Annotated in this window: 49 protein-coding genes, 1 tRNA gene and 1 pseudogene (1 of these 51 only partly in view); 23 read left to right on the top strand and 28 right to left on the bottom strand. The window is 63.9% G+C overall.

Going from position 1 to position 57,671, the window contains the following annotated elements; all coding sequences use genetic code 11:
• Positions 1–211, top strand: partial view of a caspase family protein gene (locus tag A7X65_RS35285; RefSeq protein WP_063694010.1) — the 3' end only. The gene continues 1,472 nt to the left of window position 1, outside the view; only the last 211 of its 1,683 coding nucleotides appear in the window; its start codon lies off the left edge, out of view; the stop codon is at positions 209–211.
• Positions 212–356: 145 nt separating this feature from the next.
• Here A7X65_RS35285 and A7X65_RS35280 read toward each other — a convergent pair whose 3' ends face one another.
• From A7X65_RS35280 to napE, 6 genes are all read right to left on the bottom strand, one after another.
• Positions 357–1,472 carry an ATP-dependent DNA helicase gene (locus tag A7X65_RS35280; RefSeq protein ID WP_063694009.1) on the bottom strand — a complete coding sequence of 372 codons (1,116 nt, stop codon included), beginning with the start codon at positions 1,470–1,472 and terminating at the stop codon, positions 357–359.
• Positions 1,473–1,734: 262 nt separating this feature from the next.
• Positions 1,735–2,400: a NapC/NirT family cytochrome c gene (locus tag A7X65_RS35275; protein WP_063694008.1), complete on the bottom strand. Its 666-nt coding sequence runs from the start codon at positions 2,398–2,400 to the stop codon at positions 1,735–1,737.
• Positions 2,397–2,867, bottom strand: a complete 471-nt coding sequence (locus tag A7X65_RS35270) for a nitrate reductase cytochrome c-type subunit (RefSeq protein ID WP_063694007.1) — start codon at positions 2,865–2,867, stop codon at positions 2,397–2,399. Before A7X65_RS35270 ends, A7X65_RS35275 begins: the two co-directional genes overlap by 4 nt.
• Positions 2,864–5,377, bottom strand: coding sequence for a nitrate reductase catalytic subunit NapA (napA, locus tag A7X65_RS35265; protein ID WP_063694006.1), 2,514 nt, complete (start codon positions 5,375–5,377; stop codon positions 2,864–2,866). The genes A7X65_RS35270 and napA overlap by 4 nt, the downstream gene beginning before the upstream one ends.
• A gap of 14 nt (positions 5,378–5,391) precedes the next feature.
• Positions 5,392–5,721, bottom strand: a complete 330-nt coding sequence (locus tag A7X65_RS35260) for a chaperone NapD (protein ID WP_063694295.1) — start codon at positions 5,719–5,721, stop codon at positions 5,392–5,394.
• A 28-nt stretch (positions 5,722–5,749) separates the two neighbouring features.
• The gene (napE, locus tag A7X65_RS35255) at positions 5,750–5,935 is read right to left on the bottom strand and encodes a periplasmic nitrate reductase, NapE protein (protein ID WP_063694005.1); all 186 of its coding nucleotides are present in this window, start codon (positions 5,933–5,935) and stop codon (positions 5,750–5,752) included.
• 281 nt (positions 5,936–6,216) lie between these two features.
• Here napE and A7X65_RS35250 point away from each other — a divergent pair, with 281 nt between their 5' ends.
• The 3 genes from A7X65_RS35250 to A7X65_RS35240 all read left to right on the top strand — a co-directional run bounded on the left by A7X65_RS35250 (position 6,217) and on the right by A7X65_RS35240 (position 9,105).
• A complete protein-coding gene (locus A7X65_RS35250; protein WP_063694004.1) occupies positions 6,217–7,422 on the top strand; it encodes an LLM class flavin-dependent oxidoreductase in 1,206 nt (401 codons plus the stop codon).
• 210 nt (positions 7,423–7,632) lie between these two features.
• Complete coding sequence (locus A7X65_RS35245; protein WP_208608643.1) at positions 7,633–8,127, top strand: RlpA-like double-psi beta-barrel domain-containing protein; 495 nt, start codon at positions 7,633–7,635, stop codon at positions 8,125–8,127.
• Positions 8,128–8,331: 204 nt separating this feature from the next.
• Positions 8,332–9,105: a helix-turn-helix transcriptional regulator gene (locus A7X65_RS35240; protein WP_063694003.1), complete on the top strand. Its 774-nt coding sequence runs from the start codon at positions 8,332–8,334 to the stop codon at positions 9,103–9,105.
• 355 nt (positions 9,106–9,460) lie between these two features.
• Here the strand turns inward: A7X65_RS35240 and A7X65_RS35230 are convergent, their stop codons facing one another.
• From A7X65_RS35230 to A7X65_RS42280, 7 genes are all read right to left on the bottom strand, one after another.
• Entirely contained in the window at positions 9,461–10,573 is a 1,113-nt protein-coding gene (locus A7X65_RS35230) for a helix-turn-helix transcriptional regulator (RefSeq protein ID WP_063694002.1), read from the bottom strand.
• Positions 10,574–11,015: 442 nt separating this feature from the next.
• Complete coding sequence (locus A7X65_RS43995; RefSeq protein WP_488230412.1) at positions 11,016–11,123, bottom strand: beta-barrel domain-containing protein; 108 nt, start codon at positions 11,121–11,123, stop codon at positions 11,016–11,018.
• 155 nt (positions 11,124–11,278) lie between these two features.
• Complete coding sequence (locus A7X65_RS35225; RefSeq protein ID WP_063694001.1) at positions 11,279–12,589, bottom strand: HlyD family type I secretion periplasmic adaptor subunit; 1,311 nt, start codon at positions 12,587–12,589, stop codon at positions 11,279–11,281.
• Entirely contained in the window at positions 12,586–14,337 is a 1,752-nt protein-coding gene (locus tag A7X65_RS35220; RefSeq protein ID WP_063694000.1) for a type I secretion system permease/ATPase, read from the bottom strand. The genes A7X65_RS35225 and A7X65_RS35220 overlap by 4 nt, the downstream gene beginning before the upstream one ends.
• A 69-nt stretch (positions 14,338–14,406) precedes the next feature.
• The gene (locus A7X65_RS35215; protein ID WP_156528381.1) at positions 14,407–19,644 is read right to left on the bottom strand and encodes a beta strand repeat-containing protein; all 5,238 of its coding nucleotides are present in this window, start codon (positions 19,642–19,644) and stop codon (positions 14,407–14,409) included.
• Between the two features lie 89 nt (positions 19,645–19,733).
• Positions 19,734–19,856, bottom strand: a complete 123-nt coding sequence (locus tag A7X65_RS43670; RefSeq protein ID WP_283806198.1) for a hypothetical protein — start codon at positions 19,854–19,856, stop codon at positions 19,734–19,736.
• The gene (locus A7X65_RS42280) at positions 19,853–20,032 is read right to left on the bottom strand and encodes a hypothetical protein (protein WP_145668732.1); all 180 of its coding nucleotides are present in this window, start codon (positions 20,030–20,032) and stop codon (positions 19,853–19,855) included. The genes A7X65_RS43670 and A7X65_RS42280 overlap by 4 nt, the downstream gene beginning before the upstream one ends.
• Before the next feature lie 763 nt (positions 20,033–20,795).
• On the opposite strand from A7X65_RS42280, the gene A7X65_RS35210 reads away from it, so the two are divergent.
• From A7X65_RS35210 to A7X65_RS42940, 8 genes are all read left to right on the top strand, one after another.
• A complete protein-coding gene (locus A7X65_RS35210; RefSeq protein WP_063693998.1) occupies positions 20,796–21,962 on the top strand; it encodes a cytochrome P450 in 1,167 nt (388 codons plus the stop codon).
• A gap of 538 nt (positions 21,963–22,500) precedes the next feature.
• Positions 22,501–23,463, top strand: a complete 963-nt coding sequence (locus tag A7X65_RS35205) for a sulfonate ABC transporter substrate-binding protein (protein WP_063694292.1) — start codon at positions 22,501–22,503, stop codon at positions 23,461–23,463.
• A gap of 2 nt (positions 23,464–23,465) precedes the next feature.
• The gene (locus A7X65_RS43665) at positions 23,466–23,588 is read left to right on the top strand and encodes a hypothetical protein (protein ID WP_283806197.1); all 123 of its coding nucleotides are present in this window, start codon (positions 23,466–23,468) and stop codon (positions 23,586–23,588) included.
• A 16-nt stretch (positions 23,589–23,604) separates the two neighbouring features.
• Positions 23,605–24,762, top strand: a complete 1,158-nt coding sequence (ssuD, locus tag A7X65_RS35200) for an FMNH2-dependent alkanesulfonate monooxygenase (RefSeq protein ID WP_063693997.1) — start codon at positions 23,605–23,607, stop codon at positions 24,760–24,762.
• Entirely contained in the window at positions 24,759–25,565 is an 807-nt protein-coding gene (ssuC, locus tag A7X65_RS35195) for an aliphatic sulfonate ABC transporter permease SsuC (protein WP_063693996.1), read from the top strand. Before ssuD ends, ssuC begins: the two co-directional genes overlap by 4 nt.
• 20 nt (positions 25,566–25,585) lie before the next feature.
• On the top strand, positions 25,586–26,422 hold the full coding sequence (locus A7X65_RS35190) for an ATP-binding cassette domain-containing protein (RefSeq protein ID WP_063693995.1): 837 nt from the start codon (positions 25,586–25,588) through the stop codon (positions 26,420–26,422).
• A gap of 32 nt (positions 26,423–26,454) precedes the next feature.
• The gene (locus A7X65_RS35185; RefSeq protein WP_063693994.1) at positions 26,455–27,036 is read left to right on the top strand and encodes a flavin reductase family protein; all 582 of its coding nucleotides are present in this window, start codon (positions 26,455–26,457) and stop codon (positions 27,034–27,036) included.
• 84 nt (positions 27,037–27,120) lie between these two features.
• The gene (locus A7X65_RS42940) at positions 27,121–27,276 is read left to right on the top strand and encodes a hypothetical protein (RefSeq protein ID WP_008131268.1); all 156 of its coding nucleotides are present in this window, start codon (positions 27,121–27,123) and stop codon (positions 27,274–27,276) included.
• Between the two features lie 123 nt (positions 27,277–27,399).
• Here A7X65_RS42940 and A7X65_RS35180 read toward each other — a convergent pair whose 3' ends face one another.
• The 10 genes from A7X65_RS35180 to A7X65_RS35135 form a co-directional block, all read right to left on the bottom strand.
• Entirely contained in the window at positions 27,400–28,548 is a 1,149-nt protein-coding gene (locus tag A7X65_RS35180) for a M20 family metallopeptidase (RefSeq protein WP_063693993.1), read from the bottom strand.
• A gap of 184 nt (positions 28,549–28,732) precedes the next feature.
• The gene (locus A7X65_RS35175; protein WP_245324040.1) at positions 28,733–29,893 is read right to left on the bottom strand and encodes a vanadium-dependent haloperoxidase; all 1,161 of its coding nucleotides are present in this window, start codon (positions 29,891–29,893) and stop codon (positions 28,733–28,735) included.
• Positions 29,894–30,422: 529 nt separating this feature from the next.
• Positions 30,423–31,808: a sigma-54-dependent transcriptional regulator FlbD gene (gene flbD / locus A7X65_RS35170; protein WP_063693991.1), complete on the bottom strand. Its 1,386-nt coding sequence runs from the start codon at positions 31,806–31,808 to the stop codon at positions 30,423–30,425.
• A gap of 50 nt (positions 31,809–31,858) precedes the next feature.
• On the bottom strand, positions 31,859–32,209 hold the full coding sequence (gene fliN / locus A7X65_RS35165; RefSeq protein WP_063693990.1) for a flagellar motor switch protein FliN: 351 nt from the start codon (positions 32,207–32,209) through the stop codon (positions 31,859–31,861).
• A 3-nt stretch (positions 32,210–32,212) separates the two neighbouring features.
• Positions 32,213–32,836, bottom strand: a complete 624-nt coding sequence (locus A7X65_RS35160) for a FliH/SctL family protein (protein ID WP_063693989.1) — start codon at positions 32,834–32,836, stop codon at positions 32,213–32,215.
• Positions 32,836–33,924: a flagellar motor switch protein FliG gene (gene fliG / locus A7X65_RS35155; protein ID WP_063693988.1), complete on the bottom strand. Its 1,089-nt coding sequence runs from the start codon at positions 33,922–33,924 to the stop codon at positions 32,836–32,838. The genes A7X65_RS35160 and fliG overlap by 1 nt, the downstream gene beginning before the upstream one ends.
• A 29-nt stretch (positions 33,925–33,953) precedes the next feature.
• Positions 33,954–35,564 (bottom strand): flagellar basal-body MS-ring/collar protein FliF, encoded by a 1,611-nt coding sequence (gene fliF / locus A7X65_RS35150; RefSeq protein WP_063693987.1) that lies wholly within the window; start codon positions 35,562–35,564, stop codon positions 33,954–33,956.
• A gap of 178 nt (positions 35,565–35,742) precedes the next feature.
• Positions 35,743–36,018, bottom strand: a complete 276-nt coding sequence (gene sciP / locus A7X65_RS35145; protein ID WP_002714638.1) for a CtrA inhibitor SciP — start codon at positions 36,016–36,018, stop codon at positions 35,743–35,745.
• A 411-nt stretch (positions 36,019–36,429) separates the two neighbouring features.
• Positions 36,430–37,137 carry a flagellar hook assembly protein FlgD gene (locus A7X65_RS35140; protein ID WP_063693986.1) on the bottom strand — a complete coding sequence of 236 codons (708 nt, stop codon included), beginning with the start codon at positions 37,135–37,137 and terminating at the stop codon, positions 36,430–36,432.
• Between the two features lie 13 nt (positions 37,138–37,150).
• Positions 37,151–38,791 carry a flagellar hook-length control protein FliK gene (locus A7X65_RS35135; protein ID WP_063693985.1) on the bottom strand — a complete coding sequence of 547 codons (1,641 nt, stop codon included), beginning with the start codon at positions 38,789–38,791 and terminating at the stop codon, positions 37,151–37,153.
• Between the two features lie 340 nt (positions 38,792–39,131).
• Here A7X65_RS35135 and mnmA point away from each other — a divergent pair, with 340 nt between their 5' ends.
• The 4 genes from mnmA to A7X65_RS35115 all read left to right on the top strand — a co-directional run bounded on the left by mnmA (position 39,132) and on the right by A7X65_RS35115 (position 41,752).
• On the top strand, positions 39,132–40,313 hold the full coding sequence (gene mnmA / locus A7X65_RS35130) for a tRNA 2-thiouridine(34) synthase MnmA (RefSeq protein ID WP_063693984.1): 1,182 nt from the start codon (positions 39,132–39,134) through the stop codon (positions 40,311–40,313).
• 77 nt (positions 40,314–40,390) lie between these two features.
• Complete coding sequence (locus A7X65_RS35125; protein WP_063693983.1) at positions 40,391–41,029, top strand: class I SAM-dependent methyltransferase; 639 nt, start codon at positions 40,391–40,393, stop codon at positions 41,027–41,029.
• Positions 41,030–41,073: 44 nt separating this feature from the next.
• Entirely contained in the window at positions 41,074–41,430 is a 357-nt protein-coding gene (locus A7X65_RS35120; RefSeq protein ID WP_063693982.1) for a hypothetical protein, read from the top strand.
• Between the two features lie 245 nt (positions 41,431–41,675).
• Positions 41,676–41,752 (top strand) — tRNA-Met (locus tag A7X65_RS35115).
• On the opposite strand, the gene A7X65_RS35110 is transcribed toward A7X65_RS35115, so the two are convergent.
• A complete protein-coding gene (locus A7X65_RS35110; RefSeq protein ID WP_082885191.1) occupies positions 41,709–43,364 on the bottom strand; it encodes a recombinase family protein in 1,656 nt (551 codons plus the stop codon). The two genes, A7X65_RS35115 and A7X65_RS35110, sit on opposite strands and share 44 nt — an antisense overlap.
• Before the next feature lie 759 nt (positions 43,365–44,123).
• Here A7X65_RS35110 and A7X65_RS41135 point away from each other — a divergent pair.
• The 5 genes and pseudogenes from A7X65_RS41135 to A7X65_RS35085 all read left to right on the top strand — a co-directional run bounded on the left by A7X65_RS41135 (position 44,124) and on the right by A7X65_RS35085 (position 51,787).
• A pseudogene (locus A7X65_RS41135) lies at positions 44,124–45,169 on the top strand (IS110 family RNA-guided transposase).
• A gap of 874 nt (positions 45,170–46,043) precedes the next feature.
• Complete coding sequence (locus A7X65_RS35100) at positions 46,044–47,132, top strand: IS110 family RNA-guided transposase (protein WP_063693981.1); 1,089 nt, start codon at positions 46,044–46,046, stop codon at positions 47,130–47,132.
• A gap of 681 nt (positions 47,133–47,813) precedes the next feature.
• A complete protein-coding gene (locus tag A7X65_RS35095) occupies positions 47,814–49,823 on the top strand; it encodes a ParB/RepB/Spo0J family partition protein (RefSeq protein ID WP_063694291.1) in 2,010 nt (669 codons plus the stop codon).
• A 707-nt stretch (positions 49,824–50,530) separates the two neighbouring features.
• Positions 50,531–50,842, top strand: coding sequence for a DUF736 domain-containing protein (locus tag A7X65_RS35090; protein ID WP_063693980.1), 312 nt, complete (start codon positions 50,531–50,533; stop codon positions 50,840–50,842).
• A 621-nt stretch (positions 50,843–51,463) separates the two neighbouring features.
• Positions 51,464–51,787 (top strand): DUF736 domain-containing protein, encoded by a 324-nt coding sequence (locus tag A7X65_RS35085; RefSeq protein ID WP_063693979.1) that lies wholly within the window; start codon positions 51,464–51,466, stop codon positions 51,785–51,787.
• A 747-nt stretch (positions 51,788–52,534) separates the two neighbouring features.
• On the opposite strand, the gene tnpC is transcribed toward A7X65_RS35085, so the two are convergent.
• The 4 genes from tnpC to A7X65_RS42275 form a co-directional block, all read right to left on the bottom strand.
• Positions 52,535–54,070 carry an IS66 family transposase gene (gene tnpC / locus A7X65_RS35080; RefSeq protein WP_063693978.1) on the bottom strand — a complete coding sequence of 512 codons (1,536 nt, stop codon included), beginning with the start codon at positions 54,068–54,070 and terminating at the stop codon, positions 52,535–52,537.
• Positions 54,071–54,139: 69 nt separating this feature from the next.
• The gene (gene tnpB, locus A7X65_RS35075) at positions 54,140–54,493 is read right to left on the bottom strand and encodes an IS66 family insertion sequence element accessory protein TnpB (protein ID WP_082885179.1); all 354 of its coding nucleotides are present in this window, start codon (positions 54,491–54,493) and stop codon (positions 54,140–54,142) included.
• Complete coding sequence (tnpA, locus tag A7X65_RS35070; protein ID WP_063693976.1) at positions 54,490–55,368, bottom strand: IS66-like element accessory protein TnpA; 879 nt, start codon at positions 55,366–55,368, stop codon at positions 54,490–54,492. Before tnpA ends, tnpB begins: the two co-directional genes overlap by 4 nt.
• 473 nt (positions 55,369–55,841) lie before the next feature.
• Complete coding sequence (locus A7X65_RS42275) at positions 55,842–56,231, bottom strand: hypothetical protein (RefSeq protein ID WP_145669825.1); 390 nt, start codon at positions 56,229–56,231, stop codon at positions 55,842–55,844.
• Positions 56,232–56,390: 159 nt separating this feature from the next.
• Between A7X65_RS42275 and A7X65_RS35065 the strand changes: the two genes are divergently transcribed.
• Positions 56,391–56,570 (top strand): helix-turn-helix domain-containing protein, encoded by a 180-nt coding sequence (locus tag A7X65_RS35065; RefSeq protein ID WP_208608642.1) that lies wholly within the window; start codon positions 56,391–56,393, stop codon positions 56,568–56,570.
• 717 nt (positions 56,571–57,287) lie between these two features.
• Positions 57,288–57,635, top strand: a complete 348-nt coding sequence (locus A7X65_RS35060) for a phage tail assembly protein (protein WP_063693974.1) — start codon at positions 57,288–57,290, stop codon at positions 57,633–57,635.
• The last annotated feature ends 36 nt before the right edge of the window (positions 57,636–57,671 follow it).

The raw sequence follows: 57,671 nt of genomic DNA, 5'->3' as shown, positions 1-57,671 counted from the left end.
CGGCGAGACCGCGATGGACGGCGACGGCGCCGCCAACAGCCCGTTCGCCACCGCGCTCGCCCGCGAGATCAAGGAGCCGAAGGTCGAGATCCGCAAGCTGTTCGACATCGTCCGCGACGATGTCTGGGCCGCGACGAAGCACGAGCAGCAGCCCTTCACCTACGGCTCGCCGCCGGGCCGCGAGGATTTTTACTTCGTGGCGGGGAAGTGACGGCTGCGTGAGACGCGATATCGGCGCCTCATTCGCGGTGCCGTAGGGTGGGCAAAGGCGCAACGCGCCGTGCCCACGATCTCTTTCCATAAGCCATCAAGCGCGTGGGCACGCTTCGCTTTGCCCACCCTACGGCAGCGGTGGCCTAAACCACGATACTCAACCTTTTCGCCGCGCGCGTGATGCCCGTGTACAGCCATCGTGCCCGCGAATCCTGAAACGCAAAGCTCTCGTCGAACAGCACGACGTCGTCCCATTGCGAGCCCTGCGACTTGTGCACGGTCAGCACGTAGCCGTAGTCGAACTCGTCATAGGGCTTGCGCTGCTCCCAGGCGATCTGCTCGACGCCGCCCTCGAAGCAGTCGGCGCGGACCGACACCTTCGTGATCTTGTGCCCGAAGTCCTCGTCCGGTGACAGCCGCATGGACAGGATGCGCGATTTCGAGCGCGAGGTGTTGCGCGACTTCACGCGCCACAGGCCGCCGTTGAACAGGCCCTTCTTGCGGTTGTTGCGCAGGCACACCAGCTTGTCGCCGGCGACCGGAAAGACGTCCTCGATGTTCTGGCGCTGGCGCACCCGCATGTTGTAGGCGCGGCGGGTGTTGTTGCGGCCGACCAGCACCTGGTCGGCGCCCATGACGCGGTCAGGGTCGAGCTCTTTCCGCGACACCACCTCGCTCTCGCCATAGCGGCCGATATCGAGCTCGCGGCCCTCGCGCACGTCCATCGACATCCGCACGATCGGATCGTCCTGGGCTTGGCGATGCACTTCGGTGAGCATCGCATCGGGCTCGACATTGGTGAAGAAGCCGCCGCCCTGGATCGGCGGCAGCTGCGCGGGATCGCCCAGCACCAGCAGCGGACAGTCGAACGACATCAGGTCGCGGCCGAGCTCGGCATCGACCATCGAGCACTCGTCGATCACGATCAGCTTCGCCTTGGAGGCCGGCGCGTCGTCCCACAATTCGAAGCTCGGCTGCTCCTCGCCGGATTCGCGGGCGCGGTAGATCAGCGAATGGATGGTGGAGGCCTCGTCGCAACCCTTGTTGCGCATGACCAGGGCCGCCTTGCCGGTGAAGGCGGCGAATTTCACCTCGCCGTCCACGCCCTCGGCGATATGGCGCGCCAGCGTGGTCTTGCCGGTGCCGGCGAAGCCGAACAGGCGGAAAATCGGCGGCGTGCCGTTACGGCCCGGCTTGGCCTTGAGCCAATCGCCGACGGCCTTGAGCGCAGCATCCTGATGCGGGGTGAAGGTGGCCATGTCTGTCTTGAGAAGGGCGAGCCGAGGCGATTCGCCGTGCCCCCAAAACTAACCATTCGCCCCGGGGGTTCAAGCGCGGAGGCTGCTCCTACTATTAGCAGGCAATCCTAGATGGCCCAGCGCAAGAGGTCGTCTTGCCCGGGCTTGTCCCGGGCATCCACGTTCTCAGTGCGGCGTGGCCAAGCGTGGATGGCCGGGACAAGCCCGGCCATGACGCTGTGGAGGCTTTGGGAGCCGAACCGCCGAGTTAGATGCGATCACCCTACTGCCAGCCGGGAACGCCGCGCATATCGGGCAGGTGGTGGGCGATGCCCTTGTGGCAGTCGATGCAGGTCTTTTCCTTGGTGAACAGGAAGCGCTGGTGCGCCACCGAGGCCCGCGGCGATTGCTTGGTGATGTCCATGGAATCGGCGCTGTGGCAGTTGCGGCATTCCAGGGAATCATTGGCCTTGAAGCGCGCCCATTCATGCGCGGCAAGCTCGAGCCGGTGATCGAGGAACTTCTCCCGGGTGTCGATCGTGCCGAAGATCTTGCCCCAGACTTCCTTGGAGGCCTGCATCTTGCGCGCGATCTTGTCGGTCCAGTTGTGCGGCACGTGGCAGTCCGGGCAGGTCGCGCGCACGCCGGAACGGTTGGTGAAGTGGATGGTCGACTTCAGCTCGGCGAAGACGTTGTCCTTCATCTCGTGGCAGCCGGTGCAGAACTTCTCGGTGTTGGTCAGTTCCAGCGCGGTGTTGAAGCCGCCCCAGAAGATCACGCCGGCCATGAAGCCCGCCAGCACCAGCACGCCAAGCCCGAACACCGAACTCGGCCGGATCAGCACCTGCCAGAGCTCGCGCGCGAAGTCCCAGCAGCGCGCGAGGAAGCTGCGCTTGGTTTCCTGCTTCTGCTCCAGCTTGTCCTTGGGCTCGTCAGCAGTCGTCGTCATCGCCGGCCACCGGGGCTTGCACGCGACAGCAGCGTGTCGATGTCGGTGAAATCGTTGCTGACGGGCGGATTGGCCGTGTTCTGCGGCACGTGGCATTCGGTGCAGAAGAAGCGGCGCGGCGAGATCGACGCCAGGAACTGGCCGTCGCGATCCATGAAATGCGTGATCGACACCATCGGCGCCTGCGATTCCGCGGTCCGCGCCCGCGCATGGCACGACAGGCACTTGTTGCCGTTGAGGTCGATCTGATAGCCGTCGATCGTGTGCGGAATGACGGGCGGCTGCTCCGGATAGTTGCGCACCTCCTTCTCGGAGGTGTTGCGGTTGGGCAGCATCGGCGGCGCCGGCCCCTCGTCGTTGAGCGGCGCCGGGCCGCGCAGCCCCGAGGACACCGTCTGTGCGGTCAGCGAGCCCGTGCCGGCGGCAATCGCGACCGCGAGCAGGGCGATACCAAATCGTTTCATCATGACAGGTTCACCCGCTCGATGCGCACGGCGCATTTCTTGAAGTCGGTTTGCAGCGAGATCGGATCGGTGGCGTCCAGCGTCACCTTGTTGATCAGCTTGGATTCGTCGAACCACGGCACGAAGACGAGACCGCGCGGCGGCCGGTCGCGGCCGCGCGTCTCGACGCGGGCGCGGATGAAGCCGCGGCGCGAGACCACTTTGACCTCGTCGCCGCGCCGGAGCTTCGCCTCCGACGCATCGTCGGGATGCATGAAGCAGACGGCTTCGGGGAATGCCTTGTAGAGCTCGGGCACGCGGCGCGTCATGGTGCCGGAATGCCAGTGCTCCAGCACGCGGCCGGTCGAGAGCCAGAACGGATATTCATTGTCGGGCGATTCCGCCGCCGGCTCGAAGGGCAGGGCGAAGATGCGCGCCTTGCCGTCGGGATAGCCGTAGAACTGCACGTCGGTGCCCTGCTTGACGTAGGGGTCGCTGCCCTCGCGGAAGCGCCACTTGGTCTCCTGGCCGTTGACGACCGGCCACCGCAGGCCGCGCTCGCGGTGATAGGTGTCGAACGGCGCGAGGTCGTGGCCATGGCCGCGGCCGAACTGGGCATATTCCTCGAACAGGCCCTTGTGGACGTAGAAGCCGAACGCCTTGGATTCATCGTTGGCGTAGCCGGGCTCGATGTCGCTGACAGGGAATTTGTCGACCTGGCCGTTCTTGTAGAGCACGTCGAACAGTGTCTTGCCGCGCACCTCGGGCTTCTTGGCGATCAGTTCCTCGGGCCAGACCTCCTCGATCTTGAAGCGCTTGGAGAATTCCATCAACTGCCAGAGATCGGACTTCGATTCGCCCGGCGCGGAGACGAGCTGGTGCCAGAACTGAGTGCGCCGCTCGGCATTGCCGTAGGCGCCTTCCTTCTCGACCCACATCGCCGTCGGCAGGATCAAATCGGCCGCGAGCGCCGTCACCGAGGGATAGGCGTCCGAGACCACGATGAAATTGTCGGGGTTGCGGAAGCCCGGATAGGTCTCCTCGTTGGCGTTGGGACCGGCCTGGAGGTTGTTGTTGACCTGCACCCAATAGGCGTTGATCAGGCCGTCCTTCAGCATCCGGCTTTGCAGCACGGCGTGTGCGCCGTTCTTGTCGGGAATGGTGCCTTCGGGCAGCTGCCAGATCTGCTCGGTCTTGTCGCGATGCGCCTTGTTGGTCACGACCATGTCGGCGGGCAGGCGGTGCGAGAAGGTGCCGACCTCGCGCGCGGTGCCGCAGGCCGAAGGCTGGCCGGTCAGCGAGAACGGGCTGTTGCCGGGCGCGGAGATCTTTCCGGTCAGAAGGTGGATGTTATAGACGAGGTTGTTGCACCAGACGCCGCGGGTGTGCTGGTTGAAGCCCATAGTCCAGAACGAGACGACTTTTGTCTTCGGATCCGCATAGAGCTCGGCCAGTGCCTCCAGCCGGTTCAGCGGCACGCCGGACATCTCGGCCGCCTTCTCCAGCGTGTACTCCGAGACGAACTTGACGTATTCGTCGTAGCTCATGTCGGTGGAGTCGTTGGCCTTGGCCGCGCCGGTCGCCTTCTTCTGCAGCGGATGCTCGGGCCGCAGGCCATAACCGATGTCGGTCTGGCCGCGCCTGAAGATGGTGTGCGCGGCAACGAAGTCCTTGTTGACGCGGCCCGTCTTGACGATGTGGTTGGCGATGGCGTTGAGGATGTAGAGATCGGTCTGCGGCTTGAACACCATGCCGATGTCGGCGAGGTCGAACGAGCGATGCTCGAAGGTCGAGAGCACGGCGACGCGGACATGCGGCGCGGACAGCCGGCGGTCGGCGAGGCGCGTCCACAGGATGGGGTGCATCTCCGCCATGTTGGAGCCCCACAGCACGAAGGCGTCGGTGGCCTCGATGTCGTCATAGCAGCCGGCCGGCTCGTCGATGCCGAAGGTGCGCATCATGCCGGCAACGGCCGAGGCCATGCAGTGCCGTGCATTGGGGTCGATGTTGTTGGTGCGGAAGCCGGCCTTGAACAGCTTCGAGGCCGCATAGCCTTCCCAGATCGTCCACTGGCCGGAGCCGAACATGGCGACGCCGTTCGGCCCGCGCTTCTTGATCGCCTCCTTCCACTTCAGCTCCATGATGTCGAAGGCTTCGGTCCAGGACACGGGCGCGAAGTCGCCGTTCTTGTCGTACTTGCCGTTGGTCTTGCGCAGCATCGGCTGCGTCAGGCGATCGTGGCCGTACATGATCTTGGACAGGAAGTAGCCCTTGACGCAGTTGAGGCCGCGATTGACCTCGGCCTTGATGTCGCCATGGGTGGCGACGACGCGGTTGTCCTTGGTCGCGACCATCACGGAGCAGCCGGTGCCGCAGAAGCGGCAGGCGGCCTTGTCCCATTTCATTTCGCTCACCTCGCGCTCGGCGGCGAGGTTGGCGGCGAGCGCCGGGGCCGGGAGGCCGGCGGCGGCCGCGGCGATCGCGGCGGCCTCGAGTTTCAGCATCTGACGGCGGTCGAGCTTCGGCGATGTCATGATGGCTCTCCGTCTCAGGCGGTTTCGATGGCGTGGAAGACCAGCGCCGCGGAATAGACGTGCTGCAGCGACTGGATGGTGTTGAGCATGGTGCCGAGGCTGCCGGCATCCGGCGCCTCCGTGACGACGACGAGCTTGCCGCGTGCGTCGCGGGCGTAGATCTCGCAGCCCGGAAGCGCGGCGATCTCCGCTTCCAGCTCGGCAAGGCGCTCGGGGCGGGCCTGCACGATGATGCTGGCGATCTCCGCGCCCGGTGGCGAGATGACGCGCTCGGTGCTGAGCACGCGGCCGGTGATCAAGGCGCGGCGGTCGAGCGTGTTTCTGTTGCGTGTGGCTTGGGCCATGATGCCTGTCTTTCGCTTCAAAGGGGGATCAATGCGGGGAGGAGGGAGGTCCCGGTGGGCCGGCGAACATCTGGTAGATCCAGACGCCGAGCCCGTAGGAGCCCACCGTTCCGACCGCGAGGACGGGCATCACGATCGCGGTCAGGAACAGGAACGCAAAAATCTCCATGCGCTTACGGCGCACGCGCGAAGTCGTGTCGTCAGGGGCCGACATATTCGGTCTCTCTGAAATATTGGGAATCGGGACGGCATCCGGGCCGTTGCCTTGCTGCACTTTTGATGCATTCGGGCCGGTGCGGCCTTGATCTGGATCAAGCTACCGCTCTGCACGGATGTCGCAGCGGCTGCGTCGCGGCGGATCGCGCATTGCTGCGTTCAAGTGCGGAATGCTTCTCCCGCGCGGCGGAATTGCTGCTCCGTAGACAGCGCCGCCCCACACCTTAAGATGTGCTTAACAACAATAAACGGGCAAGAAACCTTGGGAGAGACGTCGTCATGAAGTTCGGCATCTTCTACGAGCTGCAGCTGCCACGGCCCTGGGTGGCCGGCGACGAGCTGAAGCTCTACCAGAACGCGCTCTCGCAGATGGAACTCGCCGACAGGCTCGGCTACGACCACGCCTGGGTGGTCGAGCATCACTTCCTCGAAGAATATTCGCACTCGCCCTCGCCGGAATCCTTCCTCGCCGCCGCCAGCCAGCGCACCAAGAACATCCGGCTCGGCCACGGCATCCTCCAGCTCACCACCAACCATCCGGCCCGCGTCGCCGAGCGCGTCGCGGTGCTGGATCTGCTCAGCAACGGCCGCTGCGAATTCGGCATGGGCGAGAGCGCGTCGATCACCGAGCTCACGCCGTTCGGCCGCGACATGGAGACCAAGAAGGAGGTGTTCGAGGAAGCCGTCGCCGCGATCTTCCCGATGTTCAAGGACGCAGGCAGCGAGCATCACGGCAAGTATTTCGACATCCCCTTGCGCAACGTCGTGCCGAAGCCCGTGCAGAAGCCGCATCCGCCGCTGTGGATGGCCTGCTCGCAGCTGCCGACCATCGAGCGTGCCGGCCGCCACGGCTTTGGCGCGCTCGGCTTCCAGTTCGTCAGCGCGGATGCTGCGCATGCCTGGGTGCACGCCTACTACAACGCCATGACCAAGCGGCTGCACAAGCTCGCCGACTACGAGATCAACCCGAACATGGCGCTGGTGTCGTTCTTCATGTGCGCCAAGACGGACGAAGAAGCGCGTGCGCGCGCCGACGGCGCCACCTTCTTCCAGTTCGCGCTGCGCTTCTACGGTGCCTCGCAAAACCGCCAGCGGCCTGCGCCCTACACCGTCAACATGTGGGACGAGTACAACAAGTGGAAGCGCGACAACCCTGAAGCGCAGGAGGCGGCGCTGCGCGGCGGCCTGATCGGCTCGCCCGAAACGATCCGAAAGAAGCTGAAGCGCTTCCAGTCCTCGCATATCGATCAGGTCATCCTGCTCAACCAGGCCGGCAAGAACAGCCACGAGCACATCTGTGAATCGCTCGAATTGTTCGGCCGCGAGGTGATGCCGGAGTTCCAGAACGATCCGGCACAGGCGGCCTGGAAACAGGGCGTCATGAGCGGGGAGATCAAGCTGGAAGAGATCGACACTGTGGCTTTTACGGATCGCTACGGCAAGCTCGCGATCAATGTCGCTCCGGCCAAGGCAGCCGCGGAATAGATTGCTCGTCGGGTCATGTTGCTGACGCAATCTCTGTCTTAACAGCGATAACGTAAAACACTGCGTGGGAACCGCTCAGGTTCGCACAACGGTTCCATAGCCAAGGGGTTGGCTCGAATCCGCAAAGTACCGGCGCAAGATTCATGAACGCTTCGGCGTTCGCTTGCGCTGTGCGGTGCCGGGAACCGGACGACGAAAATCACAGGAGATATGATGCTGTTCCACTCGAGCGCCGCAGCTTGCGGCGCCCTGGTTGCGCTTGCCGTTTCCGTCACTGTTGCACGAAGTGAATCGCGTGGTGTTCACGCAAACGCCGTCGTCGAAGCCGCCTCCGGGGATGCGGTTGTCGGCGCGGCATCGATGTACAATCCGTTCAGGCCCGGCAAGGAGGAGGGCGGACCGAGCACCGCCTCGGGCGAGCGTTATAATCCCTCTGCCTGGTCGGCTGCGATCAAGACGAGCTTGCGTGGGAAATTCGGTGGGGTGCAATTCGGCGAGAGGCCGAAATTCGCGCTCGTCGAGGCCGTGGGCAAGAAGGTCATCGTCAAGATCAATGACGTCGGACCGCTCAGGCCCGGCCGCGTCATCGACTTCAACGAGCGCACGATGCGCCATTTCGACCCGAGCCTGGAGCGCGGAGTCATCAAGGACGTCAAGGTCAGCCCGCTGTCGGGCGATGATTGGACGCCGGGGCCGGTGGGCTGATTCAAAACTGACATGAGCCCCGGCTCTGCAACGCCCCCGGCGATGCGAAGCATCGTCCGGTGCGGCGCGCTGAGTCCGGGGCACGGACTGCATAGGGCTTGCTAGCGCGCGTGTCCCGGACGCGGTGCGTGCAGGCGCCGCCGGCTTCCGGAGCACCGGCCTTGCTGCTATCCTCCCGCAAAACAGCGGCGTGCGGAGGAAGCGATGCGGTCTCGGGCGGTGCCTTCGAATCCGTCGACGGGTGATATCACCTCCGCGGTGCTCGCCATCGGCCGCTCCGATTTCCCGAACGTCCTGATCGACACGCTGCGCCGGCAGGCGGAGGTTGGCCATTGCATGGTGTTCGCGTTGAGCCGGGCCGGTGCCGCCGACTGCCTGCTCGATGCCGGCAACATCCCGATCGGCGGCGATCTTGGCGCGGCCTATGCCGGCCAGTTCCACGAATCCGATCCCAACCGCGATGCGCTGTTCGAGGGCGAAGGCGGCGCGTCGATCATGCTGCCGGCATTCGCGCCGTGCATGTACGGTGCGCGTTACCGCAAGATCTTCTTCCAGGATTCCGGCATCGTCGACAAATGCGCGACCGCGATCTGGACCGGCGACACCTGCTTCTACGTCAACTTCTATCGCATCGCCGCGCAAGGCCGCTTCAGCGCCGCGCAGCGTGAGCGGCTCGAGGCGATCGCACCGGCGATCGCGGCGAGCGTGGCCCGGCATTTCCAGACGCCGGCGCCGGACCAGTCCCTTGCGGCCTTGTTCGCCACGAGAGCGCCGCTCGCCGCGCTGACGCCGCGCGAGCAGGAGGTCTGCCGCCGCATCCTGTCGGGTTCGAGCTCCGAAGCGATCTCGCAGGCACTTGGCATCAGCCTGCATTCGACACTGACCTACCGCAAGCGCGCCTATGAGCGGCTCGGCATCTCCTCGCAGAGCGAGCTGTTTGCGATCGTGCTGCGATTGCTGACGCCCAGCCTGAACTGACGGCGTCGGCGGCCGTGCATGGCTAGGCTGAAAGCCGCGACCGGTAGGGCGCGGTGAGCAGCAGCATGAAAAGCGCTCTTTCGGCCCGGTACTTTGCAGCGGGCCGGCTGGATTCGCGGCCCCGCATCACGACCGTTCCCTGGACGATGCTGACGCTCCAGGTCCATTTCCCGCGCCTTTGCCGTGCCAGGCTCATTTCGAAAATCGGGAATTCCGGTCTCGCCATCCCTGCCGTTCTCGTCAGACACCTCTGCGGAGTTGAACCCGGAGGGGTGGCCTGTGTCTTCACCCCTTTGGGTGAAGAGGGAGCTGGCTCAATTCCAGGCAAGCCTGATCCGGCAGGGTAAGGCCGCCGTCAATCCGGCAGCGGCAATTTGGGGATGGCGCCGAACAGCGCAGCCGCGCTCTTCTGGTTGCGCGTTCCCGTCTTGGCCAGCACGGCCTTGATCTGGGTGCGGATCGTTTCGCGGCTCAAGCCGTGATGCGCCGCGATGTCGCCGATCGTCTGTCCTTGCGCGATTCCGCGCGCCACGCGCGCCTCGCTGGGGGTGAGATCGAACAGGCCACGAATGAGCGCCAGGCTCGGCGCCTGGGAGGCGGTGACCGGCGTCGCAACCAGGAGGCCGACCGCTCCGTCGAACAGATCGCGTGCTTCGCCCGGCATCGACACGAGATGAAAGACGATCCGGTCGAGATCGCTCGAGCGGCGTGCGGCGAAGGAGCGCACGGCTTTTTCCGGTGAATCGAGCTGAGCGAGGCCCGCGCGCAGCAGGGTGTCGGCGGCACGGTCTCTGACGGCGATCCGGTCTTTCGGCAACCACTGCAGCACGTCCGTCATGCCTTCAATCAGGGCGTTCGCCGCCAGCACCCGCCCGGAGCGCGCGATCGCGAGGGCCGGCAAGCCGACCAGCGACAACGCCTCGGTCGCCGCCCGCATCCGGGTGAGACGCCAGCGCGTCGACAGCAGGGCTGCCCGCGCCAGATGGGGACGAAACCGGTCGAGAAAACCGAGATCCTGCCGCGAAAAGGCAGGCTGGCCGGCGAGCCGTTCCATATGGAAGACGATGATCTCACCGGAGGGGCTGCGCACGGCCGTCGCGCAAGCGTGCTCGAAGCCCCATTTCTTGTTCCATTCCACCCGATAGGGATCACGCTCCCACTCTTCGAGCGAAAAGACATCCTGCTCGCTGACGAAACCGGGATGATCGAGTGCCAGCAGCCTCGGGGTCGTCTCCGTACGGCCGGCGAGGCCATCGCGCAGGAACGCCGAGAATGCCTCGCGGATCGATGGCGACGTCACGACGCCATTCCAGACGCCGGACCACTGATCGGAATCCGAGGTGATCATGACCATGCCATGCGCACCTGCGGCATGGGCGATGTCTTCCAGAACGTCGGGCCAGAGCTCTGGAACGGTCGAAGCCTCGTGGATGCGATCCACGATGCGCTCGAAATCGATATCCGTCATTGGCAGCGATAGACCCATCAGATTCGACCGTGCTTCGCTTGTCCAAGGCCCTTGATACCAACACCCCGCGGGGTGGAACTCAATTGCCACTATTTCCCGGGTGGGCCCGGATCGACGCCTAGCAGAGATTATGTTCCTATTTCAACCGTTTGAGTGCTTTTGAGGTTGCCCTGCCGGCATGCGATCTCGGGGTTCCCGGAGGCGCGGTTCCTGTCCGCACGCGCGGGGGCGCCATTTTCATGATGAAATAGGCCGACGAAGGCGCGTATTGGGCAAAGCCGACGCGCTTGGGGGAGCGCGTACCCGGCAATCCCGGCTATCTCATCGGCTGATGGCGGCCGGGCCGGTTCGGCGCCGCCCGGGCTCTCTCTTGATGGAACTCCTCATCTTTCCCGGAATGCCCGCGCGGCCTGATCGCGCATGGGCTTGATGAGATAGGACATCACCGTGCGCCTGCCCCGGTCTGGATGAAGGCTTCGACCGGCATGCCGGGAAGCAGCGTCGTGCCGTTGAGGCGCGCGACCTCCGTGTCCGGAACCGTGATGCGCACCGTGAAGTAGTTCGTGCCGGTCTTGCTGTCCTGGGTGACGTCGGGGGACTCGAAGCGTCTGGCGTCGCCTTGGCGAGAACGCTGTCGCGCGGGCCGAAGAGCTGGGCGCGGCCTTGCGCCAGGACCAGGATCTCGCGGTGAGCGCCGGGTTCGCGCTAGCGTTCGCGCCAAGCGCGCATCAACTGATCGGAGAGCGGCTTGACGAGGTACGACATCACCGTGCGCTGACCGGTCTGGATGAAGGCTTCGACCGGCATGCCGGCGATCAGCTTCAGCTCGCCAAGGCGTGCGATCTCCGCCTCGGGAACGGCGATGCGGGCGACGTAGAAGCTCGCCGTGCCTTTCTGGTCGACTGAGACGTCGGCGGAGACGTTGCTCACCTCGCCGTTGAGCTGAGGCGTGGTGCGCTGGTTGAAGGCCGTGAAGCGCAACAGCACCGGCTGGCCGACCGACAGACGATCGATCTCGTGCGGGGGAATCCGCACCTCGACGACGAGCGCGTCATGGGCGGGGACGATGAGCATGATCTGCTCGCCGGGGCTGATGACGCCGCCGACGGTGTGCAGCGCCAGTTGATGCACGGTGCCGTCCTGCGGCGCCCGAATATCGATGCGCTTGAGCTGATCCTCGGCGGCCACGCGTTTCTCGACCAGCTCCGAGGTCTTGGCGCGGATCTCGGCGAGATCCTTTCCGACCTCGCTACGCAGATCCTGATCGATCTGCATGATTTGCAACGTGGTCTCGGTGATCCGGCCCCTGGCTTCGGCGATGGCGGCGACCAGCGCGCCGCGTTCGCCATGCACGCGCACCGCGTCGCGCTCGAGCGTGGTCAGGCGCGAGATCTGGACCAGATTCTTTCGCCACAGATCGCGCACGCCCAGCAGTTCCTGGTCGATGAAGGTGGTTTCCCTGTCTTTCGCCTGGATCTGCTCCTCGAGCCCGCGGATCTGCTCTTGAAGCTGGCCGATGCGCTCGTTGAGCTGTGCCTTCTTGCCGGCGCGGGCGACGCGGCGCAGCTCGAACAGCTTGCGCTCGCCGACGATCAAGCGAGCGACGTCCGGATCAGCGATGCGCCCGACGAGGTCTGCGGGAAAGCCGAGCCACTCCTGATCGTCGCGTTCCGCCTCGAGCCGCGCCCGGCGCGCCGTCTGTTCGTCGAGGCTCTTGACGACGATCAGGAGATTGGCCCGCGTCACCGTCTCGTCGAGGCGCACGATCACGTCGCCGGCCGTCACCCGGGCGCCCTCGCGAACGTTGAGTTCACCGACCACGCCGCCAGTCGGATGCTGCACCTTCTTGGTGTAGCTGTCGACCACCAGCGTGCCGGAGCCAATGACGGCGCCGGCCAGTTCCGTGGTCGCGGCCCAGCCGCCGACGCCGCCGGCAAGAATGATGACGCCCGCGAGGCCGGCGCGCAGGTGTTGGCGGATCGCGTGCGGGACCTGGTTCACCGGCTCGCGGTTCACGGGTTTGCTCCCTCGGTTACGATCTTGAGCGGCACCGCCGGCCGCGGCTGCATCATCTTGGCCAGCAGCGCGTCCTTGGGTCCGAACGCCTGCACGCGCCCCTCGGCCATCACGATCAATTGGTCCACACCGGCGAGCGCGCTGGTGCGGTGCGCGACGACGATGACAATGCCGCCGCGCGCGCGCACGCCGAGAATGGCTTGCGTCAGGGCCTGGTCGCCCTCGGCGTCGAGATTGGAGTTGGGCTCGTCGAGCACCACCAGGAAGGGGTCGCGGTAGAGCGCGCGGGCAAGCGCAATGCGCTGCCGCTGCCCGGCAGAGAGCGCCGCGCCGCCTTCGCCGATCGAGGTGTCGTAGCCCTTCGGCAACCGCAGCACCATCTGGTGCACACCGGCCGCGTTCGCGGCGGCGATGGTAGCCTCGGCATCGGGGGCAGGCTCGAAGCGGTTGATGTTCTGCGCCACAGTGCCGGCGAACAGCTCGACGTCCTGGGGCAGATAGCCGATATGGCGGCCGAGCGCCTCGCAGCTCCATTGTTCGAGCGCGGCGCCGTCCAGCCGCACCTTGCCGCGTGCCGCCCCCCACACGCCGACGACGGCACGCACCAGCGACGACTTGCCCGATGCGCTCGGGCCGACGATGCCGACCCCTTGCCCCGGGTTCAACGCGAAGGAGGCATCCAGCACGACGGCGACCTGTTCGCCCGGCGCCGCCACGGAGACGGCCTCGACGGCGAGGGCCTTGCACGGCGGCGGCAACGGCGTCTTCTCCACCTCGGCCGGGAGTTGCGCCCATTGCTGCTGCAGACGTTTCCAGCTCTGCCGGGCCGCGATCAGGCTCTTCCAGTGGGCGATGGCGAGTTCGACCGGCGCGAGCGCGCGCGAGGCGAGGATCGAGCCGGCAATGATAATTCCGGCGGTCGCCTCCTGGATGATGACGAGATAGCCGCCGACGCCGAGCACCGCCGATTGCAGCACCATGCGCAGCACCTTGGAAGCGGAGCCGAAGCCGCCGGTGATATCGGCGGCACTGCGCTGGGTGGCCATGTAGCTGTCATTGGCCTCCGCCCAGCGCGCGGCAAGGCGCCCGCGCATGCCCATGGCCTGCAAGACCTCGGCGTTCCGGCGGCTGGCCTCGGCGAGCGCGTTGCGCTGCGCGATCTGGCCGGTGACCTCCCTGGTGCGTTCGCGCGTCAGCCGGTTGGTCAGGAGGGTCAGCGACACGAGCAACAGCGATCCGATCGACGCCGTGAGTCCGATCAGCGGATGAAACAGAAAGCAGATCGCGAGGTAGAACGGGATCCATGGCAGATCGAACAGCGCGGTCGGGCCGAGCCCGGAGAGATAGCTACGCACCTGGTCGAGATCGCGCACCGGCTGCAGCCCGTCGCCGCTCGCGCGCGCCCGCAACGGCCAGCGCGCGACGATGTCATAGGCGCGCGCCGAGAATGCACGGTCGAGCCATTCGCCGATGCGGACCAGGATGCGCCCGCGCAGAATGTCGAGGAACGCCTGGAACGAATAGAGCGCGACGACCAGTGCGGCGAGGCCGATCAGCGTCGGCACGCTGCGGCTCGGCACCACGCGGTCGTAGACTTCGAGCATGAAGAACGAGCCGGTCAGGTACAGCACGTTCAGCATGGCGGTGATCAGGCCGAGCCCGACCAGCACGCCGCGACAGGCCTGAAGCGGCGAGGACCAGAGACGCGCGTTCGGCGACTGATTGAAGTCAGGTTCTTGAAATTTCATGCAGCATGACCCGCCCGATGTGAGGTGCCGGCTGCGCGCCAAAGCGGCGCGCAGCCGGCGGCTTGCGATTCAGACGTTGATGACGCCGTCGTGGTTTCCGTCGATCCTGACGGAGAAGCTGCTGGACGCCGTATCCCCATCGGCATCAGCGATCTGAACGGTGAAGTCGAGCTTTTCGTCGGGCGCCGGCTGCGACTGGATCAGGCTGAACCCGCCGATATCGAAAGTGTTGTTGTCGTTGCCGGCAATGCCGTCATTGGCGCTGATGTTTTCGATCAGGACCCGGTCGTGGGTCGTTGCACCCGTCGACCACGACACCTTGTCGCCGGTGCTCAGCCCTGTGATGATCAAGTTGCCGTCCTGGTCGATCGTGGCAACGGGAGTAAATGACGTGTTGCCCGTCTTGACGACGAGGTCGGTGACCGAAGCCGACGTGATATTGACGTGCTGGTCGTTGGTGAGCCCGTCGACGAAATTCACCCCCGTTTCCTTGACGGTGCTGAAGGCCGTGATCTTGACGGTGACGGGACCGACGCCCGGGTTGGTCTGGTTGACGGTGAAGGACGCGCCGGTCGCATTGAAGACGTTCTGGAAGTCGATGTTGGCTTCGACGTCGGCCTCGTTCTGGTCCAGATTGGGCACGAGGAAGTTCGTATTCGTGCCCGTCACGTAGGTGATGTACGCGCCCTCAGTGGGATAGTTGGCGTTGTCATTGAGCGCGTTGCCGTTGACACCGAACGAGGTGGTGCTGCCGGCCTGACTGATATTGAGCACGTCCTTGGTCGTGATGTTTCCGCCCTCGGACTGGTTCAGCGGATTCTCCCCGATCACCACGATCTGGGTCGAGGTCGGATCGCCGAAGGTCATGAACAGATTGCTGCCGGAGGGCGCGCCGGCGAAGCTGAAGCTGATCTCCGCGGGCGGGGGATTCTGCAGGACATCGAAGGTGTAGTTGCCGCCGGACAGGGTCAGCTTGAAGAAGTCGATGTCGTTTGCAGTGTGAGTGCCGCTGTTATCAACGTCCTTGTAATAGGTAGCGACAGTGTCGTTGTTCGAGAGATCCCGGAGCAGCGTCATCTGCGAGACCGTGCCATCGAGGATCGTCAGGCTCGCCGGCGAGCTCGTGATGCTGTAGGTCGCCGGATCATCCGCTCCGACCACTCCGTTGAGCGTCTTGGTTACGAAAGAGAGAGCAGAGAAGTCCACCTGCCCATCGGCGATGGGCCCGATGGTCGGCCCGTCGTCCTGGAACTGCACGGCATCGCCGATGCCGGTCGAACTCGTCGCCGTGTCGCCATCACCGTCGGTGACGGTCACCACCGCCAGCAGCGCAGCGTCGGTGATGTTGATCGACTCATCGTAGCTGGTACCTCCTGTCGGGTGCTTCAGCGAAGCGTATTGCGCCACGCTGACGACCCCGCTCGAGCTGTTGATCGCCACCGCGAAGGCCGCCGCCCCGGCGGCACCGCCGATGCGGCCGACCACAAGGCTGCCTTCCTTGAACAGGAAGATGCTGGTGCCGTTCGTCGTATCGAGGCCGGAATCCACCCCGGTGGCAGAGACATCCAGCGAGAACGCGATCGTTCCGCCCTCCTGGTCCGCGCCAAGCGAGCTTCCGGTCGAGCTCACGACAGCGTTCGGGTCCTGCGCGAAGCCGGCCGTCAGATCGGTGCTGACATTGCTGACGCCGGTGAACAACGCCGCCACCGCGGCGTCTGTGGTGTCATCGGCATCTGCCTGGACACCCGCGGTCTCGTCATGCGCCACCGTCGGTGCGCCCTGCACGATCCCCGCCGTCGGGCCGTCGTCCTGGAACTGCACGGCATCGCCGATGCCGGTCGAGCTCGTCGCCTGGTCGCCGTCGCCGTCGGTGACCGTCACCACCGCCAGCAGCGCACTGTCGGTGATCGACACCGAATCGTCGGGATTCGTCGTAGTCGGGTGCTTCAGCGAGGCGTACTGCGCCACGCTGACGACGCCGCTCGTGCTGTTGATCGCGACCGCGAAGGCCGCCGCCCCGGCGGCGCCGCCGATGCGGCCGACCACCAGGTTGCCTTCCTTGAACAGGAAGATGCTGGTGCCGTTGGTGGTATCGAGGCCGGAATCCACCCCGGTGGCAGAGACATCCAGCGAGAACGCAATCGTTCCGCCCTCCTGGTCCGCGCCAAGCGAGCTTCCGGTCGAGCTCACGACAGCGTTCGGGTCCTGCGCATAACCGGTCGGGCTGAGGTCGGTACTGACATTGCTGACGCCAGCAAACAGCGCAATCACGCCTGCCGCGGTGGTGTCATCGGCATCTGCCTGGATACCTGCGGTCTCGTCATGCGCCACTGTCGGTGCGCCCTGCACGATCCCCGCCGTCGGGCCGTCGTCCTGGAACTGCACGGCATCGCCGATGCCGGTCGAGCTCGTCGCCGTATCGCCGTCGCCGTCTGTGACCGTCACCACCGCCAGCAGCGCACTGTCGGTGATCGACACCGAATCGTCGGGATTGGTGGTGGTCGGGTGCTTCAGCGAAGCGTATTGCGCCACGCTGACGACCCCGCTCGAGCTGTTGATCGCCACCGCGAAGGCCGCCGCCCCGGCGGCGCCGCCGATGCGGCCGACCACGAGGCTGCCTTCCTTGAACAGGAAGATGCTGGTGCCGTTGGTGCTATCGAGGCCGGAATCCACCCCGGTGGCAGAGACATCCAGCGAGAACGCGATCGTTCCGCCCTCCTGGTCCGCGCCAAGCGAGCTTCCGGTCGAGCTCACGACAGCGTTCGGGTCCTGCGCATAACCGGTCGGGCTGAGGTCGGTACTGACATTGCTGACGCCAGCAAACAGCGCGATCACGCCTGCCGCGGTGGTGTCATCGGCATCTGCCTGGATACCTGCGGTCTCGTCATGCGCCACTGTCGGTGCGCCCTGCACGATCCCCGCCGTCGGGCCGTCGTCCTGGAACTGCACGGCATCACCGATGCCGGTCGAACTCGTCGCGGTGTCGCCGTCACCGTCGGTGACCGTCACCACCGCCAGCAGCGCACTGTCGGTGATCGACACCGAATCGTCGGGATTGGTGGTGGTCGGGTGCTTCAGCGAAGCGTACTGCGCCACGCTGACGACGCCGCTCGAGCTGTTGATCGCCACCGCGAAGGCCGCCGCCCCGGCGGCGCCGCCGATGCGGCCGACCACAAGGCTGCCTTCCTTGAACAGGAAGATGCTGGTGCCGTTCGTCGTATCGAGGCCGGAGTCCACGCCTGCGGCGGAAACCGCCAGCGAGAACGCGATCGTTCCGCTCTCCTGGTCCGCGCCAAGCGAGCTTCCGGTCGAGCTCACGACAGCGCTCGGGTCCTGCGCATAACCGGTCGGGCTGAGGTCGGTGCTGACATTGCTGACGCCCGCGAACAGCGCCGACACCGTGGCGTCGGTGGTGTCATCGGCATCCGCCTGGACACCCGCGGTCTCGTCGTGCGCCACCGTCGGTGCGCCCTGCGCGATCCCCGCCGTCGGGCCGTCGTCCTGGAACTGCACGGCATCGCCGATGCCGGTCGAGCTCGTCGCCGTGTCGCCGTCGCCGTCGGTGACCGTCACCACCGCCAGCAGCGCACTGTCGGTGATCGACACCGAATCGTCGGGGTTCGCGGCACTCGGGTGCTTCAGCGAGGCGTACTGCGCCACGCTGACGACGCCGCTCGAGCTGTTGATCGCCACCGCGAAGGCCGCGGCCCCGGCAGCACTGCCGATGCGGCCGACCACCAGGTCGCCTTCCTTGAACAGGAAGATGCTGGTGCCGTTCGTCGTGTCGAGGCCGGAGTCCACGCCTGCGGCGGACACCGCCAGCGAGAACACGATCGTTCCGCCCACCGAGTCGGTGCCAAGCGAGCTTCCGGTCGAGCTCACGACAGCGTTTGGGTCCTGCGCATACCCGGTCGGGCTGAGGTCGGTGCTGACATTGCTGACGCCAGCAAACAGCGCGATCACGCCTGCCGCGGTGGTGTCATCGGCATCTGCCTGGATACCCGCAGTCTCGTCATGCGCCACCGTCGGTGCGCCTTGCACGATCCCAGCCGCCGGCCCGTCATCCTCGAAATGCACGGACGTGCCGACCACGGCGCTCGTGGCGTTGGCGCTGCTCAAGCTGAAGCCGCCGATGTCGAAGGTATTGTTGTCGTTGCCGGAAATGCCGTCGGTGGCGCTGATGTTCTCGATCAGGACGCGGTTGTGCGTTCCGCTCGTGGTCCACTGCACCTTGTCGCCGGTGCTGAGGCCGGTGATGATCAAGTCACCGTTGGCGTCGATCGAGGCGGCCGGAGTAAATGACGTCTTGCCGGACTTGACCACGACGTCGGTGAGCGAGAACGACGTGATATTGACGTGCGCGTCGTTGGTGAGTCCGTCGACGAAATTCACGCCGGTTTCCTTGGCGGTGTCGAAGGCCGAGATCTTGACTGTGACGGGCCCGATGCCCGGGTTCGTCTGGTTGACGGTGAAGGACGCAGTGCTCGCATTGAAGACGTTCTGGAAGTCGATGTTGGCTTCGACGTCGGCCTCGTTCTGGTCCAGATTGGGCACGAGGAAGTTCGTGTTCGCGCCCGTCACGAAGGTGATGTACGCACCTTCACCGGGGTTGATCGCGTTGCCGTTGACGCCGAACGAGGTGGTGCTGCCGGCCTGGCTGATATTGAGCACGTCCTTGCTCGAGATGTTTCCGCCCTGGGATTGATTGAGCGGGTCCTTGCCGATCACCACGATCTCGGTCGAGTTCGGATCGCCGAAGGTCATGAACAGGTTGCTGCCGGACGGTGCACCGGCGAAGCCGAAATTGATGACCTCGCTGGCCGCGACCCTGAGGTGGGTACCCAGGTCAAGGGAGTCATCGGGGTTGGTGCCATCCGGATGCTCCAGCGCCTCGTACTGGACGCTCCAGAACTTGCCGCCGCTTACCGGGCTCCCGGTCTCCTCGAGATAGACCGCAAAGACGATGGCGCCGGCCGCGGTCTTTCCGAGCACGATGTTGTCGTTCTGGGTATCCGTGTACAGAAATACCTCTTCCCCGTCATTGGTGAAGAGACCGCTCGTGTCACCGTCCAGCGCACCGCCGCTCCCGTCAGTGAAGGAGAGATTGCCGACCGACCCCGTGACGCCGCTGATGGTGATGACGTTGCCGGTGCTGACCCCGTGGTTGATCTCTGCGGCCGGAGCGCCCAGTGCCGTCAGCCGACTTGAAAATGCGGTCGGGAGGGCCGTGTTGGTATCGTCATTCTGCAGGCCGGCGGTTTCGTCGAGGGTAACGGTCGTGCCGGTAACGGTGACTGTAAGTGCCATGATATCCATCCTCCAAAATAGCTATTGGTGAGGTATGCACTTCAGAAATTCCACGCGCAGACTCGTCGGCGATCCACCGCGTCGGCCTGCTAGAGGCTGATCGCATCGTCGTCGATATCGGAGAAACCCGTGGCGACGCCGACGCCCGTCGAGAAGGCCCTGCCCGAGGTGTGGGCGACCAGCGATAGCGTGGCTCCGCTGGCGACGATCATGTCGTCGCATTCGGCGTACTGCGGAAAGCCCGTGTCGAGGCTGGTGTTGGGGCGTTGAGGAAGGCGAGCAGCGTTGCATCCGCCGAGAGCGTTGCGACCTCGTTATCGGTGCTGCCGGTTGAGGGTATGCGAAATTCCTCGTCGATGACGAGGTTGCCGGAAATACTGAGGGCCATCGATTCCTCCGAGGATAAATGGATTGAAATTCGTCGAAGAATTTCCCATCGCCTGGAGGGGACGCACGCATTACACAACAAAACAGGAATTCATCGTCTCTCAACGGGTGAGAGATCGAGCTTACAACGCAGTCGAAAGCGCGCGCCGCCTCGAGCGACGATCACGCCTTGCTGATTGAATATTTCCTGAAGCAAACAGCGGGCTCAAACATGGCCGCCTCCTCAAACAACAATTGAACTCTACTCTGAAGCCCTCTCAATCAATCAGGGCCAACTCTGTTCAAGTGCCTGTAGGTGCGCAATTTCAATGCTTGTCGAGCCCGCAACCTCGACGAAAGTAGAAACGTTAAACCAATCATTAAATCTTGTAAATAGCGGCGCAATGTCGCTGCGCTCACGAAGCGGGCATCGCGGCACTTCTGACGAATGTGAAGCCTCAGGTCGAGCGCGACCGTTTTAACCACTGAACTACTATTTTTATAGGCGATTCTGAATATCGTCGTTATTCGATATCATCACTCGCTTACGATGCGCTTGATTGGTATCTCGATCAAAAGTGTTCATAAATCAGAATTATAACGAGCGTTAACTCTTGAGTTGTCGACGCCCGTCCTCGCGGGCAATCCGTCTCGCCGGCGCGTGCTCGTCTTCTGAAGGCGCATCCCGGGGCCGCCTGTCCCAATCGCTGGGGACAGACACCGGGCCCCGAAGGCGCTAGCCTTGGCATCGACTTGACCTCAAGACGACAGCAAGGGAGCGAAGCTTGAGCACGGCGCCGCGTATCGACATCGACCCGGCCGCATTCTGGGCCGATCCTTATCCGATGCTCGCGAAGATGCGGAGAGAAGCGCCGATCGCGTTCGTGCCGCAGCTCGGCTCGACGTTGCTGACGAGCCGCGACGACATCTCGATCTCGGAGAAGCAGATCGACGTGTTCTCCTCGCACCAGCCGGCCGGCCTGATGAACCGGTTGATGGGCCACAACATGATGCGCAAGGACGGCGAGGCGCACCAGGTCGAGCGACGAGCGATGTTTCCGACGGTGTCGCCGAGGACGGTGAAGGCGTACTGGACCGCGCTGTTCCAGGCCCATGCCGACCGCATCCTCGATTCAATCGGGCCGGGCCGGATCGATTTCATGCGCGACTTCGCGCTGCCATTCTCCGGCGAATGCCTGAAGTCGATCACCGGCCTCACCAATATCGGCTTTCAGGACATGGATGCGTGGTCGCAGGGCATGATCGAGGGCATCGCCAATTATGCCGGCGATCCCGCGGTCGAAGCGCGCTGCCACGCGGCGACGTCGGGCATCGATGCCGCGATCGACGACATCCTGCCGGTGATGCGTGAGAAGCCCGACCAGAGCATTCTGGGCGTGCTCCTCGCCTCCGGCATGGCCATGGAGAGCGTGCGCGCCAACGTCAAGCTTGCGATCTCGGGCGGGCAGAACGAGCCGCGCAAGGCCATCGCCGGCACGGTGTGGGCGCTCCTGACCCATCCCGACCAGCTCGACCTCGTGCGAAGGGGCGAGGTGACCTGGCTCCAGGCCTTCGAGGAATATGCCCGCTGGATCTCGCCGATCGGCATGTCGCCGCGGCGGATCGCAAAGCCCTGGGGCATCCGCGATGTCGAATTCGAGGCGGACGAGCGCGTGTTCCTGATGTTCGGCTCCGCCAACCGCGACGAGAAGCATTTTGAGCGCGCCGACCTGTTCGACGTGACGCGCGACACCTCGAAGAGCGTCGCCTTCGGCGCCGGCCCGCATTTCTGCGCCGGCGCCTTCGCTTCGCGCGCGATGATCGCCGACGTCGCGCTGCCGACCGTGTTCGCGCGCGCAAGGCAGCTCGAGATCGCCGACGACGAGCCGGTGCGGATCGGCGGCTGGGCGTTCAGGGGCTTGCAGAACCTGCCGGTGAAGTGGCTGCATTAGTTTCGGTAATGTGCATTCGTTGACGGGATGGGCCGTTGCCACAATCGCAGTGTCATCGCCCGGCTTGACCGGGCGATCAGTACGCCGCGGCGTCCGTATGAAACGTTGGCGTCTCTGGAATACTGGATTCCCCGCCTTCGCGGGGAATGACAGCGAGGCGGTGGATGGAGCTTCCGACACCATGGCTCCAGTCCGCCACAATGCCATTATGCCCCTGTTTTGCCCGACGCCTCGAAGAAAATTTCGGACAATTCGTAAGTCGTTGATTTCGTGTACCCCCGCCTACTGTGCATGGGGTTGTTTTCGCAGTTTTGGTTTCGGGCGCAGGTTTCCCGGAGCGCGAGTGCGCGGTCTTCACATCCGCGTGCAGAAAAATTCCATCTGCGTTCGCTCCGCTGCTTGAAAGATTAATCACGCGCGTTGCCGCGCGCGCAGTGTTCGCATCGCTATTTTCCCCGATGTCTCGACAGCTTCTGTAACGCGCCCCATCATTCGTCAAACATGAATGATGACGGCCGCAGGCGGCCGGGAGTTTGGAATGCAGCGTCGCGACTTCTTGAAATTGTCTGCCGGAACCGCAGTTGCCGCTGCGTTCGTCTCCCGCACGAACGCGCAAGGAACGCCACAAGGCGCGGTGAAGGAAATTCGTATCGGCTACCAGAAGAACGGCGTGCTGGTCATCACGCGCCAGCAGGCCGCCCTGGAAAAACATTTCTTGCCGCAGGGTATCGAGGTGAAATGGGTCGAGTTCTCCTCGGGGCCGCCGATGATGGAGGCGATGAATGTCGGCAGTGTCGACTATGGCGCCGTCGGCGATTCTCCGCCGGTGTTCGCGCAGGCCGCCGGAGCTGCGATCGTCTACGCCGCGGGACAGCCGATCACCAACGGCCAGGGCATCCTGGTGCCGAAGGATTCGCCGATCCGCTCGATCGCGGAACTGAAGGGCAAGCGCGTCGGTTTCACCAAGGGCTCCAGCGCGCACAACATCGTGGTGCAGACGCTGGAGAAGGCGGGTCTCACCTATGCCGACATCACGCCGGTCTATCTGACGCCGCCGGATGCAGGTCCCGCCTTCGCCAATGGCAGCATCGAGGCCTGGGCGATCTGGGATCCGTATTTCGCGATCGGCGAGACCAAGCAGAGCGGCCGCATCCTGATCAATGCGCGCGAGGTCACCAAGACCAACTCGTTCTACATCGCCAACCGCGACTTCGCGAAGAACCACGGCGCGGTGCTGCAGCAGATCGTCGACGTCACCAGCGCGACCGCCAAATGGGCCGAGCAGCATCGCGACGAGGTCGCAAAATCGCTCGCCGCCGTCACCGGCATTCCCCTGGATATCCAGACCATCGCGGCCCACCGCTCGTCCTTCGTGGTCGGCCCCGTCACCGACGACATCGTCGCGACCCAGCAGGGCGTCGCCGACCGTTTCCACAAGCTCGGCCTGATCCCCAAGCCGATCGTGATCCGCGACATCGTCTGGCGCAACCCGGCAGCCTGATCGTGCCGACCACTCTTCCCATTCACAGAGGTCTGAACATGAAGCGTATCGTTCAACGCGTGATCGCGGCCGTCGTCACGTCGGTCGGAATCGTCGCGGCCGCCGTCGGCACGACCTACGGCTAGCCATCGGAGCGCATCCATGAGCAAGAGCAACATTCTCTGGTTCCTGCCGACCCACGGTGACGGCCGCTATCTCGGCACCGGCATCGGCGGCCGCGAGGTCAACTTCAACTATCTGCGCCAGATCGCGCAGGCCGCCGACCAGCTCGGCTATTACGGCGTGCTGCTGCCGACCGGGCGCTCCTGCGAGGATTCCTGGATCGTCGCCTCCAGCGTCGCGCCGTTTACCGAGCGGCTGCGCTATCTCGTCGCCGTGCGCCCCGGCCTGCAATCGCCGAGCGTTGCGGCACGCATGACGGCGACGCTCGACCGGATCACCAATGGCCGGCTGCTCGTCAACGTCGTCACCGGCGGCGATCCCGTCGAGAACAAGGGCGACGGCATCTTCCTTGGCCATGACGAGCGCTACGAGGTCACGCGCGAGTTCCTTAGCGTCTACAGCGATCTGCTCGCCGGCAAGACCGTCGATGTCGATGGCAAGCACATCCATGTCGAGGGCGGCAAGCTGCTGTTTCCGCCGGTGCAGTCGCCGCGCCCGCCGCTCTATTTCGGCGGCTCGTCCGATGCCGGCATCGACGTCGCGGTCGATGCCGTCGACAAATATCTCACCTGGGGCGAGCCGCCGGCCTTGGTTGCCGAGAAGATCGCGAAGGTGAGGGAGGTCGCCAGCGCGCGCGGCCGAAAGCTCTCCTTCGGCATCCGCCTTCACGTCATCGTCCGCGAGACCAATGAAGAAGCTTGGCGCGCCGCGAACGAGTTGATCAAGCACGTCGACGACGACACCATCGCCAAGGCGCAAAAGAACTTTGCCCGCATGGACTCCGTGGGACAGCAGCGCATGGCGCAGCTCCACGGCGGCAAGCGCGACAAGCTCGAGATCGCTCCGAACCTGTGGGCCGGCGTTGGCCTCGTGCGCGGCGGTGCCGGCACGGCGCTGGTCGGCGACGCCCAGACCGTCGCGGCCCGCATCAAGGAGTATCAGGACATCGGCATCGATACCTTCATCATGTCGGGCTACCCGCATCTGGAGGAAGTCTATCGCTTCGCCGAGCTGGTGTTCCCGCTGCTCTCGCTGGAGCAGCCGAGCAACGTGACCAGGCTGCACTTCAACGGCGGCCCGTTCGGTGAAACGGTCGGCAGCGATTTCCGTCCGCAACACAGGGTATCGCAGTCATGAGCCTGATCGACAGCGTTTCGCTTCCGCGCAGCTTCCGCCTGCCGCGCGTCGACGGCCTGATCCAGTGGATCGTGCCGCTCGCCATCATCGCGATCTGGCAGGTCGCCAGCGTCACCGGCTTCGTGCCGACGCGGGTGCTGCCGGCCCCGAGCGACGTCCTGCTCGCGGGCTGGAAGCTGCTGCTCTCCGGCGAGCTTGTCCGCAATATCTGGGTCTCGTTCTGGCGCGCCTCGATCGGCTTCTTGATCGGCGGCAGCATCGGCTTCGCCTTCGGGCTCGCCAACGGCCTGTCGCAGCTCTCGGCGAAGCTCACCGACACCACGCTGCAGATGGTGCGCAACGTGCCGCATCTGGCGCTGATCCCGCTGGTGATCCTGTGGTTCGGCATCGACGAGAGCGCAAAGCTGTTCCTGGTGGCGCTCGGCGTGTTCTTCCCGATCTACCTCAACACGCTGCACGGCATCCGCACCGTCGACCCGCAGCTGATCGAGATGGGCCGGATCTACGGCATGACGGACGGTGAACTGTTCCGCCGCGTGATCTTCCCCGGCGCGCTGCCCTCGATCTTCGTCGGCATCCGCTTCGCGCTCGGCATCATGTGGCTGACGCTGATCGTCGCCGAGACCATCGCGGCCTCGTCGGGCCTCGGTTACATGGCGATGCAGGCGCGCGAGTTCATGCTGATCGACGTCGTCGTGCTCTCGATCCTGATCTACGCCCTGCTCGGCAAGCTCGCCGACAGCGCCTCCCGCGTGCTGGAGCGGGCGACGCTCTCCTGGCACCCCGCCTTCCAGAAACGTTAAGCAGAAATACTGGGAATCACATGCAGACAGCGCTTCGTACCTCCCTTTCCGAGACCGAGCTCGCCAGCCGCGCAAGTTTCGCCCCTCACGCCCGCATCGTGCGCGAGGAGCGTCCGCAGCAAGCCATCGGCCTGCCGCTCAGCATCCGGGGCCTGCGCAAATCCTTCGGCAGCAACGAGGTGCTGCGCGGCATCGATCTGCACATCCCCGCCGGCCAGTTCGTCGCTATCGTGGGCAAGAGCGGTTGCGGCAAGAGCACGCTGCTGCGCCTGATCGCAGGCCTGGAGAAGGCCAATGCCGGCAGCATCAGCTTCGGTCAGGACGTGCAGGCGGAAGACATCCGCGTGATGTTCCAGGAGCCGCGGCTGTTGCCCTGGGCCCGCGTGCTCGCCAATGTCGAGGTCGGGCTCGGCCGCGATCGCGCCTCCGCCGATGCGCATGCGCGCGCCGAGAGGGCGCTGACCGAGGTCGGCCTTGCCGACAAGCGCGACCAGTGGCCTTCGGTGCTGTCAGGCGGCCAGAAGCAGCGCGTCGCGCTCGGCCGCGCGCTGGTCTCGCGTCCGCGCGTGCTGGCCTTCGACGAGCCGCTCGGCGCGCTGGATGCGCTGACCCGCATCTCGATGCAGCGCCTTCTGGAGCGGGTCTGGCGCGACCAGGGCTTTACGGCGATCCTGGTGACCCACGACGTTGCCGAGGCCGTGGCGCTGGCCGACCGGGTGCTGGTGATCGAGGAGGGGCGCATCGCCCATGACGTCGTGGTTAACGCCGGCCGGCCCCGCGAACGCGGCTCTGCTGAATTGGCGAGCCTCGAAGCCTCAATTTTGAGCCACCTTTTGTCGGCGGAAGATCGTACCTAAATAGAGGGAACCCCGGCCTTGGGGACCATGCCATGAATGTAGTGCCCCGCGATCTCATGACTGAAATCCCCGTTTCGCCCGCCGATTTCCGCGGCGCCATGCGCCACCTCACCGGCGGCGTCAGCGTCATCACCGCCGGGCGGGGCAAGGACATCACTGGCATGACGGTGACCTCGGTGACCTCGCTGTCGGTGGAGCCGCCGACGCTGCTGGTCAGCATCAACCGCGATGCCTCGTCCTTCCCGCTGATCAGGCGCCACGGCGCCTTCGGCGTGAACATCCTCAACGCCGACCAGCTCGACGTCGCCGAACGCTTTGCCGGCAAGGGCGGGCTGAAGGGGGCCGATCGCTTCGCCGGCGCCCATTGGATCACGGCGGTCTCGGGCGTTCCGCTTCTGGTGGGGGCGTTGTCGGCCTTCGATTGCGAGGTCGAGGAGATCGTCGAGCGGCACTCGCACGGCATCGTCATCGGCCGTGTCAGGGACATCAAGAGCTCGACCCGCACCGCGGCGCTGGCCTATTGGCACGGCCAGTATGTGGCGGTCGACCAGGACGAGGACGCCGTAAGGCTCGCCGACGTCAGCGTTCCCGCGCGCAGCCGGCGCGGCATTTGATCGCCTGACTCAGGCTGGCCTTTTTTCCGGCACCGCTCTAGAAGCGCCCTGAGCTTCCCATCCGGGAGGCAATGGAGCGGAACGATGAAGCGCGTCGCGACCTGGGCCTTCTACGCCATCGGCGCGCTCGCGATCGCCTATCTCGCGCTCTACGCCTATGCGATGTTCTCGGGCCAGCCGATCGTGCCGGGCGATCCCATCCACATCTTCCGCAAGCCGGATGCGCCGAGCTATTCGTAAGGCTCGGGCGGTCCCGTAGGGTGGGCAAAGCGAAGCGTGCCCACGCATTTTTCGTGATCGAGAGAGATGGTGGGCACGGCGCAAGAGCGCCTTTGCCCACCCTACGGCACCGAGCGTGTGGCGCTACCCCCGCAAGATCGCCAGCGCCAGCGCCTGTGCGCGCGGCACGATGCTGTCGATCTCGAGATACTCCTCCGGCGTGTGCGCGAGGCCGCCGACCGGGCCGAGGCCGCAGATGGTCGGCGTGCCCACGGCGGCGGTGAAGCCGGAATCGGCGCAGCCGCCGGAGAACTCGCCCTGCAGCGTGGTGAGGCCGACCTTCCTTGCGCCCGCCTGGTAACCTTCGAACAGCGCCTTCGACTCCGCGCTCTGCACCACCGGCACGAACTCGCCCTTGATCGTCAGCGTCGCGCTGGTGCCCGGCACGTAGGAGGTCGCGACGATGTTCTCGATCGCGGCCATGATCCTGGCGCGATCGGCAGGATCGACATAGCGCAGGTCGATCTGGCCTTCGGCATGAGGCGCCGTGGTGTTGACCGATTGCCCGCCGGAGACGAGGCCGACATTGAGCGTGATGCCCTTGTCGAGATCGGTCAGCGCGTGGATCTGCACGATCTTGTGCGCGAGCTCGCCGATCGCGCTGATGCCGGCTTTGAAATTGGCGCCGGAATGCGCGGCCTTGCCGGTGATGGTCATGTGCATGAAGATGCCGCCCTTGCGTCCCGTCACGACATTGCCGGTGGGGCGGCCCGGCTCGGAATTGAACACGGCGCGCGCGGCGCGTCCCTCGCGCTCGATCACCGGGCGCGACGACGGCGATCCGATCTCCTCGTCCGAGGTGATCAGCACCTTGATCGGGTGCGGCGAGCCGCCGAACTTGTGGAAGGCGGTCGCCACGAACACGTTCATGACGAGACCGGACTTCATGTCGGAAACCCCCGGACCATAGGCGCGGCCGTCCAGAATCGTGAACGGCCGCCGCCCGGCCTCGCCCTTGCCGAACACGGTGTCGCGATGGCCCATCAACAGCACCGGCTTCTCGTTGCTGCCGGGCTTGGCTACCTCGGCATGGATCGCATCGCCGAACGTGCCGTCGGCCTCGCGCCGGCAGGGAATGCCGTGCTCGGCAAAGTGCCGCTCGAACCGCGCACCGACCGCATCGACGCCTTCCTTGTCATACGATCCGGAATCGATGTTCACGACATCGCGCAAGAGATCGATCATCGCCTGCTTCTGCGACGCCAGCCAGTCCGTGATTTGAGCTTCAGACATGTGTATCCTCGTGGTTCCCACGCGGGGTTATAGGACCTTGCGCAGGCGTGGCCTAGTCGCTGGATGCGATGCGGCCATGTGTTCTCTTCCGTAGCCCGGATGAGCGAAGCGATATCCGGGGAAGCCGCCGCACCGTCCCGCATGTCGCTTCGGCATGCGGGTTACGGCGTTCAAGGAGGCAGCCCTACCGGCTCGGCTCGGCCTTCGCCTCGGCACCGCGAAGCTGCGTTGCGACGACCAGGGCACCGATCTTCCGGCCCATGTCCTTGCCGACCTCGGTCGAGAACCGGTAGTGGAAGCCGGCGTAGATGCGGGCATTGGCGACTTCGTCGCTGTAGTCCTGCAGCCGAGACCATTTGCGTGTGACCCCCGGTGCCGTCGGGCTGGTCAGGGAGAACTCGCCGAAATCTCCGACGACGCTCTGGAGCACGGTCGAAATCGCGGCCGAGGTGATGCAGTGCGCGCAGGGATATTCCGGATGCATCGGCGTGTCCCCGAGCGGCAGCCAGGACGGATCGCGCGGCGTCGCGGCATTCGAGGTCAGATCGGCGTTGCGTATGGCCGTGATCGGGCGCCAGAAATTGTAGTGATACTTGGCCTCGAACACGGCGACGATGGCATCGTTGCCGGTCATCGATGTCAACGCGTAAAGCCGGGCGCAGTCGACGAGGTCCATTCCCTTGGCCATCGCGGCCTGCTTCACGATGGGGTTGTAGGTGCGGGCGCCGACGAAGAACCAGAAGCGGCCGATCGTGGTTTGCTCGGGCGTCCGGGTCGGGCTGCCGCGGCCGCCGACCTCGCGGATTTCGTTGACGTCCTTGGTCCAGACCTCTGAATCGAGCGCCGGCGGCGGTCCGGGACGGAACTGCGATCCAGACGTCATCACCCATGGCGTTGTCGCGCCCGTGGTCTGGAACAGCGGAACAGCGGTTGGAACATAGACGCCCGCCGTGGTCAGGGGGCGGTAAGACTCCGGAGCGTTGCTGCCGTCGTTGGCGCGAAGCTGGATGATCTGCACCGCGGCGTCTTTGCCGAGCGCGATGCCGGCGGTCTTGGACTCGCCCTCGGCGATCGGCGCCAGAGAGTTCGTCAGCGTCGAATCCAGATCCGGCTTGATATCCGGATAGATCGACAGCAGCACGTCGTGAGCCGCGACCGCCGCCGCGGCTTCCCGCGAGGTCGAACGTTCCGCGGACAATGTGAGCTTATAAGGCGCGTAGCGGCGGTCGATCGCGTTGACGGCCTCGAACATCGCAACGTGCATCATGGTCAAAGCGCGGCTGTGCGGCGCCGGAAGAATCTGTTTCTCGGCGGCGATCGCGTCGGCCTTTGCGTTCCAGTCCATGATCACGTCGGCGCGTGCAAGCGGCGCTGTGGCTGTGATCAGGGTTGCAACCAGCGATAAGCGGGAAATCGTCCACGAAGTGCATTTCATGGCGTGCCCTTTCGGTTGAAGGAGGTTCGCAAAATGCGGATGCGGCACCTCGCCGGCATCCTGCCAAGCGGCCCCGGGACTCTAGCGATGTCGCGGCATGTCGATTGTGAACTGCTTCACGCGCGGGGTGCGGCCATGTGTTCCGCGCCATCCGGGCTACGATGCCAATAACTCCCCGCTGTCGTCCCGGCCTCCTGCGCAATTGCGCACGGGGGGCGGGACCCATACCGCGGGATGTCTCGCGCATGGGCGGTCTGAGTACCGAACGGCTGATCTTCGTCAAACTGCTCCCTGGGGTTATGGGTCCCGGCCCCCGTGCGCAATTGCGCACTAGGCCGGGACGACATCGAGAGCATGTGGGCAACGTGTGTCTTGCCCCGAAAAGAAAAATGCCCGGGACTGGCCCGGGCATTCGTAGTCTCAAAATTGTCAGAAGCCCTTACGCTCCCACCATCGGCATCCGCGGATATTCACCCGGCGTGCCCGCCGGCGTGATCGGGATGCCGCCGTCGGCATATTCGTTGAGCTTGTTGCGCAGCGTGCGGATGGAGATGCCGAGGATGTTGGCGGCATGGGTGCGGTTGCCGAGGCAGTGCTTCAGCGTCTCCAGGATCAGGTCGCGCTCGACGTCGGCGACGGTGCGGCCGACCAGTGCGCGCGTCACCTGCTCGGCGGCCATGGTCGCATGCGCAACCGCCGGAGCGGTCTTGGCGAGGTCGAGCCGGTCGCCGTCCGGGGTGATGATCGCGTCGGGACCGATCTCGTCGCCCTGCGCCATCAGCACGGCGCGGTGCATGGTGTTCTCGAGCTCGCGGACGTTGCCCTGCCAGCGGTTGGTGGAGAGCACGCGGCGGGCCTCCGCCGAGATCGGGCGCATCGGCACGCCGTTGGCCTCGGCATATTTCTTCACGAAGTGCTGGGCGAGCTCGAGGATGTCGGCCGGGCGCTCGCGCAGCGGCGGGATCTTCAGGTTCACGACGTTGAGGCGGAACAGCAGGTCCTCGCGGAACGTGCCTTCGCGCACCGCTTCCGCCAGATTGCGGTTCGAGGTCGCGATGATGCGGATGTCCACCGCGACCGGCTTGGTGCCGCCGACGCGGTCGATCACGCGCTCCTGGATGGCGCGCAGGAGCTTGGACTGCAGGCGGACATCCATCTCCGAGATTTCGTCGAGCAGCAGGGTGCCGCCGGTCGCTTCCTCGAACTTGCCGATACGGCGGGCGACCGCGCCGGTGAAGGCGCCTTTCTCGTGGCCGAACAGCTCGGACTCCAGGAGATGCTCGGGGATCGCGGCGCAGTTGATCGAGATGAACGGGCGCTTGGCGCGGGCCGAGCGGGTGTGGACGTAGCGGGCCAGCACCTCCTTGCCCGTCCCGGACTCGCCGGTGATCATCACCGATGCATCGGAGCCGGCGATCTGCTGCGCCAGCTTGATCACGCGCGCCATGGCGTCGTCGCGGTAGACCAGCTCGCGGGAATCGTTGGCGACGGCGGCCAGCACCGCGGCGATCAGCTCCGGCTCCGGCGGCAGCGGGATGTATTCCTTGGCGCCGGCGTGGATCGCGGCGACCGCGGCGCGGGCGTCGTTGGTGATGCCGCAGGCGACGATCGGAGCGTGGATGTGCTCGGCCTCGAGCCGCATCACGAGGTCGCGGATGTCGAGGGCGACGTCGACCAGCAGCAGGTCGGCACCCTTGCCGCCGCGCAGCACCCGCATCGCCTGCTCGTGATCCTCGGCATGGGTCACGGTGGCGCCGTTCTCCATCGCGATCTTGGTGGCGGTGGTGAGCTGGCCCTTCAATGTGCCAACGATGAGAAGCCGCATGTCAGTCTCCTGTCCGTCTGGTCGCGCTGCCGCGCGTCATTCCCTGCGTATTAGGTGCGTTCGGTCTTGATGATTTCGGTCATGGTCACGCCGAGCTTGTCCTCGACCAGGACGACTTCGCCGCGGGCGACCAGCTTGTTGTTGACGTAGATGTCGATGGCCTCGCCGACGCGGCGGTCGAGCTCGAGCACGGTGCCGGGCCCGAGCTTCAAGAGCTCGCTGACGTCCATCTTGGAGCGGCCGAGCACGGCCGAGACCTGCACAGGCACGTCGAACACGGCTTCGAGGTCGGCGGCGGCACGCGTCGCGTATTCGTCCTCGTTGTAGCCGACATCGGTGCTGGCAGGCGGCATCGGGCCGTTGAGATCGGGCAGCGGGACCTGTCCGTCGGTGTCGCTCATGATTTAGCTCCCCCTGCGGGACGCGATATAGCGTCCGACCATGTCGTCGATCTTGGCTGCGATGGCACTGCGTTCCAGCACGACACCGCCGTCCGCCCATTCGATCCGGCAGTCGCCGATGGCGATTTCAGGCTCGGCCAGGATCACCAGCCGGCCTTCGAAGCCGCTCTGCTTCGCCAGCCGCTCGATCTTCTCGCGCGCGGCGTCATAGAGCGCATCGTTGATGCGGACGACGAGATGCGGCGTCGCGACCAGATGCGAGAAGCAATCCTTGACCAGCGCGACGATCTCGCCGAGCGGCTCGGCGTCGACGAGGTCGGCGCACAGCTTGCGCGCCACGGCGACCGCGACCTCGACCGCTTCGGTCTCCATCCTGGTCTCGATGTTGCCGATGCCGGAGGCAACGCCGCGGATTCCGATGTTGATCTCCTCCATGGCGAGCGCGACGCGGCGGTCGCTCTCGGCCTTGGCCTCGCGCTGGCCGGCGGCAAATCCGTCCTGGTAGGCGCGCGCCTCCGCTTCCGCGACTTTCTGGGCGATCTCGGCCGCGGTCGCGGCCTTCTCGCGCGGCGACCGCTCGGGCGCCGCGAAGTCGGTATCGAACAGGAATTTTGCCGGAGCGGCCATCAGTACACCAGCTCGTCGTCGGCGCGGTTCTTGGTCAGCATGATCTCGCCCTTGGCGGCGAGGTCCTTGGCGAGGTTGACCAGCAGCGCCTGGGCCTCGTCGACGTCGCGCAGGCGGACCGGGCCCATCGCGGCCATGTCGTCCTGCAGCATCTTGGCCGCGCGCGAGGACATGTTGCCGAAGAAGAAGTTGCGGACGTCCTCGTTGGCGCTCTTGAGTGCGACGCCGAGCTTGTCCTTGTCGACGTTGCGCATCAGGGTCTGTGCCGAGCCGGAATCCAGCTTCACGAGGTCGTCGAAGGTGAACATCAGCGCCTTGATGCGCTCCGCCGATTCGCGGTTCTCTTCTTCGAGCGAGGTGATGAAGCGGGTTTCGGTCTGGCGGTCGAAATTGTTGAAGATTTCCGCCATGACCTCGTGGGCGTCGCGGCGGCGGGTCTGCGACAAATTGGACATGAACTCGGTGCGCAGCGTCTTCTCCACGCTCTCGATCACCTCCTTCTGCACCGCCTCCATCTTCAGCATGCGGTTGACGACGTCGAGCGCGAGCTCTTCCGGGAAGATGCCGAGCACGCGGGCGGCGTGTTCCGGCTTCAGCTTCGACAGCACGACCGCGATGGTCTGCGGATATTCGTTCTTGAGATAGTTGGCGAGGACTTCTTCCTGCACGTTGGAGAGCTTCTCCCACATGTTGCGCCCCGCGGGACCGCGGATCTCGTCCATGATGCCGTTGACGCGTTCGGGCGCCAGATACTGCTGCAGCAGCCGCTCGGTGGCGTCGAAATTGCCCATCAGCGCGCCGGAGGCGGACATCCGCGAGACGAATTCGAGCAGCATGTCTTCCACCGTGTCGACCTCGACGGTGCCGAGCGTCGACATCTCCAGCGAGAGCTGGCGCACCTCGTCGTCGTCGAGCAGGCCCCAGATCTTGCCGCCATATTGCTCGCCGAGCGCCAGCATCAGGATCGCGGCGCGTTTCGGCCCCGCCACCGTTTCGGCCTTGCCCGTGCGGCTGCCGGCGCGCTGGCCGAGCGTGGAGATCACGCTGGTGATGTCGTTCGAGTTGGCGTTTTGCAAGGAGGCGGCCATGTCAGATCACTTCTTGATTCACTTGGCGGTTACTTGGTTGGCTCGGTGAGCCACTGGCGGATGATGGCGACGGTTTCGTTGGGGTTGCGCTCGGCGAGCTCGCCGACGCGATGAACGGACTGGGCGTGGACCTGGCCCTGGATGGTGGCGACGTCGATCGCGCTCGCGGCCCCGCCCGGCAGGAGGGGCTGGCCGGCGGGAGCTGCTTCTTCGGACGCCGCCGGACCGGAGAGGACGCCGCTGATGGCGGCGGCGACTTCGTCGGAGGCGAGGATGCGCTTGACCAGCGGGCGGATCACCATGAACAGCACGACGAGGCCGAGCAGCATCATCACGCCGAGCTCGACGAAGTACATCAGGTCGTCCTTGGTGAACTGCAGCATGCCGAGGAAGCCGCCGGGTTCGCCGATCGGGGCGGTGGAGGGGGCGTCGGCGAAGCGCAGGTTCACGACCTCGACCTGGTCGCCGCGCTTCTGGTCGAAGCCGATCGCCGAGCGAACCAGGGTGGCGATGCGGTCGAGCTGCTCCTTGGTGCGGTCGGTGTAGGCCAGCTCGCCCTTGTCGTTCTTGGTATAGATGCCGTCGACCAGCACCGCGACCGAGATGCGGTTGACGCGACCGGCCTCGGTCACCTCGGTCTTGGTGGTGCGGGAGATCTCGTAATTGTTGGTCTCCTCGGTCTTCTTGCTCTGGTCCTTGGCCGCGACGCCGTTGTTCTGCTGGTTGCCGGGCAGCTCGTTGTTGACGGTGACCTGGCCGTTGTTGTCGGCGGTCATGCTGCTTTCTTCGCGGGTCTGGCTCGAGCGCAGCACGCGGCCTTCGGGGTCGAACTTGTCCGAGGTCTGGGTGACCTTGTTGAAGTCGAAATCGGCGGAGAGCTGGACGCGGGCCCGGCCGGAGCCGACCACGGAGGACACGATGTCCTCGACCTGCTTGCGCAGCCGCTTCTCGAAGGCGGTGCGGCGCTCGTCGCCGAGCGCCTGCTCGGGATCGGTCTGGGCGCCGTCGGCGAGCAGCTGGCCGGCCTCGTCCACGATCGAGACGCGCTGCGGCTTCAGCCCGTTGACGGCGGAGGCGACGAGGTGGCGGATGGCGCGGATCTGCTGGGCTTCGAGCGAACCGCGCACCCGCACCACGATCGAGGCTGACGGCTCCGGTGCCTCGCGGGCGAACAGCGGGCGCTCGGGCAGCACCAGATGGACGCGGGCGGCCTGGATGCGGTCGATGGCGCGGATGGTGCGGGCAAGCTCGCCCTCCAGCGCGCGCAGATGATTGATGTTCTGGACAAAGGAGGTGGTGCCGAGCGCGTCCGACTTGTCGAACACCTCGTAGCCGACCCCGCCGCCCTTGGGCATGCCGCCCTCGGCGAGCTTCATCCGCAGGCGCGTGACCTTGTCCTTGGGCACCATGATGATCGAGCCCTCATTGCGGATCTCGAACTGGATGCCCTGGCGTTCCAGGTCCTTGATAATACTGGAGGAATCTTCGACGCTGAGGTCCGTGAACAGCGTTGTCATCTGCGGCGTGGTGACCCGCATGATGACGAACGCGAAAAAGCCGATGAGCGCGGCGGTGACCGCGATCATCGCCCCGAACCGGGCGGCACCGATACTTTTTAAGAAGTCCGCAAGACCTTGCAAGCAACCGCCCCGAAGCTTCGACCCGCAACCGAGCGGTCGACTGGGCAATTATTGCCTAGGTGATGGTTTCGATATGGTTAACGAAGGTTAAGAGGTCGGACAAAAGTAGCGTCATGAAAAAAATCGGCCTCGCAGGGCGAGGCCGATTTTCGTCAAAAGCCGCAGATTTCCGGATCGCCTACTGGCGATATTGCTGGATGCGGGTGGTGCGAAGACCCGCCAGACCGTGCTGGTCGATGGAAAACTGCCAGGAGAGGAATTCGTCGACCGTCAGGGTATAACGGCTGCAGGCCTCCTCGAGGGAGAGAAGTCCGCCACGCACAGCGGCGACGACCTCGGCCTTGCGGCGGATGACCCAGCGTTTGGTGCCGGGCGCGGGCAGATCTGCGATCGTCAGCGGACTGCCGTCCGGCCCGATGACGTATTTTACCCTCGGGCGATGGGGTTCTGTCATGGCGTACTCACAAACTCTCAACCACTGAACTCACGCCGTAACCGTAACCCCGTCGGCTTAAAAATCCGCTAAGCCTAAGGCTTCAATACAATTCTCGTTGAAACTTGCGGGAACGCGACCGGCCCGGGGCGCTAAAGACGTGGTTTCAGCGGGCCGGGCGGGGCAGAAGGTAAATACTTTACTAATAACCGGGGCTAGCGCGCGATGCTGCAAAGCCCTCAACTGTCGTCCCGGCCTAGTGCGCGCAATTGCGCACGGGGGCCGGGACCCATACCGCGTGATCTAGCGATGAGACGCGGGCAGCAGTACCAAGAACAACGTCCTAACCAAAAGTCTTCGCCAAGCTTCTGCCTGTGGTTATGGGTCCCGGCCTTCGCCGGGGCGACATCGAATGTGTGGCCCGCCTCAGCCTCAATTGCTGCTCGTCGCAATAATGCTCTTCACCTGGCTCAGCGTGTAGCTGGCGCCGTCGATCGTCAGCAGCGGCGGCGACTGGGTCAGGTCGACCGAGGACACCACGCCCTGCACCTGTGCGGCGATGCCGACATTGTTCCCCGCGACGTCCTTGCCGGTGGCCGAGATCGTGTACTTGCCGTCGGGCCACTGCGTGCCGTCATTGCCCATGCCGTTCCAGGTGAAGGGAATGTCGGAGCCGGCGGCGGCCGTGTACTTGCCGGTGAACACGGTCTGGCCGCTGGCATTGGCAACGGTGATGTCGACCGTGGAATCGCTGGGCACGTTGAGATGCCAGGTCGCCGACGATTTCGTCATGGTCGCGGTCGAGCCGTCGACCAGGGCGGTCTTGCCGACGAAGCCCAGCGCCTGGGTCGCCTGCGTGGTCTGCTGCAGGGTGACGAGCTGGGCCAGCGAATCGTTGGTCTTGAGCTGCTGCTCGACGCCGGCGAACTGCACCAGCTGCTGGGTGAACTGGTTGGTGTCGAGCGGATCGAGCGGGTTCTGGTTCTGCAGCTGCGTCGTCAGCAGGGTCAGGAAGGTCTGGAAGTTGCCGGCGAGCGTCGAGCCCGTGGTCGAGCTCATGTTCGAGCTCGAGGAGGACTTCGGGATGTCGGTCGTGCCGGAGACGGGCGTAGGCGCGGTGGCGGCATTCGTGGTGGTCATGGTCGAATACTCCTCACACTCTGATGTCGACGCCGCTGCTCGATCCGAGCATGCGGCCGTAGCCGCGCCCCACGGGCGCTGCGGGAACGCTGTCGTCCTCGCTGATGATCAGCCGGCGGGCATTGCCGCCATTGTCGTTGTTCTGGCCGGATTGCTGGCCCGACGAGTTCTGGTCGCGCAGGCTGAAGGACAGCCCGTTGCTGCCGGTCTTGAAGCCGGCATCGTCGAGCGCGCGCTGCAATTGCGGCGCGTCCTGCCGCAGCATCTGCAGCGTCTCCGGCTTCTCGACCGTCAGATGCGAGGTGACCTGGCCATTGCGGTCGACATTGATGCGGACGTCGATACGGCCGAGATCGAGCGGGTCGAGGCTGATGTCGAACCGCGTCTTGCCGGCGCGTGCGGCGGCGGCGATCTCGATCGGCACGGCGTTGATCGGCACGGCCTGGGAGGTCGCCGCGGTCGCGGTCAGGGTTGCGGTCGAGGCGGTCGCGGCCGACGTCGTGGTGGTCAGCGGTGCCTGCACGGCAGCGGCGGCCTGCGCGCCGGGATCGGGCGTGTTGAAAGCGGCCTGCGCATTGGCATGGGCGTGGGCCGCCGGTGCGGCGGGGATCGCGTCGGGCGCGCGGTCCGAAGCGTTGGTCTTCGCCTCGGCCGCGTTGCCGTCGGCCTGCGGCTTGGCGGCTTGCGCATGTGCGGCATTGGCGGGCGTCGCAGTCGCCGGCGTGAGCGCGGCGTTCGCCTTGCCCGTATCCTGGCCGATATTGGAGACGTCGCTGGCGCCGGCAGCGGTGGCCGCGGCCTTGAACGAGGTCTTCGGCGTGCCCTGGTCCACCGCGGCGATCAGCCCGCCATTGGTCTTGGCATCGGTCGCGGTGCCGGTGGTCGTGTCAGTTGCGCCGGTGGCGGCATCGGCCAGCGTCGCCGACGTGTCGGCATCGACTTTCGCGCCGGCGGTCTTGGCGCTCTTGTCGCCTGGTGTTGCGGTATCGGTCTTGGTGCCCGCGATCTGCGCCGCGGTGGAGGTGCTGACGGCGATGCCGGCGGCGGCGATCGTCAGCGGTGAGGCGGCGGCATCGCCGGCCTGGCCCGCGGCCGCGTTCGGATCGAGCGGGACGACGGGCGCGGCGACGATGACGGCGTTCGGATCGGGCACCGCGGTCTGCGTCGCATCGATTTGCGCCGTAGCTGCCGCATCGACGGCGGCCGTGAGGCCGTCGCCGGCGTCGGTCTTGTCGCCCTTGGTCTCGTCGGACTTGTCGGCCGATTTGGCGTCGGACGTCTCGGACTTATCCTTGGTCTTGCCCGCCTTGACCTGATCCTTGTCCGAATTCTTGGCCGCGTCGTCCGTGGCGTCGCTCTTCGCGGGCGCGGACGCATCGGTGTCGTCGCTGGCCTTGCTCTGCGTGGCGCTATCCGTGGAAGCGGTGTCGCGCGAACTCCGGTCGGAGGCGGAGGACGACGAGGCTGAATCGGTCCGGCGCGGCGCGGTATCCTGCGCCGGCGCATTGTTGCTGATCGCCTGGGTGTTGCTGTCGACCAGCGAGCCGAAGGAGTCGCTCGGCGCGGTATCCTTGGACGCTTGCGAGCGCGCAGGCTTCTGCTGCGCACTCGAAACCTGCACGTTTGCCACTAGATCTGACGAAACACCGACCACAGGCGACCCCTTGGAAACATCTTCGGCAAAGGGGTAGCAAGGAGCGGGCCAGCCTCCCTCCAAGCAATTTTATCAATATAATTCAATGGCTTGAAGGATCGCTGCCCCCGCCGCAAGGGCTGGAAGAACCCCGCCATTTCTGCCTCCCCGGCAAGAATTGCCCTAAGCTGGCCAGCCCTGCGATTGCTTCACCGGAATGCCGCCTATATTAAAGAGATCGCTCTCAGCCGCTTTCGACCGGGCAAGTCGCGCCCCTGCGGGAACCCAGGTTCCCCGGGACCGTTCATGCCCCGGTCAAAGGCAAATCGCGGATCGCCGAACGCCGCCGTCACAAGAAGCCATGCTCAACAGTCTGGATCTCGAAGGCCGTCCTGAGGACACCAGGGTCGTCGTCGCCATGTCGGGCGGCGTCGATTCCTCGACGACGGCTGCGCTGCTCAAGGCGGAAGGCTACGACGTCGTCGGCATCACGCTGCAGCTCTACGACCATGGCGCGGCGACCCACCGCAAGGGCGCCTGCTGCGCCGGCCAGGACATCCACGACGCCCGCGACGTCGCCGCCAAGCTCGGCATTCCCCATTACGTGCTCGACTACGAGGACCGCTTCCGCGAGTCCGTCATCGACAATTTCGCCGACAGCTACGCGCTCGGCGAGACGCCGGTGCCGTGCATCGAGTGCAACCGCAGCGTCAAATTCCGCGACCTCTTGAAGACCGCGCGCGAACTCGGCGCGCAGGCGCTCGCCACCGGCCATTACGTCGCCTCGCGCCGCCGCGACGACGGCTCGCGGGCGCTGGTCTGCGCGGCAGATAGCGACCGCGACCAGAGCTATTTCCTGTTCGCGACCACGCAGGAGCAGCTCGACTTCCTGCGCTTCCCGCTCGGCGACATGACCAAGCCCGAGACGCGTGAGCTCGCGCGCCGCTACGGCCTGTCCGTCGCCGACAAGCACGACAGCCAGGACATCTGCTTCGTGCCCACGGGGCGCTACACCGACATCATCACCCGCCTGCGTCCGAACGCGATGGACCCCGGCGACATCGTCGATCTCGACGGACGCGTGCTCGGCCAGCATCACGGCATCGCCAATTTCACCGTCGGCCAGCGCCGCGGCCTCGGCATCGCCTCCGGCTCGCCGCTGTTCGTGGTGCGGCTCGATGCCGCGAACCGACGCGTCGTGGTCGGTCCGCGCGATGCGCTGAAGATGCACCGCATCGCCTTGCGCGACGTCAACTGGATCGGCGGCGGCGACATCGACAGCGCCATCGGCAACGGCCTCGAAATGTTCGTGCGCGTGCGCTCGACCCGTTCGCCGCAGCCGGCCTGGCTGCGCGGCGCTGGCGGCCATTACGAGGTCGAGCTCGTCGCCGGCGAGGAGGGCGTTTCGCCCGGCCAGGCCTGTGTGTTCTACGACGCGCCTGGCGGGCAGGCCCGCGTGCTCGGGGGCGGCTTCATCCAGAGCGCCGCGGCGAAGCTCGGCGCCGCGACATCGCGCCCGCTCGCGGAAGCCGTGCGCGGCTAATCTTGCCGAGATCGGCCCCACCTGCTACCGCGGGAACGATCGTCTCACATTAGTTTAAGAGTATCGGGGCAGGGGGCATGGCAGCAGACATCTCGCGAGCCGGGGTCGAGAAGGCCTATGGCCGCTGGGCGCCGGTCTACGACCTCGTGTTCGGCAAGGTCTTCGACGCCGGCCGCCAGTCCACCATCGCGGAGGCCGACCGCATCGGCGGCCGCATCCTCGACGTCGGCGTCGGCACCGGCCTGTCGCTGTCGGACTATTCGCGCAGCACGAAGATCTGCGGCGTCGACATCTCCGAGCCGATGCTGCGCAAGGCGCAACAGCGCGTGCGGGCCGAGCGCCTCTGCAACGTCGAAGTGCTCTCGGTGATGGATGCGAAGAACCTCGCCTTCCCCGAAAACTTCTTCGACGCGGTGGTCGCGCAATACGTCATCACCGCCGTGCCCGATCCGGAGGGAACGCTCGACGAGTTCGTGCGCGTGCTCAAGCACGGCGGCGAGCTGATCCTGGTCAACCACATCGGCGCCGAGAGCGGCCCTCGCAAACTGTTCGAGCTCGCTTTTGCGCCCGTCGCCCGCCGCCTCGGCTGGCGCCCGGAATTTCCGTGGGCCCGCCTCGTCAACTGGGCCGCCAAACACGGCGGCGTCACGCTCACCGAGCGCCGCCCGATGCCCCCGATGGGCCACTTCTCGCTGATCCGCTACCGCAAATCGTGATCTTGCCGCGGGAACACGCGCCGAGGCCGGTGCGTTTTCCTTTCATGCGCACGACATCAAACATCATCCTGGCCAGCCTCCTGATCGCCGCCTCCGGCAGTGCGATCGCGCAGGCTCCGCCCGCCCCGGCGACGCCGCCGCAACAGACCGCGCCGCCATCCCCGCAACATATGGCCAACTGCGCCCCGCAGGACCGCCCGAACCGCTCGCCCGACGGCACCACCATTGGGCAGTCCCGGGAACCGCTCGGCGACAAGCTGGCCAAGTCCGACGGCGTGCTCTGCCCGCCCTCCGGGATAGACCCCGACATGCACGCCCCGGCCCCCGACACCGGCGGCAACACCCCGGTGATTCCGCCCCCCGGCAGCCCCGGCGGCGACCCGAATGTGAGGCCGAAATAGGCCTTGTTCGGTCCCGGATATCGTCATGACCGGGCTTGTCCCGGGCATCCACGTTCTCCGGGTGCCGAATAGGCTCGTGGATGGCCGGGACAAGCCCGGCCATGACGGAATCAGTGGTGGATGAGGTCGATTCAGGCGCTGAATTCATCCCGCCAATCGCCCGACCTTTGCTTGACTTCCCGCCGCCCCCTTCTTTATATGCCGCGCGTTCGCGAGATCGGCCGTTCCGCCGTTCGCGACCCTGTGGCGGGGTAGCTCAGCTGGTTAGAGCACGGGAATCATAATCCTGGGGTCGGGGGTTCGAGTCCCTCTCCCGCTACCATCTTTCCCCACACCCCTTTGACGTGGTTTGGGTAAGCGGTTTCACCCAGCAGGGTATTCAGTCGACCTGCTATCTCGACGGTCACGCCGCCTGTACGTTCTGGATCGCGGAAGACAGTGACGGTTTCGACGAGATCTCTGATCGCCTCGGCGGCCTCTCCGTCGCCGGCTCTTGCGCCGTTCGCCAGCGCCTCCTCAAGCCGTCCGAGCTGCTCTTCATATTGTTTAAGGATGGCCGGGTGCAGCGCGACGTCCTTTTGAGGTGGCGGTTCATGCCGCAACTCCTCGGATATTCTCCTCCGTTCGGCGTCCAAGGCAGTCGATCGAGGACCGAGGATCGATGGATCCCCGTGCCCTTTTGCGATCGCGTCCACGAGTCGTTCGATCTCCCGGTTTAACTGCCCAAGCTGCTGCTCAAGGCGCTGCCTTTTTGCATTTGACGTGGCCGCAAGGCGCTTCCGCTCCTCAAGATACGTGCGCACATACTCCGCAATGACCTTCGGCGCGCGCAATTCAGCCTTTAGCCCGCCGAGAACGGCGCTCTCGACCGTGTCCAAATAGAAAGTCTTGGCGTCAGGGCACGTGCCACTCTCTGTCGCTGCCGAGCAGCGAATGCGAACGCGTCCGGATTTGTCTCGTCCATTGGTTGACATGCCTGAGCCGCATGAACCGCAACGAAGCAGGCCAGACAACATCCGACGAGGCCGACGTTGATGGCAAGGATGGGTGTGACCGCGCTCTACTTTGCGCGTCTGAGCGGCGGCGAACAGCTCGGGTGTGATAATTGCAAGATGTGGCACGTCAGCAACCTGCCACTCGCTCCGCGGGTTGGGGCGCGACAATCGTTTTCCCGTGTCAGGATCTTTCACCATCCTGACCTTGTTCCAAACGAGACGTCCCACATAAAGCTCGTTCTGGAGGATGCCGGCTCCCCTCTCAAGGTTGCCGTTGATCGTTGAGGCGTTCCATACCCGGCCTCGCGGAGGTGACACCTTGTCCTTGTTGAGTTCGTGCGCGATTTCTCGAGGAGTTCGGCCCTCGACGTACTCCTGGAATATGCGCCGGATGGTTTCTGCCTGATCGTCCACGATGACGCGCTCGCCGGTTCTTCCCGAGATCGCGGCATATCCGTATGTCAGGCCGCCTCCAGCCAAGCCTTGCTTGATGCGACCAGCCAGACCACGGCGCACCTTATGTGCATTGTCTTCGCGATAGAGTTGCCCGACCAGGCCGCGAAGGCCGACCAGCACGGTATTGACTACGCCTTCATGGACCGCCCGGATCTCGATGCCAAGAAAAGACAGTCGCTTGTGGATGCCTGCGAGATCCTCCATGTCGCGGGAGAGACGATCAAGTGCTTCGACGACGACAACATCGAAAGATTTTTCTCTTGCGTCATCCAATAGCCTTAGCAGGCCGTCGCGTCCCATCAGCGATCCACCGGAGCGAGCCCGATCATCATAGCTGCGGACGACGTCTAAAGATTCGCGGTCAGCGTAGGTTTGACAAAGCGAAAGCTGATCTTCTATCGATCGTTCATTCTGAAGGTCGGTCGAGAAGCGGGCATAGATTGCTGCTCTCTTCCTTGCTTCTTTCGGCCTGCTCTCTTTCATGATCTTCCCTCGCAGCCAGACGGGCAAGTACGCGTGCAATGCGTAGAATCGCCTCGTCTGGACTCGTCTGCAAGGGTAAATTTCGACCGGTAGGCCGCACGATCGATTCTCTAGATCATCGCGTAACATTTTCGAGGTGCGGGCATCTCGGTCGTCGTGGGTTGGCAAAATGTCAGAGCTGACGATCGTTCTCGATATGCCGATTTGATCATGGCTGCGCGAAAAGCAGCGTTGGAGTTGTGTGGGACAACTCGATGTCGGGGGCTAGAGCAGGTATAAATCTCTTGGCCGTCGAATATTTCGCCGCGATTGCAATTGGTGTTCGGGAAAGCCAATAACCGGCTGAGACTACGGCGGATCATCGCGAGGACTCTTTACATAGCGGCGTGCTGTAGAACGACGTCGAACGGTTGGCTAGCTGCAGAAGCTCGGTGTCCCGGCGTAGCAACGGGCTTCCAGCTCGACTTCTTGGTTGTTAATCGTCATCAAGCATGGTCGGCAGCATTCGCTCAACTGCAAGCCAAGCAAGGTTACCGCAGCTTGCGCTTGGATCGGATTGTTCACGTCATCTGGGTACGACTGGCCGCTGATTGGTCCAGTCGATCATATTCATGTTATCGCACTGCTCATGGGGCCCACTCGCATGGGCGCGTGCGGCTGTCGCCGCACCGGGCTCTCGTGTTGGGGTGGACGGCCCCCTTCCGCCACTCTGCGTGGCTAGATCGAGGTGGTCGCTGACCTCAAATGAAGGAGCCGCCCGTGGAAACGATTGTTCGCATCGGTTTGGATACGTCAAAGAGTGTGTTTCAGTTGCATGGCGTTGACGGGATGGAGCAGCCGGTTTTGCGGCGCAAGTTGAGGCGCAGCCAGGTTCTGGAGTTCTTCAGGCGTTTGCCGCCTGCGTTTGTCGCGATGGAGGCTTGCGGAGCATCGCACTATTGGGCGAGGGAGCTACGATCGCTCGGGCATGAGGTGGCGATGATCCCGCTGCAATATGTCAAGCCATATGTGCAGCGCGGGAAATCCGACGCCGCGGACGCCGAGGCGATTTGTGAAGCGGCGAGTCGGCCAAAACTGCGCAAGAACTTTGTGCCGATCAAGAGTCCCGAGCAGCAGGGCGCGCAGATGCTGACACGCGTGCGCAGCCAGTTCATCGGCAGGCGTACCCAGCTCGCCAATTCGATCCGCGGCTACGCCGCGGAATTTGGCTTTACCGCGCCCAAGGGGCTTTCGCGCCTTCATCAGTTGCTGACCGATATTCGGGCTGATGAGACAGTTCCCGACTTGGCGCTGGAGCTCGTGGAAGCGTTGGCGGCAGAGCTGGCGCGCGTCGACGACCAGATCGCTAAGCTCGACAAGAAGCTCATGCACCTCCACCGGAGTAGCGAGATGAGCCGACGACTGGCGGCCATTCCGGGAATTGGTCCAATTGGCGCGACGCTGCTCTCAATCAAGGTCGTGGATGCAGGTGGGTTCAAGTCGGCAAGAAACTTTGCTGCTTGGCTTGGCCGACACCAAAGAACCATTCAACGGCCGGAAAGAACCGGCTCGGCGTGATTACGCGGGCCGGTGACGGCATGTTGCGAACCGTTTTGGTCGCTGGCGCGACGGCTGTGATCGCAGATGTGCGGCGACGCGAGAGTCGCTCCTGGCCCTGGCTGAAAGACATGATCGCGCGCAAGCCGCCGAAGCTGGTCGCCATAGCGTTGGCAAATAAGCTGGCGCGGATCGCGTGGAAACTGATGGTCAGTGGCGAGCATTACCGACCTGCTGGCAGCGTCATACCGATGCCGACGCCAGCCTAGGCTTAAACGAAATGCAGAGCTTGGCGCTAGACCGTTAGGTTTGACGCTGAGGGCGGAACTTGCAGGATAGGAAGAGGTGGTACGTTCGGCGCGAGCCGGTCATGTGAGATACTCCGCTCGGTTTACCGGCAGAAAATGCCGCTCTCGTGTTTGGATCTCACTATCCGCGAAGCCCATCTTGGCCGGTGGTCGCAAGACCCGAAAACAGGCCGGACATATGAGCGCAAGCGATCCGAGCATGCTGCCAGAGCCAATCCTTGCAAGTCGGGGGCCGTCCACATATGAACCAAGCCGCTTCGCGTCTCGGCCTTCGGCTTCGATCCCTTGCACAAGCTTATATAATGTGTCGCTCGCCGGAGGCACTCGCGCGAAGGGCTGCCGCTTCGCGGCACCGCTATCACTGCCCGTCGCGCGGGTGCCTTCTTAAACCGGTCTCGCGACTGCACTCGGTCCCGGGTCCCGCCGCGTTCCGCGTCGGCGCTATGCTGACCCTCCTGCGGGTGCCTCTTTCGATTTGCTCACTCTTCGCTTGCCTTCGATCCCCTGTTTTAGCCTGCGCAGACTTGCTCAGATTTCCGACGCTCGAGATCTAAGGGCCTCCGGCCCTCGCGCGCGCCAGGGTGAAGCGCCGGCTGTGGCCGGCGCCACCCCGAGCGGTCTCCCCGGTCTTCCGTGCTTTCGCTGGCTCTTCATCTTCTCGAACAACTGACATGCGCCCGTGCAGACCCGCTTCTGGCGAGCGGCCCTGATCGGGCGGGTGATCCCCCTCCGCTCGGGTCGCCCTGGCACTTGCTACCCATAGTGTAGCCGCGGACCTGCACTGCGGTGAGTGGGGTAGGCTGTGCTCTTCCGCAACCCAGCAGGAGAAGCATCCATGGAATGCTACATTGGTTTGGATGTATCGCAGCGGCAAACAGCAATCTGCGCTGTAGATGCTAAGGGCAAAATAGTAGCCGAAGGGAAAGCCCTGACGCGGCCAAGCGACATTCACAACTGGCTTGTTGCCAAGGATGTACAGATCTCCTCCATCGTCAGGATCGGCATCGAAGCAGGGGCAATGAGTGCCTGGTTGCACATCGAACTGACGAAGCTGGGGCTGCCGATGATATGTCTTGAAGCCTTTCAAGCGCACCGGTTTCTCAAGACGTACCGCAACAAGACGGACAAGAACGATGCCCGCGGTCTAGCGCAGCTCGTTCGTATGGGAGGAGAGTTTATCCGGCCCGTCACCGTTCGAGCCCGCAGCAACCAGGAGGATCGGACGTTGCTCACCTTGCGACAACAGTTGGTGCAGCAAAGGGTCGGGCTCGAGAACAACATCACCGGCAGCCTCAAGCCGTTCGGACTCCTCGTGCCCCGCGGCAACGTCAACAGCACCACCTTCCGCGAGCGAGTGATGGTAGCTCTCGCCAAGGCCGACGAACTTGGCCTCACGTTGAGCGATGGGATCATGCCGTCGCTCGATCTCTACGACGACCTCTGCAAGCACTTGGCCATTCTGACTCGACGTGTGGAAGCAGTTTCTAGAGACAACCCGGTCTGCCGGCGGTTGATGACAGCGCCGGGTGTCGGGCCGATCATCGCGCTGTCCTTTGTAACAGCCGTCGATAATCCGCTGCGCTTCTCCAACGACGAAGATGTCGGTGCCTATTTCGGCCTCACACCAAAGCAGTACCAGTCGGAAGAAACGGATTATCAAGTTGGCATTTCCAGGCTCGGCAACTCCATGACGCGCGTGCACCTGGTTCAGGCCGCCACCATCTTGCTGTCCTCCAGCAGGAAAAGGTCAACACTCAGGGCCTGGGGAATGAAGGTTGCCAAAAGACGCGGCTTCAACAGAGCGCGGATTGCCGTCGCCCGGAAGTTGGCCATCGTTCTGCACCGTATGTGGATAAACGAACAGGACTTCCGCTGGAGCAACAAGACAGAAGCTAGCGAATTGGTCAGCTCAACAGCGGCATGAGGAATCCTTTCGGCTCAGGCTGAAAGGTATCTCCGCGAGGGGACGGAAGGGATGGTGACCGCGCAGACCGGGATGGCGACGATTGACCATGTGTCGATCGGCACGCCGAGCTACCCATGGCGGCACCCTCTTCTGAACGAACCCTATCATGCGGCCAGCCTGACGAATTGCGCTGATTAGACCGCGAAGAGACCCAGGCTCCCTCGCAGAGAACTCTTTAAATAGCGCCGGCAGCGACCGGCGTGAAGGTTTGTAAAACGCTTGACCGTCTTGGCGGCCAAACCCTGTTTTGCGTCTTGCATATGCGGCGACTTCTCCCACTGCAGGCAGATAAGTTTGTTCGTCTCTCCTGCGGGACGCTTTATTTTGCGGCTGCCGCCGCATTGGCCCTAAGGGCTTCGCCCTCGCGCGCTGCAAGCCCCTTCCGCCCAGAACGCAAGAAAACTGCCGCGAAGCGCAGGGCGTCAATTTTCTTGCGTTCTGGTTCCCCGCGAAGGGGCTTTCCGCTTGCTACCCCAATCTCGCCGATGGGCAGGGTTGCAGCAGCAGCAGCTGCAACCCTGCAAGGAAGCGTGACCGATCTCTTGCCAAATCCGCGGCTAGAGACCCGGTCTCGCCGACGGGCAGGGGTGCAGGCGCGTGGTGCGCCTTGCACCCATGGAAGCAAAAGGAAGAATGATCATGTCGGTAAAGTCAGTTGAAATCATCCCGGCGAGCGGGACGGAGACTCTTATTCCGCTCAACAAGTTGAAGAAGTCACCGAACAATGCGCGCAAGACGCCGCATAGCGAGGCGGCGATTGAGGCTTATGCGGCGAGTATCGCTGCGAAAGGCATTCTGCAAAATCTTGTGGTTGAGCCCGAGCTTGACGGAGAGGGCGTGGCCACGGGGTTCTATTTGGTCACCATCGGTGAGGGCAGGCGGCTTGCTCAGCTGCTGCGGGTGAAGCGGAAGGAGATCAGGAAGACCGAGCCGATTCGCTGCATCATCGACACCGCAAATGATCCACACGAAATCAGCCTGGACGAAAATGTCACCCGCGAAAACATGCATCCGGCCGACCAGTTCGAGGCCTTCAAGAAGGTGGCGGACGAGCGCGGATTTGGTGCTGAGGAGATCGCTGCCCGCTTCGGCGTGACGCCGCATGTGGTGCGGCAACGGCTGCGATTGGGTGCTGTATCGCCCAAACTGATCCAGCTCTACCGCGAGGGCGATCTGACCCTTGAGCAGTTGATGGCCTTTGCCATCACCGACGATCAGGCCCGGCAGGAGGCCGTCCACGAGCGTCTGTCCTACGATCGCGATATCAGCACCATCCGCCGTTTTCTCACCGAAACCCATGTCGCCGCGACCGATCGCCGGGCGCGGTTCGTCGGGCTTGATGCCTATATTGAGGCGGGTGGTACGATCCTGCGCGACCTCTTCACCGAGGATCGCGGCGGCTATCTGGAGGATGTCGCGCTGCTCGATCTCTTGGTCACGGCACGACTTGGCCGAGAGGCGGACACCCTGCGGACAGCCGAGGGATGGAAGTGGACCGAACCCCATCTCGACTTCCCGCATGCTCACGGGATGCGTCGTGCCTACCCGCATCCGGTTGAGCTTTCGGCCGAAGATCAGGCCGTTCTTCACGCGCTTCAAACCGAGTTCGATTGGCTGACGGAGGAGCATCAAACGGCCGAAGAATTGCCTGATGAGGTAGATGCGCGGTTCGGTCAACTGGAGAACCAAATCGAGCAACTGGAGGCAAAAAGGCAGGCCTACGATCCCGGTGATGTCGCGCGCGGCGGCGCGTTCGTGACGCTCAATCATGACGGTACCGTCAGGATCGAACGCGGTTTCATCCGCCCAGAGGACGACAAATCCCAGCCCGGGGCCGCACTGGACGGCGACGCTCAGGGGCAGGACGAGGAGGGCGACGGGGACGATCAAGCCACGCGCGATGAAGGAGAGGACGGAGAGAATGAAGAGGAAGACGAGGAGCAGAAGCTGTCTGACACGCTCGTTCGTGACCTCACAGCGCATCGCACCTTGGGGCTGCGCCTCAATCTGAGTGAGCAGCCGGACGTCGCCATTGTGGCCGCTACGCAAGCACTCGCGGCCCAAATCTTCTACATCGGCGCGAATGCCCATGTAGTCGGCATCCAACCGGTGAAGACGGATTTGGCCATGCATGCGGCCAGAATCGAGGACACTGCGGCCGGCAAGGCGTGGTCGGATCGCCATGCCAATTGGGCGAGGCAGATGCCCCGGGACGTCGGCGGACTGTGGGACTTCGTGGCTGAACTCGACCACGACAGCCGCATGGCGCTGTTCGCGCATTGCACGGCATTGACGGTCAATGCGGTCAAATTGCCGTTTGATCTCCGGCCGCGCGCGCTGGCGGCGGCAGGCCGTTTGGCCGAGGCGGTGGCCCTCGATATGACCGGATATTGGCGGCCCACGGTGCAATCCTATCTCGGTCGGGTCACCAAGGCGAACATCCTTCAGGCCGTTCGCGAGGGCGTTAGCGAGGAGGCCGCCGAACGCTTGTCGGGAATGAAAAAGGCTGAGATGGCGTCCGCCGCCGAGCAGCTGCTGGCGTCAACCGATTGGCTGCCTTCCATGCTTCGTACAGCCAAAGCGGAGGATCAGGCCGGTGCGCCAGACAGTGCGCAAGGGCGTGAGTTCTGCTCGCAGGCGGCCGAGTGAGAGCTGAGCCGGGGTCGCGGGAGCGGTCCCGGCGCTCATCAAATTCCGGCCGAGCACCTGACGGTGCGCGGCCGTTTCAATTGAGATGAAGCGGCGACAACGCGCGTTAGCCCGTCTCCAAATGCGAGCCACGATCCCTCCGATCTGAGCCATTTGCAGCGACCCGCGAGCTTGTGCCGCGCCTCCCTATGGCGGCGGCCAGGCGGTCAGGTTGGGGTCCTGATTGTGTCTGGACCTCGCGTATCCGACGCGCAATCGCGCGAATAATTCCAGCTGGCGCCGTCGATTCCTCATGCGAAAATACCGCCAGTTCGCTTTGATCTGTCCGGTGCACCGTCCTAGCGATTGATGTGCAGGCGTTGCTATTCCTGATCGATCCTACTGTTCTCCAATGCCGTGGTAGGCGTCGGTAGCCACGGTAATCTCCGTCAGTCCGGGTTATGGGCTCGCGTCCAACGCAACCTCGATTGGCTGATCAGGCCCGAGGGACGGCAAGAGCCTCGATCGCCTTCCCGCAACGGCTCACGCCTGCTTTTTTCCCCTGCCGCAAAGCGGCGGCATTCCTCGCGCAAGACAAAAAAGCAGGCTTTCGCCGTCCTCCGCTGCGCTGCGGGCCCAAGGGCTGCGGGCCGATCGCTCCCCGGGCAAGGGATCGCCATTGAGGCTGCGATAGGCGCGGCCCGAGCAACAGACAGACGGAGATCACCATGGCCACCATCGGCGCTTTCACTGCTTCAGACAACGGCTACACCGGCTCGATCAAGACGCTGACGCTGAACATCAAGGCCAAGTTCACGGCCTCCGAGAAGGACAACGACAAGGCTCCTGACTACCGGATTTTCGCCGGAGCCACCGAATTCGGCGCCGCCTGGAAGAAGACCGTTCGCGACAGCGACCGCGAATATCTCTCGGTCAAGCTCGACGATCCGAGCTTCCCGGCGCCGATCTACGCCTCGCTGGTCAAGGTCGAAGGCGAGGAGGGTTTCAGCCTGATCTGGTCGCGCCGCAGCGGCGACTGATCGCTCCAAATCGAAAGCCCCGCCTCCTTCAGAGGCGGGGCTTTTTGCGTGCTCTGCGCCGCTTTAAAGGAAGGAGGAAGGGCTTTTTCTCCCTCAAAAGAACGGTACAAAGCCGCGGATCCGCGGCCTGCCTTGAAGGCGCTCAACCCGGAATTTGTCGGTCCTTTGGAGGCGTTTTCGTTGGACGGTTTGCGAATTCAATCGTCATCCGCGCGGTCGACTGGCGGCCTGATCACGGGCGCCAGAGCGATGCTTCCAACGCGAAACCGGGCCTCTAGCCAGGCGACCTAGTCGGGTATGGATCGCGCCTCGCACCATTGCCTTCGCGCCGTTTGCACGTGCGAATGGGCGCTCCGCGAAGGCCCGACACCTTCCTCTGTAGGGCACGATTCCCTGCTTGTGGCGCCACGACCTATGGCAGCCGTCCCCCATCCGAAACCCTCGCACGCTGCCTTTTTTCCCCGCCGGCGGGCCGGCTCCTCGCGGTCGCTTCGCTGCAAAAAAGGAGCGCACTCGGGTGCGCCGCTACGCTTCGCCCCAACGGTTCGGATGGGGGCCAGCCGCCATGACGGTCTTGCCATCGCAGGGCATCAGCCCCTGCGGCAACGAAGGAGACAGACCATGACCGCGATCGGATTCGTCACCCGCACAATTGACGGCGGCTTCAGCGGCGAGCTCAAACTTCTGCCAATCTGCACCCACATCGACATCGTACCGAACCGCGATAAATCCGGCGATACGCCCCCAGACTTCCGTATCTTCACCGAAGGCTTAGAGGTCGGATCCGGTCGGATCTTGTGCGGTGACGGTCGCGCAACTGACTACGTCAGCCTGTCACTTGCAGCACCTGGCCTGGGGGGCCGAAAGCTCTACGCTAACCTTGGCCGAGCGGTTGGCCTGGGCGGCGAACGCGGCTTCTTCCTGGTCTGGAATCCTGTCGACTAGGTCAAAGTCTCGGGCTCCCGCGCACTGCGCAGGAGCCCTTTTCTGTCTCCAGGAAGCCCGCTTTTTTGATCAGTTTCGATGGCTCGGGCCCAAGAAATTTACACGACCGATGTGAGAATTCTCGCCTGTTTGCGAGCGTTCAAAGGCTCCAATAGGTGATCTTCCGAGCGTGGATTCTCAGGTTTTGGCCACGCATCGTTTCTCCAAATCGCTCGATGTGCTTCCAAATCTTGCGGTTGGTGACGTCGTCTGGCGCCGGTGCCAGGACCTTATTGTGAGCAGAGGGAGGAAACGCTGAGATCCAGCGCACCAGACGACCTAGTAAGCGTCCGGCGGCTGCACATGGCTTAGGGGCGATGCCTTCGGCCCGCGCTCTATTCGTCGCTTCGCTCCTCACCGAGCCACCCTACGGCTGTCTCGGCCCTTCGGGTAACGATCGCTATCGCAGGCGGTAGAGGAGCTGGTGAAACGTCCCGTTTCGATCAGACAAATGCACTTGCGCGGCGTGGAATCTTGCCTAGAATTGGAGGCCGCTCGATCGCTTTTCTCTCCATTCCGATGTGGAAGATCGCTCCATTGCCAGTAGATTTTGCGCCACTCGGTAGGCCGCCGAGAAGCTGCAATTGATGGCTTGGACACGTGCCGAGCGGTCGATTTTTTTGTGTGTCGCTTGGATCGGCAGATGCTGTTGCGGCAAGATGAGGAAGAGTTAGCGAGCAAGTAAGCGTCCGGCGCGTGCACCTGGGCTCATCCCTTGACAGGATTTTCCGCTTTCCAGGTCCACGGCAGCAGTTCGTCGAGGCGGTTGACGGGATGTCCATCGACCATTCGCGTGAGCACATCGCGAGGGTATTCGTATGGTTCGACGCCGTTCAATTTGCAGGATTCGATGAGCGAACAGAGCACCGCCCAGCGCGTTCCGCCGCCGTCGCTCCCGGCAAAAAGGTGGTTTTTGCGCCCGAGCGCTACGGGACGGATCGCGCGTTCGACCGGATTGGTATCGAGTTCAACGCGGCCGTCATGCAGGAAGCGCGTCAGCCCATCCCATCGCGAGAGCGCGTAACGCATCGCCTCGGCGAGCTTGGCGCGACCGGGTAGCAGGGGCAGCTGCGTCTCGATCCAGAGCCGGAATCTATCGACGAGCGACCTCGATATTGAGCGCCTCGCGGCCAATCGGTGCGCAGGCGATTGACCGCGGATTTGGGCCTCGACGGCATAGAGTTCGCCGATCCGGCGTAGTGCTTCCAACGCCAACGGCGCACCGTCAGCCTCTGCAATTTCGTAAAACTTGCGCCTGGTATGAGCCCAACAAGCGGCAAGAATGATGTCGCCGCTTCCGGTCAGACGCTCGAAGCCGGCATAGCCATCGACGTGCAGAACGCCCTTAAATTGATCGAGATGCGAGGCCGGGCGCTCGGCTTTTCGATCCGGCGCGAACAGGTAAACTGCGGCCGGCGGCGCCGGTCCACCCCAGCCGCGCTGGTCGCGGGCATAGACCCACAATCGCCCGATTTTCGTTCGTCCTCGGCCTGGATCAAGCACCCGGATCGGCGTGTCATCAGCAAAAAGATGGTCGGAAGCGAACACATTTTTGCATAGCCGTTCGTGCAAAGCCTCGAACCACCAGCAGGCCCCACCAACCCAGCCAGCGAGCGTCGAGCGCTCCAGTTCGACGCCGTGGCGCGCAAAAATCTGCGCCTGACGATAGAGCGGCGTGTGGTCACAATACTTGCTCACCAGCACCTGCGAGAGCAGCGCTGGCGTGGCCAGTCCGCCCGCAATCGGTCGCTCGGGAGCAGGGGCCTGGGTGATGGTTCCGCATGCCCGGCAGGCGTATTTCGGGCGACGGATACGCACGACGCGCATGTGAGCCGGCACCCAATCCAGCATCTCGCTGACGCTCTCTCCGATGGCATGCAAGGCGCCGCCACAGCACGCGCAGGCCTCGCTTCCGGCGCCGAGAACGATCTCTTCGCGCGGCAAATGATCGGGCAGTGACTTGCGTTTCGGCGATGTCGATGGAGACGGCGCGGGTGCCTCGAAGGCGTCCGGATTGGTCTCGGCAGCCGTCAGATCGATGTCCAGATCTTCAAATCCGAGCGCAAACTGGTCGGCGTCGAGCCGCTCGGAGCGGCGCCCATATTGCGCGCGCTGAAGCTGTTTGATGATCAGACGGAGGCGCTCGATCTCACTGTTTCGATGCTCGATCAGCGAGGCGATGTCGCGTACCAGGCGGTGCAGAAGCGCTGGGTCAGACGGCAGATTGTTGAGGTCAAGCTGCATATCCGATTCTACTCGGATACGCCGATTCGATGAAGCGGATTCGCTATATTATAAGGGGTTTTTGCGCTCTCAGCCCGCGATTGCAGGTCGCCATCGACGTTCCGGCGTGCGCCAGTCGATGCCCTCGATCAGCATCGCCAATTGCGCCGGCGACAACGTGACCGTGCCGCCTGGATCGCTCATTCTGGGCCAGATGAAGCCGCCTTGATCAAGCTTTTTGGTGAACAGACAAAGCCCGTTGCCGTCCCAGAACAGGATCTTCAGCATGCTCGCCCGCTTGCCTCGGAAGGCAAACAGGTGGCCGGAGAACGGATCCTTCTTCAACGTTTCCTGGACGAGGGTCGCGAGCCCATCGTGGCCCTTGCGCATGTCAGTGTACCCAAGCGCCAGATGCACCTTCACGCCCGCCGGAACGATCATCATGGTGCTGTCTCCCGGTCTGCAACGTGCCGACGGACGACGTCCGGATCGGCATCGGCGGGTGCGAAGACGCGCCGTCCGTCGGGTAGTTCGACCGCCACCATGCCGTCAGGCGTGCGCAACAAATCGTGTAGAACGAGCGACGGCGAAGTAGCACCTGTCGTGTCGTTTGCGATCTCGACGCGGGCCAATTTCGCCTGCGCTCGTCGGCCAAATCCGAACTGAACTCGCCACCGGAACAGCATGCTGGTGACGATGCCGTGGCGCCGGCAGACCTCGGCGGCGCTGGTACCTGGAGCCTCGGATTCGTGCACGATCGCGAGCTTCTCCTCGTCGCTGAAGCGGCGCCGGTTGCTGCGTCCGTCGTCCGATGGATCGGCGCTGGACGCCTCTGTCAAGCGGCTTTCGACGCCGGACTCCTTAGCAGCGCTGCTAACACTAGTGCTTATTTGCGCGCGGGCACTGGGGTGAAGCTGCGCTCGCCAGTCGATTTCCACCTCGTTGGTATTGATCAAATCGCGCCATCGCTGCAGGGCAAAACGCGACAGTCCATGGGCCTTGGCGTACGCCCGCACGCTCCTTCCGGACCACGTCATCGCCTCGACATGCATGGCCCAAAATGCCTGGACGGCACGGCTGCGCGCGTCGCTGGAAAGCTTGAGAGGCCGCTGCAAACGGCGCTGCTCACGCTTTAATTCGGCTTGTACCTTAAGGGCTTCCACGTCGACTAGGACGCTCAGCCAGCGCGCAAAACTGCCCTGGTCCAGCCGATGCTGACGGCAATAACTGCGCCGGCTGAGGCCGCTTTTGCGCCACGCCTCGATGTGCACCGACCACCAGGTTCGGCGCGCTCTGTTCTCATATTGTTTCCGCCCCACAAGAGATTCTCCATGCTGCAGAGAACCCGATATGGAACGTCAACGTATTCTCGAAAGAGGTGCGAGAACCGGACGCTTACGCGAGCAACAAAGAGGAGGGGGAACGATGGCAAGATAAAAGCACTGGCGCTACGGAGCGTCTAAGACGTTGTCTGCACATCCAAGTGTTGGCGACACAGCAAGGTGCCATGTCGCTAACTGCGGCCTATGCCGCTCAATTCTCTAAGCAAACTCGTCCGCAGGTTCGAGTCGGCATTATCGTGACGCAAGATCTGAACTTTGCCGAGAAGGGGCGGTTGAATGGCGGATTTACGACGCAATTTTTAGAACCATATAGGTTCGAATTGTGACGACGCCGTTTGCCTCAAAATTTCGAGTGCCGCGTCGGCTCTCATGGACCAGGTGTGTGGATAATAGACGAACAGTCGTCATTGACGTTTGATTGGGCCGTCATTTGCTCCACTCGGATGCTCTCAGAGCTGTGTCAACCGTGCAATAGCTTGCTTGACCATGACAACAGAGCGTTCGAGGCGATGAAGCAGAGCTTCTAATTCTATCGGTGTGGCATCTTCCATTCGGAGGTTGTCGTCGGCGACAGTCCGAGCAACAAGACTGTCGACTTGTTCAGTTGATGCGCCCGCGCCCAACGATGCCTCGACTTGTCCCGCCGGTGTTAGGACAATCGAGATCTTCGATCGCCTAAGAATTGCTGATTCAGCTAGTGCAGCGGGTAGCTTGACTGCGCAGACGACTTCGCCCGTTTCGACCAACCTGTAACCAGCGCTATATGACCGACGAGTGAGAATGTCGTCGCCATTCTCAAAATCCAAGAACGCCTCTACTGATCCTGTCAAAAGGTTCACGCCGTCCGCCCGCTGAGCCTCATTTGCCTTTGGCGATGATAGCAACTTCCAATGTCGAATGTAACTTAAAAGCGGTCGCCTTAAAGGCGGCAATTTGGCCGATGTGTTCGTGTGAAACGAACACACAAAGGGCCCTTACGAGATATCCTCGCGAAGAACATGCGTCGGCTTCGGGCTGCGCGTGGTCTGAGCCAGGAAGCGCTCGCGCATGAGAGTGGGTTGAACAGGACCTATCTCAGTGGGGTTGAACGTTCCGAAAGGAACGTGTCGATCGACAACGTGGCGCGGATTGCAAATGGCCTCGGTGTCGACCCTTGGAAGTTGCTCAAAGACGACTGACACTTCCCGTAATGTCGCAGATCTTTATGGCCTGCGGGGGGGGGGGATTACGGCTGCCATTCCAAGACAGCCTGCCTTGGTGGGCGTTTGAGGTCGTTTCCTGAAGCGCTTTTGGGCACAGGAACGGCGTTGTCGGCCGACGTGTCGCGGCGTGACCACAGCCGTCGCTGCTAGCGGGCCGCGGGCACAGAGGCTTTGAGGCCACCCGAAAATGCCGAAATCGGAGAAGATCCCTTTCGTGACTTGGCCGCTCGGCAAAAGGGACTTACAAGCAACGATATTACGACGCTGCGCAGTTCGAACCTTTGAACCGTTCTTCTTCGACTGAGATGCCCTGCGATCCGCTGTGCGGTGAGAATAGAGAGGAGGCCTAACTTACCTCAATTGCCAATGCTAGACAAAACAGCGGACTCGAAACGTATGCTTGCGGACGTGGCCTTTGGCGGCGTACGAAAGCGAGCCTTCAGATTTGCCCCTGAACGCCGTGGAGCGTGAAGCCGAGCAGTCGCTGGCGCGCATTCGCCGACAAGTGTCTGACCGTCGAAAAATTCTCGTTGGCCTTTGCCGCCCGATTGGGAATGAGGGTGAGGCTTTGAACCGCGTGTGTATTTGCCTGCGACAGATCGGGCGTGTGCGCGGGAAGATCGACAAGGCAATCTACGCCGCAGCTGCCAGTTTGCTTTTCAACTATCTGGGCGTGGCAAACCACGCCCGCCGTTGGACCTTGGCTGCAGCAAGCTGTCGCGCCCGATCAAAACGCACAACGGAGAGGTTGATACTCTCACGCTGCGTGAACCGACCGCGGGGGCCTTCGTCGACAACGGCGAGCCGTTCAAGGTCATCACGAAAACCAACGCCGAAGGTGAGCCCTCCGGTATTGATATCGTGTACGACAATAACCGCGCGCTTCTCCGGTTCATCGTCGACATGGTCGTTGAGAAAGTCGACGAGATCGTACTCAAGGGCTTGACTGCTGCCGACTTTATGCGGCTGCGCGGACTGGCCACGAACATTATCCTGGTGGGGATCGGTCCCAAGGACCCTATCGCACCGTCCGTAGGCTGATCACTGTATTGATGGCAGACCATGGGCTCCAGCCTT

Source organism: Bradyrhizobium stylosanthis, from assembly GCF_001641335.1.
Lineage (GTDB): Bacteria > Pseudomonadota > Alphaproteobacteria > Rhizobiales > Xanthobacteraceae > Bradyrhizobium > Bradyrhizobium stylosanthis.
The sequence above is the reverse complement of the archived record's forward strand: the minus strand, read 5'-3'. Positions and strand labels throughout refer to the sequence as shown.

Bases quoted from the DNA above. Each gene is read 5' to 3' on its own strand.
- A7X65_RS35065 (WP_208608642.1), top strand. From the start codon at position 56,391: ATGCGTCGGCTTCGGGCTGCGCGTGGTCTGAGCCAGGAAGCGCTCGCG.
- A7X65_RS35215 (WP_156528381.1), bottom strand. From the start codon at position 19,644: ATGGCACTTACAGTCACCGTTACCGGCACGACCGTTACCCTCGACGAA.
- fliG (WP_063693988.1), bottom strand. From the start codon at position 33,924: ATGGCCGCCTCCTTGCAAAACGCCAACTCGAACGACATCACCAGCGTG.
- A7X65_RS35220 (WP_063694000.1), bottom strand. From the start codon at position 14,337: ATGAAATTTCAAGAACCTGACTTCAATCAGTCGCCGAACGCGCGTCTC.
- A7X65_RS35100 (WP_063693981.1), top strand. From the start codon at position 46,044: ATGGAATGCTACATTGGTTTGGATGTATCGCAGCGGCAAACAGCAATC.
- A7X65_RS35190 (WP_063693995.1), top strand. From the start codon at position 25,586: ATGCAGACAGCGCTTCGTACCTCCCTTTCCGAGACCGAGCTCGCCAGC.
- tnpB (WP_082885179.1), bottom strand. From the start codon at position 54,493: ATGATGATCGTTCCGGCGGGCGTGAAGGTGCATCTGGCGCTTGGGTAC.
- A7X65_RS35140 (WP_063693986.1), bottom strand. From the start codon at position 37,137: ATGACCACCACGAATGCCGCCACCGCGCCTACGCCCGTCTCCGGCACG.
- A7X65_RS35205 (WP_063694292.1), top strand. From the start codon at position 22,501: ATGCAGCGTCGCGACTTCTTGAAATTGTCTGCCGGAACCGCAGTTGCC.
- mnmA (WP_063693984.1), top strand. From the start codon at position 39,132: ATGCTCAACAGTCTGGATCTCGAAGGCCGTCCTGAGGACACCAGGGTC.
- A7X65_RS35085 (WP_063693979.1), top strand. From the start codon at position 51,464: ATGACCGCGATCGGATTCGTCACCCGCACAATTGACGGCGGCTTCAGC.
- flbD (WP_063693991.1), bottom strand. From the start codon at position 31,808: ATGCGGCTTCTCATCGTTGGCACATTGAAGGGCCAGCTCACCACCGCC.
- A7X65_RS35185 (WP_063693994.1), top strand. From the start codon at position 26,455: ATGAATGTAGTGCCCCGCGATCTCATGACTGAAATCCCCGTTTCGCCC.
- napE (WP_063694005.1), bottom strand. From the start codon at position 5,935: ATGTCGGCCCCTGACGACACGACTTCGCGCGTGCGCCGTAAGCGCATG.
- A7X65_RS35275 (WP_063694008.1), bottom strand. From the start codon at position 2,400: ATGACGACGACTGCTGACGAGCCCAAGGACAAGCTGGAGCAGAAGCAG.
- napA (WP_063694006.1), bottom strand. From the start codon at position 5,377: ATGACATCGCCGAAGCTCGACCGCCGTCAGATGCTGAAACTCGAGGCC.
- A7X65_RS35110 (WP_082885191.1), bottom strand. From the start codon at position 43,364: ATGAAAGAGAGCAGGCCGAAAGAAGCAAGGAAGAGAGCAGCAATCTAT.
- A7X65_RS35260 (WP_063694295.1), bottom strand. From the start codon at position 5,721: ATGGCCCAAGCCACACGCAACAGAAACACGCTCGACCGCCGCGCCTTG.
- A7X65_RS35090 (WP_063693980.1), top strand. From the start codon at position 50,531: ATGGCCACCATCGGCGCTTTCACTGCTTCAGACAACGGCTACACCGGC.
- A7X65_RS42940 (WP_008131268.1), top strand. From the start codon at position 27,121: ATGAAGCGCGTCGCGACCTGGGCCTTCTACGCCATCGGCGCGCTCGCG.
- ssuC (WP_063693996.1), top strand. From the start codon at position 24,759: ATGAGCCTGATCGACAGCGTTTCGCTTCCGCGCAGCTTCCGCCTGCCG.
- A7X65_RS35125 (WP_063693983.1), top strand. From the start codon at position 40,391: ATGGCAGCAGACATCTCGCGAGCCGGGGTCGAGAAGGCCTATGGCCGC.
- ssuD (WP_063693997.1), top strand. From the start codon at position 23,605: ATGAGCAAGAGCAACATTCTCTGGTTCCTGCCGACCCACGGTGACGGC.
- A7X65_RS35230 (WP_063694002.1), bottom strand. From the start codon at position 10,573: ATGACGGATATCGATTTCGAGCGCATCGTGGATCGCATCCACGAGGCT.
- A7X65_RS43670 (WP_283806198.1), bottom strand. From the start codon at position 19,856: ATGATCGTCGCCAGCGGAGCCACGCTATCGCTGGTCGCCCACACCTCG.
- A7X65_RS35095 (WP_063694291.1), top strand. From the start codon at position 47,814: ATGTCGGTAAAGTCAGTTGAAATCATCCCGGCGAGCGGGACGGAGACT.
- A7X65_RS35245 (WP_208608643.1), top strand. From the start codon at position 7,633: ATGATGCTGTTCCACTCGAGCGCCGCAGCTTGCGGCGCCCTGGTTGCG.
- A7X65_RS35280 (WP_063694009.1), bottom strand. From the start codon at position 1,472: ATGGCCACCTTCACCCCGCATCAGGATGCTGCGCTCAAGGCCGTCGGC.
- A7X65_RS35240 (WP_063694003.1), top strand. From the start codon at position 8,332: ATGCGGTCTCGGGCGGTGCCTTCGAATCCGTCGACGGGTGATATCACC.
- fliN (WP_063693990.1), bottom strand. From the start codon at position 32,209: ATGAGCGACACCGACGGACAGGTCCCGCTGCCCGATCTCAACGGCCCG.
- A7X65_RS35120 (WP_063693982.1), top strand. From the start codon at position 41,074: ATGCGCACGACATCAAACATCATCCTGGCCAGCCTCCTGATCGCCGCC.
- tnpC (WP_063693978.1), bottom strand. From the start codon at position 54,070: ATGCAGCTTGACCTCAACAATCTGCCGTCTGACCCAGCGCTTCTGCAC.
- A7X65_RS42280 (WP_145668732.1), bottom strand. From the start codon at position 20,032: ATGGCCCTCAGTATTTCCGGCAACCTCGTCATCGACGAGGAATTTCGC.
- A7X65_RS35250 (WP_063694004.1), top strand. From the start codon at position 6,217: ATGAAGTTCGGCATCTTCTACGAGCTGCAGCTGCCACGGCCCTGGGTG.
- A7X65_RS35270 (WP_063694007.1), bottom strand. From the start codon at position 2,867: ATGATGAAACGATTTGGTATCGCCCTGCTCGCGGTCGCGATTGCCGCC.
- A7X65_RS35160 (WP_063693989.1), bottom strand. From the start codon at position 32,836: ATGGCCGCTCCGGCAAAATTCCTGTTCGATACCGACTTCGCGGCGCCC.
- A7X65_RS35180 (WP_063693993.1), bottom strand. From the start codon at position 28,548: ATGTCTGAAGCTCAAATCACGGACTGGCTGGCGTCGCAGAAGCAGGCG.
- A7X65_RS35175 (WP_245324040.1), bottom strand. From the start codon at position 29,893: ATGGACTGGAACGCAAAGGCCGACGCGATCGCCGCCGAGAAACAGATT.
- sciP (WP_002714638.1), bottom strand. From the start codon at position 36,018: ATGACAGAACCCCATCGCCCGAGGGTAAAATACGTCATCGGGCCGGAC.